This is a genomic window from Inquilinus sp. YAF38 (assembly GCF_052113205.1).
Lineage (GTDB): Bacteria > Pseudomonadota > Alphaproteobacteria > DSM-16000 > Inquilinaceae > Inquilinus.
This window is the reverse complement of the sequence record NZ_JBFRCU010000029.1, coordinates 1-57,423: the sequence shown is the minus strand read 5'-3', so window position 1 is coordinate 57,423 and position 57,423 is coordinate 1. Positions and strand designations below refer to the sequence as shown.

At 70.1% G+C, this 57,423-nt stretch carries 47 protein-coding genes (1 of these 47 only partly in view); 21 read left to right on the top strand and 26 right to left on the bottom strand.

All coding sequences use genetic code 11. The annotated features are described in order from the left end of the window. A protein-coding gene (locus AB4Z01_RS15415) for a Gfo/Idh/MocA family protein (protein WP_441695005.1) crosses the window boundary here: on the top strand, positions 1-606 show its 3' portion. 420 nt of this gene lie to the left of the window's left edge; the window shows 606 of its 1,026 coding nt (coding positions 421-1,026); its start codon lies beyond the left edge, outside the window; its stop codon occupies positions 604-606. A 9-nt stretch (positions 607-615) separates the two neighbouring features. Here AB4Z01_RS15415 and AB4Z01_RS15410 read toward each other — a convergent pair whose 3' ends face one another. Together AB4Z01_RS15410 and AB4Z01_RS15405 are read right to left on the bottom strand one after the other, a co-directional pair. After that, positions 616-1,626 carry a chemotaxis protein CheB gene (locus AB4Z01_RS15410; RefSeq protein ID WP_441695004.1) on the bottom strand — a complete coding sequence of 337 codons (1,011 nt, stop codon included), beginning with the start codon at positions 1,624-1,626 and terminating at the stop codon, positions 616-618. Positions 1,627-1,690: 64 nt separating this feature from the next. Continuing rightward, on the bottom strand, positions 1,691-5,158 hold the full coding sequence (locus tag AB4Z01_RS15405) for a chemotaxis protein CheB (protein WP_441695002.1): 3,468 nt from the start codon (positions 5,156-5,158) through the stop codon (positions 1,691-1,693). On the opposite strand from AB4Z01_RS15405, the gene AB4Z01_RS15400 reads away from it, so the two are divergent. Together AB4Z01_RS15400 and AB4Z01_RS15395 are read left to right on the top strand one after the other, a co-directional pair. Continuing rightward, positions 5,088-5,825: a hypothetical protein gene (locus tag AB4Z01_RS15400; RefSeq protein WP_441695000.1), complete on the top strand. Its 738-nt coding sequence runs from the start codon at positions 5,088-5,090 to the stop codon at positions 5,823-5,825. The two genes, AB4Z01_RS15405 and AB4Z01_RS15400, sit on opposite strands and share 71 nt — an antisense overlap. A gap of 210 nt (positions 5,826-6,035) precedes the next feature. Beyond that, the gene (locus AB4Z01_RS15395; protein ID WP_441694998.1) at positions 6,036-6,455 is read left to right on the top strand and encodes a response regulator; all 420 of its coding nucleotides are present in this window, start codon (positions 6,036-6,038) and stop codon (positions 6,453-6,455) included. A 197-nt stretch (positions 6,456-6,652) separates the two neighbouring features. On the opposite strand, the gene AB4Z01_RS15390 is transcribed toward AB4Z01_RS15395, so the two are convergent. Beyond that, a complete protein-coding gene (locus tag AB4Z01_RS15390) occupies positions 6,653-8,062 on the bottom strand; it encodes an adenylate/guanylate cyclase domain-containing protein (RefSeq protein ID WP_441694996.1) in 1,410 nt (469 codons plus the stop codon). A gap of 828 nt (positions 8,063-8,890) precedes the next feature. After that, the gene (locus AB4Z01_RS15385; RefSeq protein ID WP_441694994.1) at positions 8,891-9,601 is read right to left on the bottom strand and encodes a transcriptional regulator NanR; all 711 of its coding nucleotides are present in this window, start codon (positions 9,599-9,601) and stop codon (positions 8,891-8,893) included. Between the two features lie 167 nt (positions 9,602-9,768). Here AB4Z01_RS15385 and AB4Z01_RS15380 point away from each other — a divergent pair, with 167 nt between their 5' ends. Continuing rightward, positions 9,769-10,842 carry a tartrate dehydrogenase gene (locus AB4Z01_RS15380; protein WP_441694992.1) on the top strand — a complete coding sequence of 358 codons (1,074 nt, stop codon included), beginning with the start codon at positions 9,769-9,771 and terminating at the stop codon, positions 10,840-10,842. On the opposite strand, the gene AB4Z01_RS15375 is transcribed toward AB4Z01_RS15380, so the two are convergent. Beyond that, a complete protein-coding gene (locus AB4Z01_RS15375; RefSeq protein ID WP_441694990.1) occupies positions 10,824-11,840 on the bottom strand; it encodes a cupin domain-containing protein in 1,017 nt (338 codons plus the stop codon). The two genes, AB4Z01_RS15380 and AB4Z01_RS15375, sit on opposite strands and share 19 nt — an antisense overlap. An 87-nt stretch (positions 11,841-11,927) precedes the next feature. Between AB4Z01_RS15375 and AB4Z01_RS15370 the strand changes: the two genes are divergently transcribed. Continuing rightward, positions 11,928-13,133 (top strand): MFS transporter, encoded by a 1,206-nt coding sequence (locus tag AB4Z01_RS15370; protein WP_441694988.1) that lies wholly within the window; start codon positions 11,928-11,930, stop codon positions 13,131-13,133. A gap of 15 nt (positions 13,134-13,148) precedes the next feature. Here AB4Z01_RS15370 and AB4Z01_RS15365 read toward each other — a convergent pair whose 3' ends face one another. The 8 genes from AB4Z01_RS15365 to AB4Z01_RS15330 all read right to left on the bottom strand — a co-directional run bounded on the left by AB4Z01_RS15365 (position 13,149) and on the right by AB4Z01_RS15330 (position 21,174). Beyond that, positions 13,149-14,012, bottom strand: coding sequence for an N-acetylmannosamine kinase (locus AB4Z01_RS15365; protein ID WP_441694987.1), 864 nt, complete (start codon positions 14,010-14,012; stop codon positions 13,149-13,151). Next, positions 14,002-14,847: a MurR/RpiR family transcriptional regulator gene (locus AB4Z01_RS15360; protein WP_441694985.1), complete on the bottom strand. Its 846-nt coding sequence runs from the start codon at positions 14,845-14,847 to the stop codon at positions 14,002-14,004. Before AB4Z01_RS15360 ends, AB4Z01_RS15365 begins: the two co-directional genes overlap by 11 nt. Before the next feature lie 9 nt (positions 14,848-14,856). Further along, positions 14,857-15,678: a carbohydrate ABC transporter permease gene (locus tag AB4Z01_RS15355; protein ID WP_441694984.1), complete on the bottom strand. Its 822-nt coding sequence runs from the start codon at positions 15,676-15,678 to the stop codon at positions 14,857-14,859. Continuing rightward, positions 15,675-16,565 (bottom strand): carbohydrate ABC transporter permease, encoded by an 891-nt coding sequence (locus AB4Z01_RS15350; protein WP_441694982.1) that lies wholly within the window; start codon positions 16,563-16,565, stop codon positions 15,675-15,677. The genes AB4Z01_RS15355 and AB4Z01_RS15350 overlap by 4 nt, the downstream gene beginning before the upstream one ends. Next, positions 16,565-17,884 (bottom strand): ABC transporter substrate-binding protein, encoded by a 1,320-nt coding sequence (locus tag AB4Z01_RS15345; protein ID WP_441694981.1) that lies wholly within the window; start codon positions 17,882-17,884, stop codon positions 16,565-16,567. The genes AB4Z01_RS15350 and AB4Z01_RS15345 overlap by 1 nt, the downstream gene beginning before the upstream one ends. Before the next feature lie 34 nt (positions 17,885-17,918). Continuing rightward, positions 17,919-18,605, bottom strand: a complete 687-nt coding sequence (locus AB4Z01_RS15340) for an N-acetylmannosamine-6-phosphate 2-epimerase (RefSeq protein ID WP_441694980.1) — start codon at positions 18,603-18,605, stop codon at positions 17,919-17,921. 105 nt (positions 18,606-18,710) lie between these two features. Beyond that, complete coding sequence (locus AB4Z01_RS15335; RefSeq protein ID WP_441694978.1) at positions 18,711-19,733, bottom strand: substrate-binding domain-containing protein; 1,023 nt, start codon at positions 19,731-19,733, stop codon at positions 18,711-18,713. 55 nt (positions 19,734-19,788) lie between these two features. Then, a complete protein-coding gene (locus tag AB4Z01_RS15330; protein ID WP_441694976.1) occupies positions 19,789-21,174 on the bottom strand; it encodes an ROK family protein in 1,386 nt (461 codons plus the stop codon). Positions 21,175-21,679: 505 nt separating this feature from the next. On the opposite strand from AB4Z01_RS15330, the gene AB4Z01_RS15325 reads away from it, so the two are divergent. Then, the gene (locus AB4Z01_RS15325) at positions 21,680-22,717 is read left to right on the top strand and encodes a LysR family transcriptional regulator (RefSeq protein ID WP_441694974.1); all 1,038 of its coding nucleotides are present in this window, start codon (positions 21,680-21,682) and stop codon (positions 22,715-22,717) included. A gap of 19 nt (positions 22,718-22,736) precedes the next feature. On the opposite strand, the gene AB4Z01_RS15320 is transcribed toward AB4Z01_RS15325, so the two are convergent. The 5 genes from AB4Z01_RS15320 to AB4Z01_RS15300 form a co-directional block, all read right to left on the bottom strand. After that, a complete protein-coding gene (locus AB4Z01_RS15320; protein ID WP_441694973.1) occupies positions 22,737-23,330 on the bottom strand; it encodes a sarcosine oxidase subunit gamma in 594 nt (197 codons plus the stop codon). Continuing rightward, positions 23,323-26,283 carry a sarcosine oxidase subunit alpha family protein gene (locus AB4Z01_RS15315; protein ID WP_441694971.1) on the bottom strand — a complete coding sequence of 987 codons (2,961 nt, stop codon included), beginning with the start codon at positions 26,281-26,283 and terminating at the stop codon, positions 23,323-23,325. Before AB4Z01_RS15315 ends, AB4Z01_RS15320 begins: the two co-directional genes overlap by 8 nt. After that, a complete protein-coding gene (locus tag AB4Z01_RS15310) occupies positions 26,280-26,549 on the bottom strand; it encodes a sarcosine oxidase subunit delta (protein WP_441694970.1) in 270 nt (89 codons plus the stop codon). The genes AB4Z01_RS15315 and AB4Z01_RS15310 overlap by 4 nt, the downstream gene beginning before the upstream one ends. A gap of 12 nt (positions 26,550-26,561) precedes the next feature. After that, positions 26,562-27,812, bottom strand: a complete 1,251-nt coding sequence (locus AB4Z01_RS15305) for a sarcosine oxidase subunit beta family protein (RefSeq protein WP_441694969.1) — start codon at positions 27,810-27,812, stop codon at positions 26,562-26,564. A gap of 95 nt (positions 27,813-27,907) precedes the next feature. Then, positions 27,908-28,852, bottom strand: coding sequence for a GlxA family transcriptional regulator (locus tag AB4Z01_RS15300; protein WP_441694967.1), 945 nt, complete (start codon positions 28,850-28,852; stop codon positions 27,908-27,910). 153 nt (positions 28,853-29,005) lie between these two features. Between AB4Z01_RS15300 and AB4Z01_RS15295 the strand changes: the two genes are divergently transcribed. The 3 genes from AB4Z01_RS15295 (at position 29,006) to AB4Z01_RS15285 (ending at position 35,865) form a co-directional block, all read left to right on the top strand. Further along, on the top strand, positions 29,006-32,305 hold the full coding sequence (locus AB4Z01_RS15295; RefSeq protein ID WP_441694965.1) for a transglutaminase family protein: 3,300 nt from the start codon (positions 29,006-29,008) through the stop codon (positions 32,303-32,305). A gap of 28 nt (positions 32,306-32,333) precedes the next feature. Further along, on the top strand, positions 32,334-34,823 hold the full coding sequence (locus tag AB4Z01_RS15290) for a circularly permuted type 2 ATP-grasp protein (protein WP_441694963.1): 2,490 nt from the start codon (positions 32,334-32,336) through the stop codon (positions 34,821-34,823). Between the two features lie 160 nt (positions 34,824-34,983). Then, a complete protein-coding gene (locus AB4Z01_RS15285) occupies positions 34,984-35,865 on the top strand; it encodes a transglutaminase family protein (protein WP_441694961.1) in 882 nt (293 codons plus the stop codon). A 6-nt stretch (positions 35,866-35,871) separates the two neighbouring features. Here AB4Z01_RS15285 and AB4Z01_RS15280 read toward each other — a convergent pair whose 3' ends face one another. The 6 genes from AB4Z01_RS15280 to AB4Z01_RS15255 form a co-directional block, all read right to left on the bottom strand. After that, on the bottom strand, positions 35,872-37,746 hold the full coding sequence (locus AB4Z01_RS15280) for a CocE/NonD family hydrolase (RefSeq protein ID WP_441694959.1): 1,875 nt from the start codon (positions 37,744-37,746) through the stop codon (positions 35,872-35,874). Further along, positions 37,743-39,299 (bottom strand): ABC transporter substrate-binding protein, encoded by a 1,557-nt coding sequence (locus AB4Z01_RS15275; RefSeq protein ID WP_441694957.1) that lies wholly within the window; start codon positions 39,297-39,299, stop codon positions 37,743-37,745. The genes AB4Z01_RS15280 and AB4Z01_RS15275 overlap by 4 nt, the downstream gene beginning before the upstream one ends. Positions 39,300-39,539: 240 nt before the next feature. Beyond that, on the bottom strand, positions 39,540-40,526 hold the full coding sequence (locus tag AB4Z01_RS15270) for an ABC transporter ATP-binding protein (RefSeq protein WP_441694955.1): 987 nt from the start codon (positions 40,524-40,526) through the stop codon (positions 39,540-39,542). Further along, on the bottom strand, positions 40,523-41,497 hold the full coding sequence (locus AB4Z01_RS15265; RefSeq protein ID WP_441694954.1) for an ABC transporter ATP-binding protein: 975 nt from the start codon (positions 41,495-41,497) through the stop codon (positions 40,523-40,525). The genes AB4Z01_RS15270 and AB4Z01_RS15265 overlap by 4 nt, the downstream gene beginning before the upstream one ends. A 10-nt stretch (positions 41,498-41,507) precedes the next feature. Further along, a complete protein-coding gene (locus tag AB4Z01_RS15260; protein ID WP_441694952.1) occupies positions 41,508-42,422 on the bottom strand; it encodes an ABC transporter permease in 915 nt (304 codons plus the stop codon). After that, entirely contained in the window at positions 42,419-43,390 is a 972-nt protein-coding gene (locus AB4Z01_RS15255; protein WP_441694951.1) for an ABC transporter permease, read from the bottom strand. Before AB4Z01_RS15255 ends, AB4Z01_RS15260 begins: the two co-directional genes overlap by 4 nt. Before the next feature lie 182 nt (positions 43,391-43,572). Between AB4Z01_RS15255 and AB4Z01_RS15250 the strand changes: the two genes are divergently transcribed. Then, positions 43,573-44,535, top strand: a complete 963-nt coding sequence (locus tag AB4Z01_RS15250) for a LysR family transcriptional regulator (RefSeq protein ID WP_441694949.1) — start codon at positions 43,573-43,575, stop codon at positions 44,533-44,535. 142 nt (positions 44,536-44,677) lie between these two features. Here the strand turns inward: AB4Z01_RS15250 and AB4Z01_RS15245 are convergent, their stop codons facing one another. Then, a complete protein-coding gene (locus AB4Z01_RS15245; RefSeq protein ID WP_441694947.1) occupies positions 44,678-45,688 on the bottom strand; it encodes a GntR family transcriptional regulator in 1,011 nt (336 codons plus the stop codon). Positions 45,689-46,056: 368 nt separating this feature from the next. Between AB4Z01_RS15245 and AB4Z01_RS15240 the strand changes: the two genes are divergently transcribed. The 11 genes from AB4Z01_RS15240 (at position 46,057) to AB4Z01_RS15190 (ending at position 56,713) form a co-directional block, all read left to right on the top strand. Next, positions 46,057-47,139, top strand: coding sequence for an ABC transporter ATP-binding protein (locus tag AB4Z01_RS15240; protein ID WP_441694946.1), 1,083 nt, complete (start codon positions 46,057-46,059; stop codon positions 47,137-47,139). 17 nt (positions 47,140-47,156) lie between these two features. Continuing rightward, a complete protein-coding gene (locus AB4Z01_RS15235; RefSeq protein WP_441694944.1) occupies positions 47,157-48,041 on the top strand; it encodes an ABC transporter permease in 885 nt (294 codons plus the stop codon). A 3-nt stretch (positions 48,042-48,044) separates the two neighbouring features. Next, positions 48,045-48,896, top strand: a complete 852-nt coding sequence (locus tag AB4Z01_RS15230; protein WP_441694942.1) for an ABC transporter permease — start codon at positions 48,045-48,047, stop codon at positions 48,894-48,896. Beyond that, positions 48,893-49,639, top strand: coding sequence for an SDR family NAD(P)-dependent oxidoreductase (locus AB4Z01_RS15225; RefSeq protein WP_441694941.1), 747 nt, complete (start codon positions 48,893-48,895; stop codon positions 49,637-49,639). Before AB4Z01_RS15230 ends, AB4Z01_RS15225 begins: the two co-directional genes overlap by 4 nt. An 8-nt stretch (positions 49,640-49,647) precedes the next feature. Next, entirely contained in the window at positions 49,648-50,406 is a 759-nt protein-coding gene (locus tag AB4Z01_RS15220; protein ID WP_441694939.1) for an SDR family NAD(P)-dependent oxidoreductase, read from the top strand. Between the two features lie 71 nt (positions 50,407-50,477). After that, entirely contained in the window at positions 50,478-51,713 is a 1,236-nt protein-coding gene (locus AB4Z01_RS15215) for an ABC transporter substrate-binding protein (RefSeq protein ID WP_441694938.1), read from the top strand. A gap of 179 nt (positions 51,714-51,892) precedes the next feature. Continuing rightward, on the top strand, positions 51,893-52,990 hold the full coding sequence (locus AB4Z01_RS15210; RefSeq protein ID WP_441694936.1) for an ABC transporter ATP-binding protein: 1,098 nt from the start codon (positions 51,893-51,895) through the stop codon (positions 52,988-52,990). Between the two features lie 31 nt (positions 52,991-53,021). Then, on the top strand, positions 53,022-53,903 hold the full coding sequence (locus AB4Z01_RS15205; RefSeq protein WP_441694934.1) for a polysaccharide deacetylase family protein: 882 nt from the start codon (positions 53,022-53,024) through the stop codon (positions 53,901-53,903). Positions 53,904-54,065: 162 nt separating this feature from the next. Beyond that, entirely contained in the window at positions 54,066-54,386 is a 321-nt protein-coding gene (locus AB4Z01_RS15200) for a hypothetical protein (protein WP_441694932.1), read from the top strand. Then, complete coding sequence (locus AB4Z01_RS15195; protein ID WP_441694930.1) at positions 54,383-55,414, top strand: CobW family GTP-binding protein; 1,032 nt, start codon at positions 54,383-54,385, stop codon at positions 55,412-55,414. The genes AB4Z01_RS15200 and AB4Z01_RS15195 overlap by 4 nt, the downstream gene beginning before the upstream one ends. A gap of 75 nt (positions 55,415-55,489) precedes the next feature. Beyond that, positions 55,490-56,713 (top strand): ABC transporter substrate-binding protein, encoded by a 1,224-nt coding sequence (locus AB4Z01_RS15190; protein ID WP_441694928.1) that lies wholly within the window; start codon positions 55,490-55,492, stop codon positions 56,711-56,713. 364 nt (positions 56,714-57,077) lie between these two features. Here the strand turns inward: AB4Z01_RS15190 and AB4Z01_RS15185 are convergent. Then, positions 57,078-57,423, bottom strand: a 346-nt coding sequence (locus AB4Z01_RS15185; RefSeq protein WP_441694927.1) for a hypothetical protein, incomplete at its 5' end; no start/stop codon positions are given.

The following is a 57,423-nucleotide window of genomic DNA, read 5'->3' as shown; positions in this document are numbered from 1 at the left end:
ATCGGCGAGGTGTTCTGGGGCCGCGTCTCGTTCCGCTCGGCCTATGACGTGTTCTCCGGCCAGCCCTACCTCGCCACCGGCGAGCGCTTCATCATCGAGGATCTCGGCATCCACATCATCGACATCGCCCGCTTCCTGTTCGGCGACGCCACCCGCCTGACCGCCCGGACCCGCCGGGTCAACCCGGCGATCCGCGGCGAGGATGTCGCGACCATGCTGCTGGACCATGCGGGCGGGGTGACCTCGGTGGTCGACTGCTCCTACGCCACGCGGCTGACGGCCGAACCCTTTCCGGAGACGCTGGTGGAGGTCGACGGCAGCGCYGGCACCATCCGGCTGGGCCAGGGCTACCGCATGGTGGTGACCGGCCGCGACGGCAGCGAGACGCTCAACGTCTCGCCGCGCCTCCTGCCCTGGGCCAGCCGCCCCTGGCACAACATCCAGGAGAGCGTGGCGGCGATCCAGCAGCATTGGGTGGACAGCCTGAGCGCGGGGCGGGAGCCGGCGACCTCCGGCCGTGACAACCTGAAGACCCTGGCCCTGGTCGAGGCCGCCTATCGCAGTGCCGGGACCGGGCGGACGATCGACCTGGCGGACCTGCTGTAGCCGCTCTGTCTATCGCGGCCGGTCCGGCTGCTCCGTCGCCTGGATCCGCAGCAGCGCCGCGCGAATGGCCTCGGCCTGCTGCCCGAACACCGTCGCCCGCTCCGACCACAGCCGGGCGGCCTTGGACTGGCCCTGCCGCACGGCCTGCTGCCCGAGGCGGCGGAGCATGCGGCAGTGCTCCTCCAGCGTGCGCAGGGCGGTCTCCATCGCCCGCACCACCTCACCCGACAGGGCACTGCCGAAGGACGCTGCCGAGTAGGAGTGGCCGATATGGCAGCGATAGCGCAGGGCGTCGCCGTCCTGCAGCTCCCACATCACGCCGCCGCAATCGGGGCAGGTGAAGACCGACCGGTCGCCGAGCCGGTCGAGCACGGTCATGTTGTCCTCATACGCTTTGGCCATGATGTCGGCCTCCAGCTGGATCTCCGGCGGCACCGGCTGCGGCGGGCCCGCGGGGGTCGCGACCAGGCCGGCCAGCAGCGCCGGCATTGCGTCGAGCGCGATCTGGTGGTCGACCTCCGTCATCTCCAGCGCGTTGCGCGGCATGTCCGGATATTCGGCGTCGGCCGGGTCCTGGACCACGGTGATGGCGCCGCAGCGCCGCAGCGCGCGAAGGCCTGCACTGCCATCGTCGAGATATCCCGTCAGCACCACGCCGATGCCGCGCGAGCCGCAACAGACGGCGACGCTGCGAAACAGGGTGTCGACTGATGGCCGGACGCCGTTTTCCCATGCGCCGCGGTTGAGGCGCAGCGTGCCGTCCTGCAGCAGCAGGTGACGGTCCGGCGGGGCGACATGGATCCGCCCCCGCGCTGCCGGCTTGCCATCCTCGGCGAAACCGGCCGGCAAGGGTCCGGCGCGTTCCAGGATGGCGGGCAGATTGCTGTTCTGGTCGCCCTTCATGTGCTGCACCACGAGCACCGCGGCATCCAGCCCGGCCGGCAACCCGGCGACAAGGCGCTTCAGCGCGGACAGGCCGCCGGCGGATGCGCCGATCGCCACGATGTCATGATGAGGCATGCCTTACTTCCGGCACCACGGACGCTGTCTGGACAACCACAGCGGAGGCGGGAGCGTTCCGTGGTCAGCCGGGCGCCGGCTCCGGGTCGCGGCGCAACTCGGACATGGGCACCTCGACCCGGCAGTGCAGGCCGCCGGGCTTGAAGGTCAGCTCGGCCGTCCCGTGCAGCTCATAGGCGATGCTGCGCTTGACGAAGCTGAGCCCGAAGCCGTCGCGGGACGGCTTCCCGACCCTGGGGCCGCCGCGTTCCGACCAGTCGAGTCGAAGCAGGGCGGCGCCTTCGACCTTGACGATGCGCCAGCCGATCTTGATTGAGCCACCCGGTCCCGACAGCGCGCCATATTTCGCGGCGTTGGTGGCCAGCTCGTGCAACGACATCGCGAAGACCAGCGCCGCGCGCGCGGGCAGGAAGACCTCGCCGCCGGAGAACACCGGCGGATCCTTGCCTTCATGATACGGCTTCAGCTCCTCGACCAGAAGCTGGCGCAGATCGACGCCGGCCCAGACATTCTCCGCCAGCAGCTCATGAGCGGCGGCCAGCGACTGCAGGCGTCCCTCGAAGGATCGGCCGAAGCTGTCGAGGGAGTCGCTGGTCTGCCGGGTCCGCGACGCGATCGAGAGCACGCTGGCCAGCGTGTTCTTGACCCGGTGGTTCAGCTCGGCCAGCAGCAGCTGCTGCCGCCGCTCGGCCTGACGCCCCTCGCTGGTGTCGCGCTCGACCAGCGCTGCCCCGACCAGCCGTCCCGCCTCGTTGCGGATCGGCGAGGCGGTGTAGGAGACGAAGATCCGCCGCCCGTCCTTGGCCACGCGCTCGGTATCGATGATGCTGGGCTGGGCCGGCGGCCGCCTCAGGCGATCGAAGATCTGGCGCATCTCGTCCGGATTGTCGGCCGCGCTGAGGAACGACAGGGGACGCCCCACCGCTTCCGCCGCGCCGTATCCGTACATCCGCTCCGCGCCGGCGTTCCAGGTGGTGATCGTGCCGTCGGGCGACGTGCCGATGATCGCCTCGTGGGAATGAGCGATGATCGCAGCCAGACGGGCCAGCGACTCCTCGTTGCGCTTGCGCTCGGTGATGTCGATGAAGGTGATGACGACGCCGTTGATGACATTGTCGACGGTCCGGTACGGCAGGATCCGCATGATGTAGCTGGCCGAGCCGTCGGACAGCGCCACCTCCTGCTCGAGCCGGGTCAGGGTGCGCAGCACCCGGCCGACGTCGCGCGGCAGGCTGTCATAGCTGAGGCGCGACACGATATCGGTGATCGGCCGGCCGGCATCGCTGCCGATCAGATGGAAGATCTCGGTGATCGCAGGGGTGAAGCTGCGGACCCGCAGCTGGTTGTCCAGGAACAGAGTCGCGATCTGCGTGCTTTCCAGCAGGTTCTTGCGGTCGCTGATGGCACGGTCGAGGCTCTCGATCTTGGAGTTGAGCTCGGTGTTGACGGTCTCCAGCTCCTCGTTGACCGATTGCAGCTCCTCCTTCGAGGTCTCCAGCTCCTCATTGGCGGATTGCAGCTCCTCATTGACCGATTGGAACTCCTCGTTCGAGGACTTCATCTCCTCGTTCGAGGTCTCCAGCTCCTCGATCGTGGTCTGCAGCCGCTCGCGCGTGGCGATCAGCTCCGATTCCAGATGCCGGATGATCTCGTCCTTCTGCGCGTCCGATGCCGCTTCGGCGCCGGCAGTGCCGAGCGGCTTGGGCGCCCCGACCTCCTGCAGCACGACGATGCAGAACTTCGCGTCGCCATCGCCCGCCAGCGGCTCGGCAATCAGGTTGAGCGATTGGTAACCGCCATCGACCGGCAACGAGGCATTCTCCCGGATCACCCTGCGGCCGGTGGTGACGGCTTCATGGATGACGGCCCGGAGGTCCGGGCGCAGCCCGGCGTCGACGATGCTGAACAGGTTCAGGCTGGCGGCGCCGGGCGACGGCTGCAGATACCGGCCGGTGCGTCCCGAGAAGTGCAGGATCTCGTATCCGTCGTCGACGACAAAGCAGGCGGGCGCGTAGACCTCGGCAACCCGCTGTGCCCGGCGGATGACGGTATCCCTGATCGTCGGCCGCAAGGACCCGTGCGGCCGGTCCGGCTCCAGCGGGCTGCGGTAGATCGAGGTGGCCAGCGGGAACTCGATCGGCTGGCGTCCGACATCCGCCTCCCGCGCCTTGAACAGCCGGAGCTTGCCGTCGACTCTGGTGAACAGCTTGGGATGCTGGGTCACGTTCTCCGACGGCCCCAGGAACAGGTAGCCCCGATGCCGCAGGGCGAAATGGAACAGCAGCAGGACGCGGTTCTGCAGCGTCGCGTCCAGATAGATCAGCAGGTTGCGACAGGAGACCAGGTCGAGCCTCGAGAACGGCGCGTCCTTGATCACGTTGTGCACCGAGAAGATGCACATCTCCCGGATCTCCTTCGCCACCCGGTAGTCGCTGCCATCCTTGATGAAGAACTTCTCGAGCCGTTCCGGCGACATGCTTCCGCTGATCGCGGCCGGGTACAGCCCCGCCCGGGCGATCGCCAGGGCGTGGTCGTCGATGTCGGTGGCGAAGATCTGGACCTTCGGGGCGGCGTCGGTCTCGATCATGCGCTCGCGCAGCAGGACGGCGATCGAATACGCCTCCTCGCCGGTGGCGCAGCCGGGCACCCAGACCCGGACCTGGTCGTCCGGCCCCTTGTCCTGCAGCAGCTTCGGAATGACGTCGTGTTCGAGGATCTCGAAGGCCTTGGCGTCCCTGAAGAACTGGGTGACCCCGATCAGCAGATCGCGGAACAGCGCCTCGACCTCCCGCGGCTCCCGGCGCAGCAGCTCGACGTAGTCGGCCAGCGCGGCGACCTGCGCCACATGCATCCGGCGCTGCACCCGGCGGATGAAGGTGCTGTTCTTGTACTGGCTGAAATCATGCCCGGTGCCGGCCCGCAGCAGGGTGAAGATCTTCACCAGATGGCGGCGGGCCTGCTGCCGGGACGGCGCCGGTCCGTCGGTCTTCGACCGGGCCAGGTCGCGGGCGTATTGGACCAGCTGCGACGGCATCTCCTCGACCGGCAGGATAAAGTCGACCAGGCCGGTGGCGATGGCGCTGCGCGGCATGCTGTCGTAGCGGGAAGTCTCGCCGGCCTGGGCCAGGGTCAGCCCGCCATTCTCCTTGATCGCCTTCAGGCCCAACGATCCGTCGCTGCCGCTGCCGGACAGGATGATCCCGGCGACCTGATCGCCATGCTGCTCCGCCACCGACAGGAAGAAGGGGTCGATCGTGGAGCTGTGGCTGCGCGGCGTCTCCAGCCGGAAGCTGTCGCCGCGCATGGTCAAGGTCGCGTTCGGCGGGATGACATGGATGCGGTCCGCCGCCGCCGCCATCCCGTCCGTGATCTCGACCACCGGCATCCGGGTGTACCGCGCCAGCAGCTCCGCCATCGCGCTCTTGTGGTGCGTGTCGAGATGGGGCACGGCCACGAACACCATGCCGCTGTCGGACGGCATGTGCAGGAAGAAGCGCTCGAATGCCTCCAGCCCGCCGGCCGATGCGCCCATCGCCACGATCAGCCGCGCCGATGACGGCGAGGAAGGAATCGCAGGCGGCTTCGGACGCGAGGATGCTCGTGCGGACGGTGAGCGGCGATCGGTCCGGCCTTCGGCGGCGGGTTTGGCGCGGGTCGGCACGCTTCGATCTCCGTTCGGGCGACGGTCGGAATCCAAGATCCGGCCAATCGGGATTGGGTATCGCCCGGCCGAATATGCGACAAAGGGCAACACTATACCGTTTCGGCCTGTTGCCAAGGTGAGGCAACTGCAAAACGAAGGCGCAAGGATGTCCCCCTCCGCCCGAATCCTGATCGTCGAAGACGAGTTCCTCGTCGCGCTTCTGATGGAGGAGACCGTCCGGACTCTGGGCCACGAGGTCGTCGGGCCGGTCGGCGACTTGCCGAGTGCCATGCGGCTGGCCGAGACCGAAGACCTGTCGGCCGCCATCCTCGACGTCCATCTGCAGCACGGTGAACGGGTCTATCCGGTTGTCGGGGTTCTTCGCCGCCGCGGCATTCCGCTGGTGCTGACGACGGCATATCGCGACACCGAGATCGACCCCGACTGCGCCGGCGAGAGGCTGCTGCGCAAACCCTTCGATCAGACCGATCTGGAGCATTGCGTCGCCCGGCTGGTCTCTACCCGTCCTGCGCCCGAGCCCGTCCATGGCGATTGAGGCAGAACAGGACGCCGATGCTCCGGCTCAGCCGGCCAGCCGATCAGACCAGGTGCCGGCCCGATCTGCCCATCGCATTGGTATTGGTTGGCGATCACTGGCCATCTTTCAAATCAATGCTGGTTGAACTATAATAAGCCTAAGAATATTTCCCTTAACATTCAGCAAATTCGGGGTGGAGAGCCACAGATGCATGCTGGGATGTCCTTCATGGAGCCTGGAGCAGGTGTCGCTTCCGCCTCCGTGTTCAACTCGGCCCGTCCCGTCCGCCGCGACGGCGCGGCGAAGCGGATCCTGATCGTCGAGGATGAGGTGCTGCTGGCCGACGACGTGGCGCAGGCGATCTACGCCATGGGGCTGGACCCGGTCGGCCCGGTGGGGACGCTGGAGGCGGCGATCTCGCTGGCCGAGACGCAGCAGCTCGACGGCGCCCTGCTCGACGTCCGGCTGCGGCGCGGGATGCGGGTCTATCCGGTGGTCGAGATCCTGTGGCGGCGGCGGATCCCGTTCTGCTTCATGACCGCCTACAGCGACCAGCAGATCGAGCACATGCCGGCCGAGGCCGTGTTGCGCAAGCCGGTGTCCCGGCCCGCCCTGCTGGACGCGGTGCAGGCGCTGCTCAACGGGTAATGCCAACGGTCGAGAATATTGTCTCGTCATCCCGTGCGCGCTGCGGCGCGAAGTGCCGCTGCGCAGACACGGGATCTCGGCGCGATCCCGGAGAGATCCCGTGTCTGCAGCGCATCATTGCATGCTGCGCTGCGCACGGGATGACGGGTCATTGGTTATGACGCTTGTTAAGACGGCCGGCGCTTCAGTCTCGGACTTTATGGGATCGCATACAGCGTCACCTCGGCCTCGATGCCGCGCAGCGTGTGGCGCTGGGCGACCGGCTCGATACCGCCGGCCTGCAGCAGCCTGGCGGTGCCGGAATCCTTCACCACCGATTCCGTGGCGAAGATCGCGCGGGAATTGACCAGCGCCTGCACCCGGGCGGCGATGTTGACGGTCTGGCCGAAATAGTCCTGCCGCTCATTCAGCGCGACCGCCAGGCACGGCCCTTCATGGATGCCGATCTTGAGCACCAGGTCTTCGCTGCTGGCGTGTGCGTCGTTGAGGCGGCCCATGGCGTCGCGCATGCGCAGCGCGGCGGCCACGGCGCGGTCGGGGGTCGGGAAGGTGGCCATCACGGCGTCGCCGATGGTCTTGACCACGGCCCCGGCCTCGGCCGCGACGATTTCGTGCAGCACGCGGAAATGGGCGCGCACCAGGTCGAACGCCGCCAGGTCACCGACCCGCTCATAGAGGGCCGTCGACCCTTTCAGATCGGTGAACAGGAAGGTCATGCTGGTGATCTTGAGCCGCTGGTCGACGTCCAGCGTGTCGGTCCGGTAGATGTCGCGGAAGGTCTGGTTGGTCAACAGCCGCTTGGCCGTCAGGAACGGCTTGCGCCGGCCGAGCAGCTCGTGCAGCGCGTGCCCGGCGATCCAGATCCCGGCCAGCACCCGGCGATTGGTGCGGTTCTCGACCGACAGGCGCAGCGGGCCGGGCCGCAGCACGACGGTCTCGTTCAGCCGATGCACCGGATCGATGATGAAGCTGAGCGACTGGCGGTCGCGGGTCGGCTCGCCCTTCACGTCGAGGAACTGCGTCGCATGGCTGACGGGGTCGAAGGCGATCAGGAACTCCGCCGGCAGCTGCAGCGACAGCAGCGCCTTCTCGCCGGCCGGCAGCTCGACGAAGTCGATGGTGATGTCCTCGATCAGCTGCTCGAAATTCGCCGGCAGGTCGATGCCGGAGCCCCAGAACATCTGGCGGCAATACTCCACCGGCGGCAGCGTATCGGGGTCGTGGGCGCCGATCCGGCGCACCCGCGGGCTGACGGTGAAGGCCACCTCCACCATCTCGTCCAGCGTGGCCTCGTAGCCGGCGGCGCAGAGGGCGCAGTGGTACTCGTCGCGGTCGAGGGATTTCAGCGTGGTGCCGGCGTCGAGCACGCCGCCGCAGCCGGGGCACAGCACGTTCCAGGACAGCTCGAACAGCCCGAGGCGCGAGGCGTGCAGGAACACGGCGATGACGCGTTCGACGTCGATCCCGGTCTCGGCCGCGAAGTCGAAGACGTTGAGGCGGCAGAGCGCCCGGTCCGGCCCGTCCTGCACCAGCCGTTCCACCGCGGCCACGGCCTCGCCGTCGGCCAGCTGCCGCAGGGCCGCGAACAGGGCCTGGGTTTCGCTCATGGCGCGATTTTACGCCGAATGCGAAGAAAATGCTAAGCCGTTGGCGGGGCTTCGGGTCGCCACCCCGGAACCAGTCCGATCCGCCGACCGGCCGGTCGGCCCCAAGCGGAGGTCATGCTTCGTCATAATGGGGCCAGACGCGGCCATTACACTCTCGGTAATGACCGCAGTCGAGCACCGGCTTCCGGATTGTTGTTACTGCGTAACCGGCGGCATGACGGGGGCCAGGGGACGCTGACGCCCGAAGGCAGGATCCGGCTTGCAGCCGGTCGTCCCGACCTGCTCGCAGCCCACCTGTGCCTGCCGGCCGAAGGCAGGATCCGGCTTACACCCGGTGGTTCCGACCTGCTCGCAGCCCACCTGTGCCTGGCGGCCAAAGGACGGGTCCGGCTTGCACCCGGTCGTCCCGACCTGCTCACAGCCGCCGGTCCCGCCGGTCCCGCCGGCCTGTGCCGTGGGTATCCTCTGCTCAGCGCATCCTCCGGTCAGCCCGAGGAGCGCAACTGCTGAAAGCGCAACGAATAGTTTGATCATCTTCTTCTCCAAGGTCTCTGGTGATCTTCGAGGTCGACGACTAGCTAGGTAGGCCCCATTGCGCAGTGAGCAATACGGCCGCCTCAAATGGATAAAGGCTGAGGCCCTGCCGAGCAGCGCGGGCGAAGCGCGGCACCAAATGAACCGTGCCCGAGTCCTCGCTGCCACGAAACTATACGATGGTGTCGGTGGCGCGGCGCTTGCGTGTAGCTTGACCGGGCTGGAAATGGACGGCGTGATCCGGTCGGGTGGCTGGGCATGGCTTCAGCCAGGTTTAGGCAGTCTGGTCCAGCCCTACCCGTGATGCGCGTACAGCACCGCGGACCGGTCGAGGTGGCGGATCATCGCGGCCTCGGCGGCGTCGGGGTCGTGGCGGCGGATGTGATCGAGGATCTCGCGATGCTCGGCCAAAGTGACGTTCTGCTTGCCGGTCCAGATCAGCATCTCGGTGTGGTACTCGCGCAGCCACCCCAGCATCGCCTCGCTGACCGCCTCGAAGATCGGGTTGCCGGAGATCGCCGCGATCCGGCCGTGAAAGCGCATGTCGGCGGCGATGAAGGCGGCCGGGTCGTCGAGTTTGCCGCTCTGGTCCAGCAGAGTCTCCTCCAGCCCCGCGATGTCAGCCTCCGCTGCCTTCTCCGCCGCCTCGCGCACCATGCCACGCTCGAAGAAGCGGCGCGCCTGCTTCAGATGCTCGAGGCTGTCCGGCGAGGCCGAGAGCAGGAACTGGGCGGAGAGGTCGACCTGCTGGAACAGCGACTTCGCCGTCAGCTGCCGCACCCGGGCGCGCTCGCCATGGTTGATGGTGATCAGGCCCATATTGGCCAGGGCCTGCATCGCCTCGCGGATCGCCGGGCGGCCGACGCCGAAACGGTCCATCAGGTCGCGCTCCGACGGCATGGCGTCGCCCGGCGCCAGCTCGCCACGGGTGATCATGGTCCTGAGGCGATCGAAGACCTCGTGCCACAGCTTGCGGCGGACGATGGGTTCGGCCGAATCCCGCACCAGTTGAGCTCCTGCCTGGGCCGCTCGATGCCGCGGCCGTTCTGGCACGATGATCATACCATCGAAACGGCTCGCCGGCATCGTCGGCCGCGTCGCCGCCATTGTCGCGCTGGCCGCGACGCCTTCGCCGGGCAAGGATAGCGCATCCGGAACCTGGAGACCCGCCCATGCGCGAATACGCGATCGCCGCCATCCCTGCCGACGGCATCGGCCCCGAGGTGATCGGCGCCGGCATCACGGTGCTGGAGGCGCTGCAGCAACGGCTCGGCGACGTCCGGTTCACCGTCACCAGCTTCGACTGGGGCTCGGACTACTACAAGCGGCACGGCGCGATGATGCCGGCCGACGGGCTGGCGATCCTGAAGCCGTTCGACGCGATCTATTTCGGCGCCGTCGGTGCGCCGGACGTGCCGGACCACATCACGCTGTGGGGCCTGCGGCTGCCGATCTGCCAGGGCTTCGACCAGTACGCCAATGTCCGGCCGACCCGGATCCTGCCGGGCATCACCTCGCCGCTGCGCCATGCCGGCCCCGGCGACCTGGACTGGGTGATCGTGCGCGAGAATTCCGAGGGCGAGTATTCCGGCCATGGCGGGCGGGCCCATCGCGGCCTGCCGGAGGAGGTCGGCACCGAGGTCGCGATCTTCACCCGGGTCGGCGTCACCCGGATCATGCGCTATGCCTTCCGGCTGGCGCAGGCGCGGCCGCGCAAGCTCTTGACCGTGGTCACCAAGTCGAACGCCCAGCGCCACGGCATGGTGATGTGGGACGAGATCGCAGCCGAGGTCGCGCGGGAGTTCCCGGATGTCACCTGGGACAAGATGCTGGTCGACGCCATGACGGTGCGGATGACGCTGAAGCCGCGGAGCATCGACACCGTCGTCGCCACCAACCTGCATGCCGACATCCTGTCCGACCTGGCCGGGGCCCTGGCCGGCAGCCTGGGCGTGGCGCCGACCGCCAACATCGACCCGGAGCGGCGCTTCCCGTCGATGTTCGAGCCGATCCACGGCTCGGCCTTCGACATCACCGGCAAGGGCATCGCCAACCCGGTGGCCAGCTTCTGGACCGCGGCGCAGATGCTGGAGCATCTCGGCGAGGCCGAGGCGGCCGGGCGGCTGATGCGCGCGGTCGAGCAGGTGACCGCGGCCGGCATCCTGACCCCGGATGTCGGCGGCACCGCCACGACCAGGCAGGTCACCGACGCGGTGGTCGACGCGATCTACAGCTCGAACGTCTGACCGTTGGCGGCGGCATCGCCGGCGGGGGCGGTGCGGACCGCCCCGGGCGGGCGGCCGATCACGCGCTTGAAGGCCCGGCTGAACGCGGCCTGGGAGCCGTAGCCGAGGCGGTGGGCCGCGGCCTCGATCGGCATCCGGTCGCGGCCGATCCATTGCGCCGCCAAGCGCATCCGCAGGTCGGCGACGTAGCGCAGCGGGGTCAGGCCGGTGACCGCGAGGAAGCGCTCGGCAAAGACCGAGCGTGAGGCGCCCATCTCCGCCGCCAGCTCGGCCACCGTCCAGTCCCGGCCGGGATCGCGGTGCATGGCGGCGATGACACGGCCCAGGCGCGGGTCGCGCAGCGCCTCGATCCAGCCCTTGGCGTCGCCGCAGCCGCATTCGACCCAGCCGCGGACGATCGAGGCGGAGACGACATCGGCCAGCCGCGCCAGGATCGCGGCGAAACCGGCGCGCTCGTCGCAGGCCTCGCGCGCCATCGCCTCCAGCATCGGCAGGATCTCCGGGTGGCGGTCGAGCAGCGTGCCGACCAGCATCACCTCCGGCATCAGCGCCACCAGCGGGTGCATGCCGCCGAGGTCGAACTCCATGCAGCCGCTGAAGATCAGCATGCCCGAGCCCGGCTCGCAGCCCTCCGGGCAGGCCCGGATGACGCCGACGCTCTTGCACAAGGTCTCGGTCGCGAAGCTGGAGATGTCGCGGCTGGCCTGGTCGGGCGCGGAGAGCAGCTCGTGCGGGCCGCCGCGCGGCAGCAGCACGGCGTCGCCCGAGCCGAGGGTGTGGAGCGTCCCGTCGGCCGTGCGCAGGACCACCGGACCGCGGGCGACGAAGTGGAACTGGGCTCGGTTCTCGACCATGCCGAAGCCGATGCCGAAGGGCGGAGCCAGCGCGATGCGGCGGTAGTTCACGCCGAACAGGCGCATGCCCAGCAGCAACTCGCTGACGAGATCACCCGAGGGTCCGCGCGAACCGGCTCGTAATTCGGACGAATGATCAAGCATTCCGGAGTGTCTGACATGGATCGTCCGGCAAGTCCATCCTATCTTTTGCTGCACTGCACAGCAAAACCTCTTCGAAGGACGGTCCCCATGAGCCAGGGAACACAGCGGACGGGCGCGGCACCGGCGCGGGAGGAGCCGGCCTGGGGCGCGGTCGTCTCGATGACGCTGGGCGTGTTCGGGCTGGTGACGGCGGAGTTCCTGCCGGCCAGCCTGCTGACGCCGATGGCGGCGGATCTGCACGTGAGCGAGGGAATGGCCGGCCAGGCGGTGACGGCGACCGCGGTGGTGGCGCTGGTGACCAGCCTGCTGGTCTCGACCGCGACCCGGCGGATCGACCGGCGCTATGTGCTGCTGGCCTTCTCGATCCTGCTGACGGTCTCGAACCTGCTGGTCGCCTTCGCCCCCGGCCTGCCAGCCTTGCTGCTGGCGCGGGTGCTGTTGGGCGTGGCCCTGGGCGGCTTCTGGACCATGTCGGCGGCGACGGTGATGCGGCTGGTGCCGGAGGCGGTGGTGCCTCGCGCCCTGTCGCTGCTGTTCAGCGGCGTCTCCGCCGCGACGGTCGCGGCCGCCCCGCTGGGCAGCTATTTCGGCGACATCATCGGCTGGCGCGGCGTGTTCCTGATCGCTGCGGCGCTGGGGCTGCTGGCGCTGGCGGTGCAGTTCGCCACGCTGCCGCGCATGGCGCCGAACACGCGGACCAGCCTGCGCACCCTGGTCGATGTGCTGGCCCGGCCGCAGGTCGGCTTCGGCATGCTGGCCGTGCTGCTGGTGTTCACCGGGCATTTCGCCTTCTTCACCTATATCCGACCGTTCCTGGAGACGGTGACCGGCGTCGGCATCACCGGCGTGTCGGGCATCCTGCTGGGCTTCGGCATCGCCAACTTCCTCGGCACCCTGCTCGGCGGCTTCCTGCTCGAACGCAGCATGCGGCTGACCATGATGCTGATGCCGCTGACCATGGGCGTGCTCGGCCTCGGCCTGGTGGCGGTGGGCGGCGGAGCGCCGGTGGCGAACACGGCGATGGTCGCCCTGTGGGGCGTGGCCTTCGGCGCGGTGCCGGTGGCGTGGTCGACTTGGCTGACCCGCACCGTCCCCGACGAGGCGGAAAGCGCCGGTGGCCTGCTGGTGGCGGCGGTGCAACTGGCGATCGCCACCGGCGCCGCGGCCGGCGGCGCCATCTTCGACGTCAGCGGCGCGCTGGGCGTGTTCACCGGCGCCGGCGTGGTCTTGCTGGTCGCCGCGGCGATGATCGTGGTCGGTATCCGGCCGCGGACGGCGACGGCGGCGGCCTGACGACAGCGGGGCTGGTCAGCCCAGCAGGTCGGCCATGCCAATCAGCCCCGCATCGTGACCCAAAGCGGCCGAGCGCAGCGGCAGCCGAAACTGCCGCGGCTCGGCCGCCAGCGCGTGTTCCACCCGATTGAGGAACCCGTCGGCCAGGCCGACGCCGCCGCCGACCACCGCGAGGTCGAGATCCAGCGCCGCCTTCAGATCGGCCAGCAGCCGGGCGATGGCGGCGGCGGCGCGGTCGATCAGCACTGCTGCGGCCGGGTCCGCCCGCCGGAACAGGGCCGGCGCGTCCATCTCTTCTCCGAATTCGGCGGTCGCCGCGGCCGCGAGAGCCCGGCCGGAAGCGACGGCTTCGACGCAGCCGCGCCTTCCGCAGCCGCAAAGCGGCCCGTCCGGCACCGCCACGACGTGGCCGAGATGACCGGCCAGCCCGCCGGGCCCGACCCGCAGCTCTCCGTCCAGCACCAGCCCGCCGCCGACCCCGGTCGAGACGGTCAGAAACACCATCGACCCGACGCCCCGCGCGGCGCCATGACGGAACTCGCCCCAGGCCGCGGCCTGGGCGTCGTTCACCGCCCGCACCAGCACGCCGAGCCGGTCCTGCAGCGCCGCGACCAGGGGCGAGTCCGGCGGCACCGGCAGGGTGCCGGGATTGGTGGCGGACAGTTTTCCATCGCGTACCAGCCCGGTGGTGGCGATGCCGACCGGCCCGTCGGCCCAGCCCGCCACCAGCGCGGCGACGGCCTCGACCAAGCTCTCGAACCTTCCGTCGCGCGGGGTGGCCGCCTGGCGTCGTTCCAGCACCTTAGCGCCCGCCACCCGGGCCGCGGCGATCTTGGTACCGCCGAGATCGACGACGGTGACGGCGGGCTCAATACCCACGGTCGGTCACGCTCTGCGCGGTGCGGCGGATGGCGTCGCGGGCGGCGGGGTCGCGGTCGGCGATGGTCTCGAACAGCATGTCGACGATCACCAGCTGGCTGATCTTCGACGCCAGCGCGCCGCCGGTCAGCGGCGTCTCCGGGGTCGAGGCCAGCAGCACCACATCGGCCAGCCCGGTCAGCGGGCTCTTGGTGCGGTTGGTGATCGCCGCCAGGAAGGCCCCCGCGTCCTTCGCCAGCGTGGCGGCGCGGACCACGTCGAGGGTCGAGCCGGAGCTGGAAACGGCCAGCGCCACGTCGCCTTCGCCCAGCGAAGCGGTCGCCATCGCCGCCATATGCGGGTCGTCATGCGCCACCGCCTGCAGCCCGACGCGGGCCAGCTTGTACTGGGCGTAGCGGGCGGTGATCGCCGAGGCGCCGACGCCGAACACCAGCACCCGCCGGGCCGCGCGCAGCCGGTCGGCAACCGCCTCCACCGCCGCCGGGTCCAGCAGATCCTCGGTCTGGCGGAGCGCGTCGACGGCGCGGTCGACGATGCGGAACAGCGCGTGCCGCCCCACCTCCTCCGCCCGCGGCGGCTGGGCCGAGGCGAGCTCGGTCGCCAGCGCCAGCTTGAAGCCCTGGAAGCTGGTGAAGCCCTGCTCGCGGCAGAAGCGGATCACCGAGGCCTCGGAGGAGCCGGAGGCCTCGGCCAGCTCGGTCACGGTCTGGGACAGCACCCGCTCCGGCCCTTCGAGCACATAGTCCCCGATCCGGCCCAGCGCCGGCGACAGGCCGGGATTGGCGGCGCGCAGGCTGGCCAGCACCTTGCGCCCGATGGTCGAGGTCTCGCTCATGGCTCCATCCTACCCCTTCACCGCGCCGGCCAGCATCGCCCGGCCGAGATAGCGGTAGCTGACCAGGCCGAGCAAGAGCGGCGGCAGCACGCTGAGCATCATCGCCGCCGCGGTGGCACCCCATCTCACGCCCCAGGAGGTGATGAAGAAGGTGGCGCCGACCGTCACCGGCACGGCGTTGCGGGTGGTCAGGATCAGGCCGAACAGGAACTCGTTCCAGCTGTAGATGAAGCTGAGGATGGCGACCGCCACCAGCACCGGCCGGGCCAGCGGCAGCACGATGTGGCGCAGCACGGCGAAGGTCGAGGCGCCGTCGACCCGCGCCGCCTCCTCGATCTCCTGCGGCAGGTCCTGCAGGAAGCCGACCAAGAGGATCAGCGCCAGCGGCAGGTTGATGATGCAGGAGATCAAGGCGAGGCCCAGCCGGGTGTCGAGCAGGCCGAGCGCCTGATACAACAGGTAGAACGGGATGGCGAAGATCACCAGCGGCAGGGCGCGCAGGTTGGTGACCACCGGCAGGATGGTCTTGGTCCCCTTCCCCAGCCGGGCCATGGCATAGGCGGCCGGCACGCCGAGCCCGAGCGCCAGCACCGTGCCGCCGAGGGCGATGACGGTCGAGTTCATCAGGTAGCGTGGGAAGTCCAGCGATCGGTCGGTCAGCACCGTGCCGTAATGCTCCAGCGTCGGCGCGAACAGCCAGACCGGCGGATAGGCGTTGATGTCGAGCGTGGTCTTCAGCGAGGTCAGCAGCGTGACGATGACCGGGATGTTGAGGATGAGGACCGCCAGCAGGAACACCGCCCAGCGCAGGCCTGAGACGAGGCGCGTCATCCCCGCGATCCCCTCAGCATCTGCGCCATCAGCAGGCGCAGCACCACGATCGAGGCCAGCAGCAGCAGCATGGAGGCGGCGACGGCGGGGCCGATCCGATCCTGCTGGAAGAAGGTGCGGTAGATGTAGATCGACAGGCTCTGGGTCAGCGTGCCGGGGCCGCCGCCGGTCAGCACATAGATGTGGTCGAACACCCGGAAGCTGTCGATGAAGCGGATGAAGCCGGTGATCGCCAGCGCCGGCACCATCAGCGGCAGGGTGATGCGGCGGAACACGGCCCACGACCCGGCACCGTCGATCCGCGCCGCCTCCACCAGGTCGCCCGGGATCGCCTGGTAGGCGGTCAAGAGCGCGAGGAAGGCGAAGGGCGTCCACTGCAGCACCTCGATCACCGCGACGGTGGTGAAGGCCCAGTCGACGCCCAGCAGGTTGCCGCTGAATCCGACCAGCTGCAGGTATTGCGGAATCACTCCGACGAAGTCGTTCAGCATCAGCCGGTACATCACGCCCAAGAGGGCCGGCGACACCATCATCGGCAGCAGCAGGAACGCCATCAGCCAGCGCCGCTTGGCGATCAGCGGGTCCAGCACCAGCACCAGGGCGAAGCCGAGCACCAGCTGCGCCGCGGTGACCACCACGGCGAAGCGGGCGGAGAAGCCGACCGCGCCCCAGAAGGCCGGGTCGGCCAGCACCGTCCGGTAGTTGTCGAGCCCGACCCAGCGCGGCGACCACAGGCCGGTGAAGCGCACCTCGCTGAGGCTGTAGACCAGGTTGGCGACGGCCGGGAAGCCGAGCAGGAGCGCCAGGAACAACAGCAGCGGCCCGAGCAGCCACAGCCCGTCCCAGCGCCCCTCATAGGGCCGGCGCCCGGCCCTGGCCCCCGCCATCAGCCCTTGATCCGGTCGGCCATGCCCTCGGCCGCCTGCTTCAGCGCGGTGTCGAGGTCGAGCTGCCCGGCCCAGAAGGCGGAGAATTTCTCGGCCAGCACCTCATAGATCGGGACGGCATAGGCGGCGGTGCCGCCGGTGACGACGAAGCCATAGCGGTCGACGAAATCGCCGACCAGCGGGAATTCCGGCCGGGCCGCCGCCATCGCCTTCAGGATCTCCGGCACCGGCGGGGTGCCGCCGGCCTGGGCGTAGACCGTCATGGCGTCCTTGGTCGCCAGCCAGGCCAGGACCTTGCCGGCGTCGGCCTTGTTCTTCGACGCGGTGTTCAGGCCGATGCCGAGGGAATGGACATGACTCTTGTGCCCGGCGCTGCCGGCCGGCAGCGGGGCCAGGCCGATCTTGCCGGCGACGGTCGGCGACTTCGCCGGGTCGTTCAGCTCGTTGAAGGCCGCGTTCCACTGCAGCATGGTCGCCGCCTGGCCGGCCTGGAAGGCGGCGTTGGCCTCCGGATACTCGTAGCTGATCGATCCCGGCGGCGTCGCCTTCGCGTCGATCAGGGTCTTGTAGACCTGCAGGCCGGTGCGGGCGGCCGGGCCGTCGATCGCCGGCTTGCCGTCGGCCAGCCAGTCGCCGCCATTCGACACCAAGGTCGCCTGCCACAGCATCACGTTGAAGATCAGGTTCTTCATCTGCAGCACGGTGCCGAAGCGGGTCGGGCTGTCCGGGTTGTCGGCGACGCTGAAAAACAAAGCGGTGGCGATCCAGTCGTCCCAGCTCCAGTCGTCCGGCGCCTTCGGCTGCATCTCGCGACCGAGCTTCTCCTTGGCGATCGCGGCGTAGCGCTTCTGCCACTCCGGGTCGGACAGCAGCCGGTCGACCAGGTCCTTGCGGTAATAGAGGAAATGCACCGAGATGTCGGTCGGCACGCCATACAGCTTGCCGTCGAAGGTGAGGGATTGCAGAGACACCGGCGCGAAGGCCGCCTTGGCCTCGGCCGGCACGTCGATCGGGTCGAGATAGGGGGCGTAGCGGCCGAGCGTGTAGGTGGTGACCAGCGCCAGGTCGAACTCGCTCGACCCCGCCGCGAGATCCGCCTGCTCCTTCTCGAAATAGCCCTGGCGGCTGAACAGCAGTTGCTTGACGGTGATGCCGTCGGCCTGGCCCGGCCCGGCATTGTAGGCGTCCAGCACCTTCTGCATCGCTTCGCTTTCCGGCCCCGGCCAGAACAGCAGCGTGACCTCGCCCGCCATGGCGGCGGAGGAGAACACCGACAAAGCCAGCCCGGCCAGTAGGGTCTTGCGCAAAATCGTCATCATGGTTTGCCCCCTGCTTGTTTTTGGTGAATGGCCCTCAGCCCGCGCCAAGGGCGTCGAGGAACCAGCGCGTCACATGTTCCGGCCGGGTGATGGCCGAGCCGGCGACCACCGCATGCGCCCCCGCGGCCAGGGTCGAGGCGGCATGCTCCGGCGTCCGCACATTGCCCTCGGCGATCACGGTGAAGCCGTCCGCCGCCAGGTCGGCGACCAGGGCGAGGTCCGGCTCGGTCGGCTCCGGCCCCGCGACATAGCCGGCGAGGGTCGAGGCGACGATGTCGGCGCCGGCCGCCGCGGCCGCCCGGCCCTCGGCGCGGGTCGAGACATCGGCCATGGCGATGCGGCCATGGCCGTGGATGCGAGTGATGAGTTCCGCCACAGCGACCGGACGGATCCGGTCGGTGGCGTCGAAGGCGATGATCTCGGCACCGGCTTCGGCCAGGGCGTCGACATCGGCGAGGTGCGGCGTGATCCGGACCGGGCTGTCGGGCAGGTCGGTCTTGACGATGCCGATCACCGGCACCCCGGTGATGCGGCAGACCGCGGCGACCCGCTCCACCCCCTCGATCCGGAGGCCGGCGGCGCCGGCGCCGACCACCGCCCGGGCCAGCGCCACCACGAATTCGGTGCGGTCGAGCGGGCCACCCACGACCGGCTGGCAGGATACGATCAGCCGGCCACGCAGGCGGCCGAGGACGGCGGAGGAAAAGGCGGCGTCGAGCATGCCGACATGCTGTGTCAGATGGTATTTTTCATCAACAATAAAATTCGGATGAAAAATTTCTTCAGACGCTAGGCCATGGGTGCTGTGCGAGGCGCAGGCGGCCGGCTACGACGTCGCCCGCTTCCGCACGTCCAACCGTCGTGCCCGCAACAGGCCCGGCGGCGCCGGAGCGTGCCAGACCACCTGATAGGCTTCGACGACGTTCTGATCGGTCACCGCGAGACCTGGCAGCGCGACCCAGGGCGGCAGCGGCCGGCCGACCAGAGCCAGCAGCGTCGCGAGGCCGGCGGCCATGCCCTGGTCGTAAGGGCGCTGCGAGGCGATGCCCTTGATCAGGTCGCCTTCGCTGAGCTCGGTGGCGACCGTGACGCCGAGATCCACGGTGGCGATGGGCAGGCCGAGCCCCCGCGCCCGCACCGCCGAGACGACCCTGATGGCCGGCTCGTCCCAGGTCACGAACAGCCCTTCCAGATCACCGTTTTCGGCCAGGAGGCGATCGAAGGCCGCGCCGGCGTCGTCGATCGCCCGGAACTTGCCGCGGACCAGCGTGACGTCCGGCCGGTGCAGCTGCATCCATTTGCGGAACGCGATCTCGCGCTCATTGGTGGCGAAGAAGTCGACGCCGTAGTTGACGATGCCGGCCACCGCCTCCTCCGGCAGGTGCGGCGCCAGCAGCTCGGCCGCCATCGCACCGAGGCCGAAATTGTCGGTCGACACCATGCAGGCATAGTCCGCGCCCGGCAGCATGCCCGTCGGCGCATTGTCGAGCAGCACCAGCGCCTTGCCGGCATGCGAGATCGCCATATGCGCCTCGGCCACCCGGGCATTGCCGATCGGGATGCTGATCACGGCATCGACCGGTTCTTGCGCCAGGCGCTGCAGTGCCTCGCTCTGCGCCTCGCCGTCGAAGCCGCAATCGACCACCTCGACCACCGCGGCGGAGTATGAGCCGAGCACGGTGGCGATCCCTGCCAGCTCCTGGCTCGACCAGTCGCTGGTCGTGGTGTGCAGCACGACGGCGACGCTGAAGCGGCCGGCACGCGCGGCAGCGGCCTCCGCCTCCGACATCGCGATCTGGTCGGCCGGTACCGCCCGTTCGCCATGCGGCCCCAGGCCCTTGATCACCATGCGCCCCCCTGTGCCTCGATCGCTATCCTCGTCTCCCCAGCCTCACCATACCCGTCTACCGCGGCACCGGCGACAGCCGGGCCGGCGCGTCGTCCGCCCGGCTCCGCGACCGGGCCGCATTCGCGAGGGCCGGCAGGCCGGGCAGGCGCCGCGGCGTGCCCAGGGTGATCCAGCCCTGCAGCATCTCGGTCGCGAACAGCTCGTCGGCCGCCACCTGGGCCGCACCGACCAGGCCGGAGGATCCGCCCATCCGCGACCGGACGATCCGGAGATCCCGCGTGGCCAGGGGATGGGACTGGCGGTAGATGGCTTCGCGGATGGCGGCAAGCAGAATGTCGCCAGACGGGTCCGCATTGCCGCCGAGGACGACCAGCGACGGATTCAGCAGATTGACCAGGGGCGCCAGGCTTTCGCCGACCAGCCGCCCGCAGCGGGCGATCAGCTCGGCGCAGAAGGCGTCGCCGAGCTGGGCGCCGTGCCCGACATCGGCGGCCGTCAGCTCGCCGCTGCGGGCCAGCGCATCGGCGAGATAGCGGCTGCGGCCGTCCTGTGCCGCCGCCAGGCCGCTGCGGGCGACGGCATCGCCGCCCGCCACTGCCTCAAGGCACCCGCGGCTGCCGCAACGGCAGGTGACGGCTCCGTCCTCGCCGGTCGGAACATGGCCGATCATGCCGGCGGCGCCCTGGGCACCACGATGCAGCCGGCCCCCGGAGACGACGCCGGCGGTGATGCTGTGCCCGAGATTGACGAACAGCATGTCGGGGGCGCCGGTCCCCGATCGCAATTCGCCCATCGTCATCATCTGGGTGCTGCTCTGGACCCAGGCCGGGGCGCCGAGGCGCAGCGCCATCTCGGCGACGAGATCGAAGCTGGCCCAGTCCTCCAGCGTCTCCAGCCGGAGTCCGGCCCCCTCCCCGTCACCGGTCCCGACCGGCCCCGGAAGCGCTAGGCCGACGCCCCAGATCGCCGATCTGCCGCCGTGATCCTCCATCAGCCACAGGAACAGCGTGGTCAACCGATCGAGGATCGCGGCCGGGCCGGCGCTGAGATCCGCCGCCTCATGGTGCTCGCCGAGCAGCCGCCCGGTCAGGTCGGCGACGCCGACGGCAATCGTGGAGCGGTCGAGCGCGGCCACCAGCAGCGCCCCAGCGCCGCCGTGGAAGCGCAGATGGCGCGGCGCCCGGCCGCGGCCGGGCTGGCCGAGATCGCCCTCCTCGACCAGCCCCAGCCCCGTCAGGATGGCGAGCCGGTCGGCCACCATGGCGCGGCTGAGCTCGGCCTCGCGCTCAAGGTCGAGCCGGGTGGTGGCGCGGCCGCTGCGGATCAGCGTCAGCAGCTGCGCCAGGGTGGCATGGGAGGCGTCGATCGTGCGCGGCCGCCCGACCGATCGGACCGGCCTGGCGGGTCCAGCCTGGATGCTGGGGTCCTGCCCCCTTGTCATCGATGCGGCTCCTTCCCTCTCGGGATCCGAACCCGCCATCAATGGACCGGAAACGCCATTGATACAATGGAGTTTTTGAATTTTTCGGCAGAAGTATGCGTCCTTATGCGTCTCAATCGTTTGACCGAGCGCCGAATCCGCCACAATAGTATCGGCGACGGAAGAAAAACCTGCCCAAAAAACTCCGCAATTCGCCGGCCGCTGGCCACGCAGCCTCGCGTCACGACGATGCGGAACATTCCCGACCGAGGGAGAAGAACCATGGGACTCACCAGAGGCTGGGAGAGGCCGATATTGGGCGGGCCCGCCTAGCTCGATGTTTTTCTTGTCTGACAATTCCCAATCTCGGCAACCCCGGCACCGTGCGCCGGAGGACCGTAATCCTCGATACCTAGCAAGTTATCCACAAGCCGCAATCATACGAAACGGCGGTGGTTCGACGGCATCCGGATGGATTGACCGCCGAACCCCGCCGGCCCGGGACGCCAGAGCCGAGGAGGAGCGCATGCACACAGACATGGCTATGAGCCTGAGCCGGCATGCCGATCGCATCGGAGACGGAGCTGCGACGGCCGGGCGAGCGGCGCTCGGCAAGGGCGAGGGAGCCGGGCGCGTCGGCGGCATCAACCTCGCCTCGGTCGACCTGAACCTGCTGGTGGCGCTGGAGGCGCTGCTGGAACAGCGCAACGTGACCTATGCCGGCCAGAGCGTCGGCCTGAGCCAGCCGGCGATGAGCCGGGCCCTGGCGCGGCTGCGGGGCATGTTCAACGACGAATTGCTGGTGCGCACCTCGACCGGGCTGGCCCCGACGGCACGCGGCGAACAGCTGCTGGCGAAGCTGCCCCCCACCATGGGCTCGATCCGCGAGATCCTGGCCAGCCGCGGCTTCAGGCCCGAAGACACGAAGTCGAAGATCGCCGTCGCGATGCCGGAGCATCAGGCGCTGGTGCTGCTGCCGCGGCTGCTGCCGCGCCTGCGGTCGCGGGCGCCGAACCTCGATATCGTCGTCAATCCTCTCCTGGCCGGAACGCTCAGGCATCTCGAGAGCGGCGAGACCGATCTCGCCCTCGGCCAGGTCGACGACACGCCGCCGGGATTCTTCCGGCGCACGCTGTACACGGACCGGTTCGCCTGCCTGCTGCGCCGCGACCATCCCGCGCTGCAGCACGAATGGACGGCGGAACTGTTCCGCACGCTCCGCCATGCCGTGATCGCGCCGAGTTCCGGGAGCGGCTTCGGCCAGGTCTACGATCCGCTGGCCAAGCTCAGGCTGCCGGACCAGGACCCGCTGACCGTGCCCAACATGATGATGGCGCCGATGATGGTGAGCGAGACCGATTTCGTGCTCACGGTGCCGCGCCGGGTGGCGATGCGGGCGGCCGCGATGCTGCCGCTGGCGGTGATGGAGCTGCCGATCGAATCCCCGTCCTACGAGGTCTCGATGATCTGGCACGAGCGCAGCCATCGCGACCACGAGCATGGCTGGATGCGCTCCGAGATGGCAGCCGCCACCCTGGATGTCGTCCGCAGCCTGGCCGAATAGGCCGGCCGCAGCACGTCTTTCAGCCGGCCTCGACCGCGCAGCCGAACTCCGCCGCGGAGGCTTCGAGCCAGCGCCAGAGGCTGCCGGCGAAGCTGCGGTAGACCACGATCTCGTAGGTCGGGCGGTCGTCGAGCTGCCAGAGCTGGGCGCCGACATGGGCGATCACGGTCACCGCCGAGTCGCCCGGGCCGAAGGCGCGCGGATGCAGGTCGAGACCGACGCCCTTGATCAGCGCGTCGCGGGCCTGCGGTCCGGAGACTCGCAGCACGGCGAGGCCATCGCTCTGGTCGCTCACGGCCGCGAAGGCGCCGACGGCCCCCGAAAGCTCGCGCGCCAGGTCGCGGCCGTCCTCGGCCACGGCGAGCCATTGGCCGGGGCCGGACCAGATGAAGGCGAGGCCGCCCTGCTCCACCCGCTTCGGCATCGATGGCAGGTCCAGGCCAGTGCGGGACCGGACCGCGGCGGCGAGATCACCGGCCCGGCCCTTGCGGGCGATCAGCCTGGCCATCGCCAAACCGTTGCGCGGGCGAACGATGACGCCGGGCTCGCCCTCGGCGCGGCCGGTCCGGCCGGGCAAGCCGATGAAGGCGGATCGGGGGGTGAGGTCAGGCACGCAGGCGCTCCCCTTCCGGGTCGTGGAACACGGGCGACATCACCTCGACCGCTATTTCCTCGCCGCGCACCGGGTCGCAGGCGCGGAGGGTCTCGCCGATCCGCGCCGGGCCGCCGGACAGCAGGCCAAGGCCGATCCAGTGGCCCAAGGCCGGCGAGAAGGCGACCGAGGTCATGTAGCCCTGGTCGTTGGCTGCCGTGGCCACAGCGCCCTGCGGGATGAAATGCGCCCCGGCCCGGAGCCGCCGCGACCGGTCGACCGGCCGGAAGCCGACCAGGGCCGGCCGCACCGGATCCACCAGCCCCGGCCGCCCGGCCAGGACCCGGCCGATATAGTCCTTCTTGGTCGACATCATCCGGCCGAGGCCGAGATCGGCGGCGGTGGTCTGGCCGCTCAGCTCGTTGCCGGCGGCATGGCCCTTCTCGATCCGCATCACGCCCAGCGCCTCGGTGCCGTAGGGGGTGACGCCGAGATCGGCGCCGACCTGCATCAGCCGGCGCACCAGCGCGTCGCCGAACCGCGCCGGCACCGCGACCTCATAGGCGAGCTCGCCGGAGAAGGAGATACGGAACAGCCGCGCGGCGACGACGCCGCAGACCGTCAGCTCGGCCGCTGCGAGATAGGGGAAGGCCTCGTTGCCGATGTCGAAGGGGGCGTCGACGATCCGGGCCAGCAGCGCGCGCGCCTTCGGCCCGGCCACCGAGAACTGCGCCCACTGGTCGCTGACGGAGGTGAACTGCACGTCGAGCTCCGGCCACAGGCATTGGTGGCAGAACTCCATATGCTGGAACACCTTGGCCGCATTGGCCGTGGTGGTGGTGACCAGGAACCGGTCCTCGCCCAGCCGCGAGGTGGTGCCGTCATCCATGACGATGCCGTCCTCGCGCAGCATCAGCCCGTAGCGCGCCTTGCCGACCGGCAGCGTGGTCCAGGTATTGATGTAGAGCCGGTTCAGGAACTCGGCCGCGTCGGCGCCCTGCAGGTCGATCTTGCCGAGGGTGGAGACGTCGCAGAAGCCGACGGCGGAGCGGACCTGCCGCACCTCGCGGCTGACCGTCTCCAGCCAGTCCTTCTCGCCGGGACGCGGGAAGTACTGGGCGCGCAGCCAGGCCCCGGCCTCGACGAACACCGCCCCCTGCTCCGCCGCCCAGTCATGCGACGGGGTCAGCCGGGTCGGGCGGAAGTCGCGGCCGCGGGCGTGGCCGGCGAAGGCGCCCAGCGACACGGGGGTATAGGGCGGGCGGAAGCGGGTGGTGCCGACCGCCTCGACGTCGCGCCTGGTGAGCTCGGCCATGATGCCGATGGCGTTGACGTTCGAGGTCTTGCCCTGGTCGGTCGCCATGCCGAGTGTGGTGTAGCGCTTGAGGTGCTCGACTGCGCGGAAGCCCTCGCGCTCGGCCAGCTCGATGTCCTTGTCGGTGACGTCGTTCTGGAAATCGACGAAACGCTTGCCGCCGCCGCCCTGAACCCGCCAGAGCGGGCTGACGCCGGTCGGCTCCGGCGCCGCCTCCGGCGGATCGAAGCTGCCGCTGTTGAAGCCGCAATCGCGCGCGGCCTCGGCCCCGGCCCGGCCGCCGCCGGCGAGGCAGCCGGCCAGGTCGAACACGCCGGCGGCGCTGCCGGCCACGGTCATGCCGGCGGGCAGGTCGCCCGGGACGAAGGCGGCGAGGCCTGCGTTCCAGGCGGGGCGGCCGCCGAGATGCGAGGTCAGGTGGACATTCGGGCTGAAGCCGCCGGACATCGCCAGCAGATCGCAGGGCAGCGTTGCCGACCGGCCCGACGCGTCGCGGATTTCGACCGCGTGCAGGCCGCGCGCGCCGCCGATGGCGCGGGTCACCACAGCGCCGGCCAGGAGCCGCGCGCCGGCCTGCTGCAGCGTCGATCCCGGCCTTGCGTCGACGATCGCCTCCACCGCCACCCCGGCGGCGGCGAGGTCGGCGGCCACGGCGCCGGCGGTGTCGTTGTTGGCGAAGACCACGGCGCGGCGGCCCGGCGCCACGGCGTAGCGGTTCAGATAGGTCCGGACCGCACCGGCCAGCATCACGCCGGGCCGGTCGTTGTCGCCGAACACCAGCGGCCGCTCCAGGCTGCCGGCCGCCAGCACGCAGCGCTTCGCCACGATGCGCCACAGGCGCTGGCGCGGCGCGTGCGGCTCGGGCACTGGGAGATGGTCGCCGACTCGCTCGACCGCGCCATAGGTGCCGTGGTCGAACACGCCAAACACGGTGGTGCGGTGCAAGACTCGCACCTCGGGCAGGCTCGCCAGCTCGGACTCGGCCGCGGCAGCCCAGTCCGGCGCCGGCCGGTCGCCAACCGAGCGGTGCTCGAACAAGAGGCTGCCGCCGAAGCGGGCGCCCTCGTCGCACAGGATCACCCGCGCCCCAGACCGCCCGGCCGCCAGCGCCGCCGCCAGCCCGGCCGGGCCGGCGCCGACCACCAGCACGTCGCAGTGGATCGTCGCCTTCTCGTAATGGTCGGGGTCCGGCGCGGTGGCGGCATGGCCGAGGCCGGCGGCGCGGCGGATCAGCGGCTCGTAGACGGTCTCCCAGAACCGGGCCGGCCACATGAAGGTCTTGTAGTAGAAGCCGGCGGCGAAGACCGGGGACAGCAGCCCGTTCACCGCCATCAGGTCGAAGCCGAGGGACGGCCAGCGGTTCTGGCTGTCCGCCTGCAGCCCGTCGAACAGCTCGACCATGGTGGCACGGCTGTTCGGCTCCCGCCGGGCGCCGCGGCGCAGTTCGACCAGCGCGTTCGGCTCCTCCGCCCCGGCCGAGAGGATGCCGCGCGGGCGGTGATATTTGAACGATCGTCCGGTCAATCCGATGCCGTTGGCCAGCAGGGCCGAGGCCAGGGTGTCGCCGGGATGGCCCGCGAGCTCGCGCCCGTCGAAGCGGAAGCGCAGCGTCGCCGAACGATCGATCAGCCCACCGGAAGGGAGGCGGTAGGAGGTCATCGCTGAGCCTCCCCTCGGGCCCGGGCGTCGACGGCGCCGAGGATGCGGTGGTCGCGCGTGTTGCGGGTCACCACCAGCCAGGAGCGGCAGCCGCCGCCGTGATACCAGTATTCTGCCAGCGCCCCGGCCGGGTTGTCGCGGTGGTAGGCATAGTCGACGAAGGCGTCGATGCCGGCGTCCGGCGCCGGCCGCGTCACCGTGGCGTCGCCAAGATAGCTGAACTCCTCCGCCGCGCGCTCGCCGCAATGGGGACAGGGGATGCGCATCTCAGATGTCCCTCAGTGCAGGTTCGGCTGGGCGCCGACACCCTTCTCGTCGATCAGGTGGCCGGTGGCGAAGCGGTCGAGGCGGTAGGCCGCGTTCAGCGCATGCGGCGCGTCATGGGCGATGGTGTGGGCGAAGCACCAGCCCGAGGCCGGCGTCGCCTTGAAGCCGCCATAGCACCAGCCGGCGTTGAGATAGAGGCCGCGGATTGGCGTCCGGTCGATGATCGGGCTGCCGTCCATCGACATGTCCATCAGCCCGCCCCATTGCCGCAGCAGGCGCAGCCGGCCGAGCTGCGGCAGGATCGCGAGGCCACCCTCGACCACATCCTCGACCACCGGCAGGTTGCCGCGCTGGGCGTAGGAGTTGTAGCCGTCGATGTCGCCGCCGAAGACCAGGCCGCCCTTGTCGGATTGGCTGACGTAGAAATGCCCGGCGCCGAAGGTGATGACGCCGTCGACCAGCGGCTTCAGCCCCTCCGACACGAAGGCCTGCAGCACATGGCTCTCGATCGGCAGCTTCAGCCCGGCCAGGGCCGCGACGCGGGAGGAGTTGCCGGCGCAGGCCAACCCGACCTTGGCCGCTCGGATGCGGCCGCGACTGGTCTCGACCCCGACCACGGCGCCATCCTCGACCGCGATGCCGGTGACCTCGCAGTTCTGGATGATGTCGACGCCGCTTCTGTCGGCGGCGCGGGCATAGCCCCAGGCGACGGCGTCGTGCCGAACGGTGCCGCCGCGGCGCTGCAGCAGCCCGCCCTGGATCGGGAAGCGCCCATTGTCGAAGTCGAGCAGCGGCACCAGCGCCCGCACCTGGTCGCGATCCAGCAGCTCGGCATCGACGCCGTGCAGCCGCATGGCGTTGCCGCGCCTGGCATAGGCGTCACGCTGGGCGTCGGAGTGGAACAGGTTCAAGACGCCGCGCTGGCTGACCATGGCGTTGTAGTTCAGGTCCTGCTCCAGCCCCTCCCACAGCTTCATCGACCATTCGTAGAACGGGATGTTGCCGGGCAGCAGGTAGTTGGAGCGGATGATGGTGGTGTTGCGGCCGACATTGCCGCCGCCGATCCACCCCTTCTCCAGCACCGCGACGCGGGTGATGCCGTGCTCCTTGGCCAGGTAATGGGCGGTGGCCAGGCCATGCCCGCCGCCTCCGACGATGATGACGTCGTAATCCGGCTTCGGCGCCGCGTCGCGCCAGGCCGGCGTCCAGCCTTTCTGGCCCCTGAGGGCCTGGCCCAGCACCGAGAAGATCGAATAGCGCACGCAGCCTCCACCGCCGGATGGCCTGCAGTATCCGGCAGACCCGGATCGCGATTTGCCTCAGCGCGCCACTGGCATGTCCCAATGGGACAAGCGGCTCAGCCCTCACGCTCCTTCGCCGGAGGATGGCCGAAGCGGGTGCGGTAGCTGCGCGAGAAATGGCTGGCGCTGACGAAGCCGCAGGCCAGCGCCACCTCGGTCACCGACAGCGTGGTCTGACGCAGGTGGCGCCGCGCCGCGCGCAGCCGCAGGTCGAGGTAATGCTCGGCCAGGCTGCGGCCGAGCCGGTCGCGGAACAGGCGTTCGAGCTGGCGCAGCGACAGGCCGGCGATCGCCGCCAGCTCCGGCCGCGACAGCGGCTCCTCGATCCGCTGCTCCATCGCCGCCAGGGCCGCCAGCAGGCCGGGATGGCTGACGCCGAAGCGTCGGCGCGGGTCGAGCCGCTGCGGGTCGTCGCCATGGCGCAGCTGGGTGTGCATGAACCAGTCCGCGACCTGGGCGGCCAGGGCCGGGCCGTCGCGCCGGCCGATCAGGGCCTGCATCAGGTCGAGCGCGGCGATGCCGCCGGAGCAGGTCAGCCGGCCGCGGTCGATCTCGAACAGATGCCCGCTCGGCTCCAGCTCCGGGAAGCGCTCGGCGAAGGCGGCGTGGTGGTCCCAGTGCAGGGTGAAGCGGTGGCCGCCCAGCACCCCGGCCCGGGCCAGCAGGTAGGGACCGCCGGAGACCGCGCCCAGGGCCGTGCCGTGCCGCGCCAAGTCGCGCAGCCGGGCCAGGGTCGGCGGGTGGTCGAAGCCCTCGACCCCGGTGCCGGCGCAGACCACCAGCAGGTCGGCCTCGGCCATCGCTTCCGGCGGCCGGTCCGGGGCGATGGCGATGCCGTTGGAGGCACGCACCGGCTGCCCGTCCGGGCTGAAATGCAGCCAGCGGTAACGCTCGCGCCCGCCCAGCAGGTTGGCGGCGCGCAGCGGCTCGATCGCCGCGGCATAGGGCATCAGCGGGAAGTTCGGGATCAGCAGGAAGCCGACCGTGTACGCCCCCTCCATCCGCCTCCCTCCTGCCGCCCGGGCGAAGGGGACGCGATCGACCGCTCCGGGTCAAGCCTCGGTCGGCGCTTGCATGCTTCTTGCTTGCAGACGCGCACAGTCTCACTCTCCGACTGCGGGACGTCCCGTGGTCCAGCCGAGGCAGGAGCGTCCGTGTCCATCGTCGCCGCCCTTCACCACGTCACCCGCTACCGCTACGACCGCCCGGTGGCGCTCGGGCCCCAGGTGGTCCGGCTGCGCCCGGCGCCGCACAGCCGCACCCGGATCCCGAGCTATTCGCTGACCGTCACGCCGGCCGAGCATTTCGTGAACTGGCAGCAGGACCCGCACGGCAACTGGCTGGCGCGGCTGGTGTTCCCGGAGAAGGCGACGGAGTTCGCGATCGAGGTCGACCTGACGGCCGAGATGACCGTCATCAACCCGTTCGACTTCTTCATGGAGCCCTACGCCGAGGCCTATCCCTTCGCCTACCCCAAGGAGTTGCGCGTCGAGCTCGCGCCCTATCTCGAGCCGGAGCCGGCGGGCCCGCGCCTGACCGCTTTCGTGGCGGGGCTGCCTCAAGAAGAGGCACGCACCATCGATTTCCTGGTCGGGCTGAACGCCCGGCTGCAGCACGACATCCGCTACCTGGTCCGGCTGGAGCCCGGCGTGCAGGAGCCGGAGGAGACGCTGGCCCTGGCCGCCGGCTCCTGCCGCGATTCCGCCTGGCTGCTGGTGCAGATCCTGCGCCGGCTGGGCCTGGCCGCCCGCTTCGTCTCCGGCTACCTGATCCAGCTCAAGGCCGACATCGACCCGCTGGACGGTCCGAAGGGCACCGACAAGGACTTCACCGACCTGCACGCCTGGGCCGAGGTCTACATCCCCGGCGCCGGCTGGATCGGCCTCGACGCCACCTCCGGCCTGCTGTGCGGCGAGGGCCACATCCCGCTGGCGGCAACGCCGCATTACCGCTCCGCCGCCCCGATCAGCGGCGTGGTCGAGCCGGCGGAGGTCGAATTCGAGTTCGCGATGGAGGTGTCGCGCATCATCGAGCCGATCCGCATCACCATGCCGTTCTCGGACAAGGCGTGGCAGGCGCTCGACCGGCTGGGCGAGCAGGTCGATGCCGACCTCGCGGCCCAGGATGTCCGCCTGACCATGGGCGGCGAGCCGACCTTCGTCTCGATCGACGATTTCGAGTCGCCGGAATGGAACATCGCCGCGGTCGGCCCGACCAAGCGCATCTTTGCCGACGACCTGATCCGGCGGCTGCGGACCCGCTTCGGCCCGGGCGGACTGCTGCATTACGGCCAGGGCAAATGGTATCCGGGCGAAAGCCTGCCGCGCTGGGCCTTCGGCCTGTACTGGCGGCGCGACGGCAAGCCGGTCTGGCGCGACCCCGGCCTGCTCGCGACCGAGGCCGCCCGCCCGGCCGAGGCCGGCGCCGCCGAGGCCGGGCGCTTCGCCGAGCGCGTTGCCGAACGGCTCGGCCTCACCGGCTATGTCATGCCGGCCTATGAGGATCCGGCGCATTGGCTGCTGAAGGAGGCCGAGCTGCCGGCCAATGTCGACCTGCGGGACCCGAAGATCGCGGACCCGGAGGAGCGCGCCCGCATGATCCGGACCTTCGAGCGCGGCCTCGCCGCCCCCACCGGCTACGTCCTGCCGGTGCAGCGCTGGGCCGCGCGGCACGGCGGGCGCTGGATGAGCGAGCGCTGGGCCCTGCGCCGCGGCCGGCTGTTCCTGATCCCCGGCGACTCCCCGGTCGGGCTGCGCCTGCCGCTGAGCTCGCTGCCCTGGGTGCCGAAGGACGAGTATCCCGAGGTCGTGCCGCAGGATCCGTTCGACGAGCACCCGCCGCTGCCGGACTTCCACCAGCCCCGCCCGGCGGTGGCGGCCGGCGGGGTCGCCCCGCGGCAGCCGGTCGCGCCGCAGCGGGATCCGACGGTCGAGGACGTGGTCCGCACCGCGCTGAGCTTCGAGCCGCGCGACGGGGTGCTGTGCGTGTTCATGCCGCCGGTCGAGCGGCTGGAGGACTATCTCGAGCTGCTGGCCGAGATCGAGGCCGTCGCCGCGGAGGCCGGCCTGCCGATTCAGATCGAGGGCTACCCGCCGCCGCATGACCCGCGGCTGCAGGTGATCAAGGTGACGCCGGATCCGGGCGTGATCGAGGTCAATGTCCACCCCGCCGCCAGCTGGCGCGAGGCGGTCGAGATCACCGCCGGCCTGTACGAGGAGGCGCGGCAGACCCGGCTGGGCACCGATCGGTTCATGACCGACGGCCGCCATATCGGCACCGGCGGCGGCAACCATGTCGTCCTCGGCGGCGTCACCCCGGCGGATTCGCCCTTCCTGCGCCGCCCCGACCTGCTGAAGAGCCTGGTGGTGTACTGGCAGCGCCACCCGGCCCTGTCCTACCTGTTCTCTGGCCTGTTCATCGGCCCGACCAGCCAGGCGCCGCGGGTCGACGAGGCACGGCACGATTCGCTGTACGAGCTGGAGATCGCCCTGGCCCAGGTGCCGCCGCCCGAGGCCGGCCCCCTGCCCCTGTGGCTGGTCGACCGGCTGTTCCGCAACCTGCTGGTCGATGTCGGCGGCAACACCCACCGCGCCGAGATCTGCATCGACAAGCTGTATTCGCCGGACGGCCCGACCGGCCGCCTGGGCCTGGTCGAGTTCCGGTCCTTCGAGATGCCGCCCGACGCCCGCATGAGCCTGGCCCAGCAATTGCTGCTGCGGGCCCTGCTCGCCTGGTTCTGGCGCGAGCCGCAGCAGGGCGGGCTGGTGCGTTGGGGCACCGCGCTGCACGACCGCTTCATGCTGCCGCATTTCGTCTGGCAGGACATGCTCGGCGTGCTGTCCGACCTGAAGCGGGCCGGCTATGCCTTCGATCCGGACTGGTTCGAGGCCCAGCGTGAGTTCCGCTTCCCGATCCTGGGCCGGGCCGAGCGCGGCGGCGTGGCGCTGGAGCTGCGCCAGGCGCTGGAGCCCTGGCACGTGATGGGCGAAGAAGGTGCCGGCGGTGGCACCGCCCGCTATGTCGACAGCTCGGTCGAGCGGCTGCAGATCCGGGCCGAGGGCTTCGTCCCCGGCCGCCACATCATCGCCTGCAATGGCCGCCGCCTGCCGCTCAACGGCACCGGCACCTCGGGCGAGGCGGTGGCGGGAATCCGTTTCAAGGCCTGGCAGCCGCCCAGCGGCCTGCACCCGAACATCCCGGTCCACACCCCGCTGACCTTCGACGTGATCGATGCCTGGAACGGGCGGTCGCTGGGTGGCTTCGTCTACCACTCCGCCCATCCCGGCGGCCGGAGTTACGACACATTTCCGGTAAATTCGTACGAAGCCGAAGCGCGACGGCTCGCGCGCTTCCAGGATCACGGGCATACTCCCGGGCCGATGGCCATGCCGGCCGAAGAGCGAACGAGCGAATTTCCGTTGACCTTGGATCTCAGGACACCCGTTGGCCGGTGAAGCTTCGCTGCGCGCCGGGGAGGATGCGATGACGGCCCGGACCGCGGCCCGGCGCCTGCAGGACTGGATCGCCGGCTACACCCCCCTGCCCGGCGTGCCGGACGAGCTGATCGGCCCGGACGGGAAGCCGCGCGCCTATTGGCGGGACTTCCTGGACGTCATGGCCAGGTTGGCGCCGGATGAGGCCGAGCGCCGCTTCGCCGCCGCCGACCGGCATATCCGCGACACCGGCGTATCCTATCGCGTCCATGGCGAGGCCAGCGAACGGTCCTGGCCACTGAGCCGCGTGCCGCTGCTGGTCTCGGCGGCGGAATGGCGCGAGATCGAGGCCGGGGTGATCCAGCGGGCGGAGCTGCTGGAGACCGTGCTGCGCGACCTCTATGGCGACGGCCGGCTGGTGGCGGAGGGGGCGCTGCCCGCCGCGGCAGTCGCCGGCAGCCCGGACTTCCTGCGCCCGCTGCACGGCGTGGCGCCGCCGGGCGGCCGCTACCTGCATCTTTACGCCGCCGATCTGGGCCGCGGCCCGGACGGGCGCTGGTGGGTGCTGAACGACCGGACCCAGGCGCCGTCCGGCGGCGGCTATGCGCTGGAGAACCGGCTGATCCTGTCGCGCGCCCTGCCGGCGTTGTACCACGAGATGAATGTCGAGCGGCTGGCCCCGTTCTTCGGCGCGCTGCGCGCCGGGCTGGCGGCGGTGGCGGACCGCTCCGACCCGCGCATCTGCCTGCTCAGCTCCGGCCGTTACAGCGAGACCTATTTCGAGCAGGCGCATCTGGCGCGCTATCTCGGCCTGATGCTGGTCGAGGGCGACGACCTGGTGCTGCATGACGGGCGGATCCATGTCCGCACCATCGCCGGGCTGAAGCGCGCCGACGTGCTGTGGCGCCGGGTCGACGCCGATTTCTGCGACCCGCTGGAGCTCAACACATCCTCGCGCCTCGGCGTGCCGGGCCTGCTGGAGGCGATCCGCGGCGGCCAGGTGGTGGTGGCCAACATGCCCGGCGCCGGACTGGCCGAGGCGCGGATCCTGCTGAGCTTCCTGCCGGCGCTGTGCCGCCGCCTGCGCGGCGAGGACCTGAAGCTGCCGAATGTCGCCACCTGGTGGTGCGGCCAGCCGCAGGAGCGCGAGACGGTGCTGGCCGCGCTGCCCGAGCTGGCGATCGCGGCCGCCTTCGGCGCCACCGTTCCCGGCTTTCCCGGCCAGCCCTCCGTGCTCGGCGCCGAGGCATCGCAGCGGGCGCGGCTGGAGGCGGCGATCCGGACCCGTCCCGTGGACTATGTCGGGCAGGAGGTGGCGCGGCTGTCGACCACGCCGGCCTGGCAGGACGGCAAGCTGGTGCCGCGGCCCTTCGTGCTGCGCGTCTTCGCCGCCGCCACGCCGGACGGCTGGAAGGTGATGCCGGGCGGCTTCTGCCGCATCTCCGACCGGCTGGACGCGCGCGCCGTGTCGATGGGCCAGGGGGTGCAGACCGCCGATGTCTGGATCCTGGCCGACAAACCGGTCGAGGCCACGTCGCTGCTGCCCCGGCAGGACCGCGTGCCCATACGCCGGATCGCCGGCAACCTGCCAAGCCATGCCGCCGACCACCTGTTCTGGTTCGGTCGCTATCTCGAGCGCGCCGAGGCGACACTGCGGCTGGTGCGGCGGCTGTGCTCGAGCCTGGTCGAGGCCGATCCCGCCATCCATGGCAGCGGCCAGACGCTGGACCGGCTGCAGAAGCTGCTGGTGGCCTGGGGCGCCGTGCCCCGGCCGAAGCCGGGCGACAGCGCCAGCGCCGTCGCCGCCGCGGCCCTGAACCAGACGGAGAATTACGGCGCCGCGATCTCGCTGGTGCGCTCGGCGCGGCGCGCCTCCTCCGGCATCCGCGAGCGGCTGTCCGCCGATTCCTGGCCGCTGCTGGCCGAGTTGGAGGAGCGGCTGGGCCTGCCCGGCGAGGCGGAGCTGCCGGAGGGCGAGACCTTCCACCGCGCCGACCGGGCCCTGCATGTGATCGCCGCCCTGTCCGGCCTGGCGCAGGAGAACATGAACCAGGTCGCCGGCTGGCGCTTCCTCGACATGGGGCGGCGGATCGAGCGCGGCATCAACACCTGCCGCTTCGCCCGCCACCTGGCCGAGCCCGACACCACCATCGACGACCTCGACGCGCTGCTGGACCTCGTCGACTCCCAGATCAGCTACCGGTCGCGCTACGTCATCGGTCCAGCCCTCGCGCCGGTGCGCGACATGGTGGTGCTGGACCCGTTCAACCCGCGGGCGGTGGCGTTCCAGGTCGAGCGGCTGCTGGAGCACCTGAAGGCCCTGCCGTCGCTGCGCGAGGACGGCATGCCGGAGGCGCCGCTGCGGCTGGCCACCATCATCTCCGGCACCCTGTCGGCGGCCCAGGCCGAATCCCTGGACAACAGCCAGATCCTGGGCTTCGAGCAGAAGCTGATGCAGCTGTCCGAGGCGATCGCCGACCGCTATTTCCTGCAGGGCCGCAACGCCGCGCGGCCCGAGAAGCTGACGGGGCTGTATTGATGGGGTCAAGCGAAGAGGACAGGCCTGACCGTGTTTCTCTTCTGTCATTGCCGGGCTTGACCCGGCAATCCAGAGGATGTCGACAATCTCTGGATGCCCGGGTCAAGCCCGGGCATGACAATAAAAACAGGCGGTCGGCCCTGCCTAGCGGCTCTCCAGCATGATCTACGACATCCGTCACCTCTCGACCTACGCCTATGAGACGCCGGTCAGCTTCGCCCGCTGCGTCCTGCGCCTGCTGCCCAGCGACCGGCCGGAGCAGCGCGTGCTGTCGCGGGCGATCGAGGTGCGGCCGGTGCCGGCCGCCTCTGCGGCGCGGCGCAGCTTCTTCGGCAACGACGTCGTCACCGTCACCATCGAGGCGGCGCATCGCGAGCTGCGGGTCGACGCCCGGTCGCGAGTCGAGGTGACGCGCGACACCGGCGACCTGCTGCGCCAGGCCAGCCGGCCCTGGGAGGAGGTGCGCGAGCGCGCCTTCGCCGCCGCGTCGCTGGCCCCGTCCTCCCCCGCCCATCATCTGTATCCGAGCCGGCTGGTGCCGATCCTCGGGCCGCTGTCGGCCTATGCCCATGCCAGCTTCCCGCCCGGCCGACCGATCCTGGAGGCCGCCACCGAGCTGATGCGCCGGATCAAGGCCGACTTCACCTACGACCCGAAGGCGACCGCGGTCTCGACCCCGCTGATCGAGGCCTTCGAGGCCCGCCGCGGCGTGTGCCAGGACTTCGCCCACATCATGATCGCCTGCCTGCGCGGCGTCGGCCTGCCGGCCGCCTATGTCAGCGGCTATCTGCGCACCCTGCCCCCGCCCGGCAAGAAGCGGCTGGAGGGGGCGGACGCCACCCATGCCTGGGTGACGGCCTGGTGCGGCGAGGAGTTCGGCTGGCTCGGCTTCGACCCGACCAATGCGGTGCTGGTCGAGAACGACCACATCGTCCTGGCGAGCGGCCGCGACTATGCCGACGTGTCGCCAATCGACGGCGTCATCCTCGGCGCCGGGTCGCAGGCCCTGACCGTGAAGGTCGACGTCGTCCCGGTCGCCTGAGGCCGGTCACCCGGGCTTGGGCAGGGAGACCAGGCTCTCCACCGGCACCACCGGCAGCACGATCCGCGACGGGTGGCTGCGGTCGAGATGGATGCGGTTGGTCGCCACCCGCTTCAGCCGGCCCGTGCCCTCCGGCTCGCCGCTGTTCGGGTTGACATCGTATTTCGGGAAGTTGCTGGAGGCGATGTCGAGCCGGATCCGGTGGCCGGCCTTGAACAGGTTGGCGGTGGCGAAAGGCTCGATGGTGATGGCGTAGACCCGGCCCGGCTCCAGCGGCGACGGGTTCTCCCAGCTGTCGCGGTAGCGGCAGCGCAGGATGCCGTCGGTCAGGTTCAACGCGAAGCCCTTCGGGTCGTCCGCGGTCGGCGGATGCACGTCGATCAGCTTGGCGGTGAAGTCCGTGTCCGGCGCGTCGGAGGAGACGAACAGCCGGACCTCGATCGGCCCGATCACCGCCAGGTCCTCGGCCAAAGGCTCGGTCTCGAACACCACCACGTCGGGGCGGGCGGAGAGCGGCAGGCCGGGCCGGCGGCTGCCGAAGAAGCGGTCGCCCTCGGTCTGGTCGAAGCCGCCGCCCTCGAACACCGGCTGGCCGGAGGTCAGCGACCCGCCGATGGTCGGCACCGGATCGGCCGGGTCGGACTGGTAGGCGATCGACGCCTCCGCCGCTTCCGGCACCGCCGGATCCAGCCGGCCGTCTTCGTGCAAATGGTAGTCGGTGAAGGCGGTGCCGGGCAGCGGCCAGTCCGGCGCCGCGATCCAGCGCCCGCCATGGTCCAGCCGGCCCTCTGCCGTGCGCCGGCCGCTGCCGCCGCCCATCAGGAACAGCCGCGCCGCCGGCTCCGCCTCGGCGCCGTTGCCCTCGCCCTTCAGCCAACGGTCGAACCAGCGCCGGCGGAAGTCGAGCCAGCTTGCGGTGACGTTGCCGTCGATCGTCGCCGCCGGCCCGAACTCGGTGTCGCCGCTGAAGGTGGTGTTGCGGTTGCCGTGCAGCCACGGCCCCATGATCAGCTGCACCGGCGCGGTACGGCCGCTGAGAGCGCCGTAGTTCTCCATCGTGGTGCGGACATAGGCATCGTACCAGCTGGACATCAGCACCATCGGCACGTCCGGGAAGCGGTCGTAATACCCCTCGGCATAGATGCCGAGCTGCTTCCAGTAGTCGCCGAAGGACCCGCTGGTCCATTGCTCGAACAAATAGGCCTCATACTCCGGCACGGCGCGCACCGGCGAATGGCCGGGCCGCCAGGGCATGGCGGCGAACCAGGCGCGGATGTCCTCGGCCTCCAGCGCCGCCATCACCTTGGGGTCGGCCAGCGCCGCCGGGCTTTCCTTGGCCTGGCTGAAGGCCCAGGTCGCCTGCTTCAGCTCGAAGGCACCGCCCTGGCGGATGCCGCACTGGTAGGAGTTCGAAAAGCCGCCGGAATCCACCACCATGCAGGCCAGGCCCGGCGGGTTCAGGCAGGCCAGCGCGAACTGGGTGTGCGCGGCGTAGGACAGGCCCATGGTGCCGACCTTGCCGTTCGACCAGGGCTGGGCCGTGATCCAGGCGACCGTGTCGAAGCCGTCCGGCCCCTCGGAGGTGTATTTGGTGAACACCCCCTCGGAGGCGTGGCGGCCGCGACAATCCTGGTAGACCACGGCATAGCCGGCGCGGACGAAATGCGCCGCCACCTGCGGCCGGGTCATCGGCCCGTCCATGCCGACCCCGATCTCGGAGCGCGACAGCTCGGTCTTGCCGTAGGGCGTGCGCTCCAGGATCGCCGGCAGCGGTGCGTCGACGCCGATGCGATAGCCGGCCGGCAGGTACACGTCGGTCGCCAGCCGCACGCCGTCGCGCAGGGTGACCATCCGGTCGCGCAGCACTTCGCCCGAGCTCACTTGGCCGCCTCCGCATAGGTGGCCAGGGTCCATTCGTTCTTGTTGGCGCGGTAGGTGATGCCGTTGCGCGCCGCCCAGTGCACGGTCGGGAAATACAGCGGCACGATGCCGACATCGCCGAAGCCGATCCGCGCCGCCTGCTCCAGCAGCTGGTTGCGCTTGGCCTCGTCGAACTCCGCCAGCGCCTGCTTCAGCACCGCGTCGAACTCCGGGTTCGAATAGCGGGCGCGGTTGAAGGCGCCCTTGCCGGCCTCCTTGTCATAGGTCGCCAGCACATTGGTGAGGGCGTTGGCCGAATTGCTGTTGCTGTTGCCGAAGCTGAAGATGAAGGCGCTGTATTCCTGCTTCGAGGCGGCGCCGGCATAGACATTGTAGGGCTGGGTGACCACGCCGTTGATCTTGAGGCCGCCGCGCGCCAGCATCTGGCCGATCGCCTGGGCGATGTCGGCGTCGCCGGCGAAGCGGTCGTTCGAGGAATGCACCGTCAGCCCGAAGCCGTCGCCATAGCCGGCCTCCGCCAGCAGCGCCTTGGCGCCGGCGGCGTCATAGGCCTCGGGCTTCACATCGGCCGCATAGCCGCCCAGCCCTTCCGGCACGATCTGCCCGGCCGCGGTGCCGGAGCCGTTCAGCAGGCGCTGGATGATCAGGTCGCGGTTGATCAGCTTGGACACGGCGAGGCGCACCCGCTTGTCCTTCAGCGGGTTGGCCGCCAAAGGCTGGCCGTCCTTGCCGGTGACGAACGGGCTCTGGTCCCGCGCCGAATCCAGCGCCAGGTAGATCAGCCGGCCGGAGGTGGTGGAATAGACCTTGGCCTTGCCGCTGCTCTCGACCGTGGCCACGTCGTTCGGCGGCACGCCGTCGATCAGGTCGACCGACCCGGACAGCAGCGCCGCCATCCGCGCCGCGTCGTTCGAGATGAACTTGATGGTGACGTTGTCGAAGGCCGGCTTGTCGCCCCAGTAATGCGGGTTCGGTGCCAGCACCAGCCGGTCGCCCGGCACCCATTGCTTGAACACGTACGGCCCGGTGCCGATGGCGGCGGCGCCTGAGTTGAAGTCGCTGGTCGCCTTCCCGTCCGACGCCTTCTTCGAGACGATGTAGACGAGGCCGACCTGCTCGATGAATTGCGGCGTCGGCGCCTTGGTGGTGAAGCGGATGGTCAGCGGGTCGACCACGGTCATCCCGGCGATGCTGCCGACCGCGCCGGTGAACGGGGCCGGGCTGTTCGGCACCGATTTGGCGCGGTCGAGCGAGAAGATCACGTCCTCGGCCGTCAGGTCGGAGCCGTCGCTGAACTTGACGCCGGGGCGCAGCTTGACCTCCCAGGTCGTCGGGTCGACCGAGGTCCAGGACAGGGCCAGCGCCGGCTGCACCTGCAGGTTCTCGTCGGTCTGCACCAGCCGGTCGAACATGTGCTGCGAGATCGACTGGTTGTTGCCGGTGCGCGAGAATTGCGGGTCGATGGCGGAGGGTTCGGTCGCCGTGCCGATGGTCAGGTCGGCGGCCTGGGCGGTGCCGAAGCCGGTGCAGCAGAGCGCCAGAGCCAAGGCCATCGTGTGAAACAGCCGGCCATCTTTGCGTTGCCTCTCCCGCGTGGCGGGAGAGGTCGGGCGTCCGCAGGACGACCGGGTGAGGGCTGGCCCGGGCCTCGACAAACTCCCCTCACCCGGAGCCGCCAACGCGGCTCCGACCTCTCCCGCAAGCGGGAGAGGCAACGCGTTTCTCTGCTTCATCCATGCCGGCGTCCGCATCATCTCGCTCTCCTCTGTTCGGTTTCGGGCGCGTTCGGCGCCTCAGATCAGGTGGCAGGCGGCCTGGTGGCCGGGCGCGACCGGGCGCAGCGACGGCCGCTCCGTGCGGCAGCGGTCGGTGGCCATCGGGCAGCGTGGGTGGAAGTGGCAGCCGCTGGGTGGTTGCAGCGGCGATGGGATCTCGCCCTTGATCGTCTCGAACTTGCGCTTGCGGTTGCTCAGCCGCGGCACCTCGTTCAGCAGGGCCACGGTGTAGGGGTGCAGCGGCCGGTCGAACAGCTCGGCGGTCGCGGCGGTCTCGACCACCCGGCCGAGATACATGATCACCACCCGGTCGCTGATATGCTCGACCACGCCGAGGTCGTGGCTGATGAACAGATAGGTCAGGCCCAGGTCCTGCCGCAGCTCCAGGAACAGGTTCAGGATCTGCGCCTGGATCGAGACGTCGAGCGCGGCGATGGATTCGTCGCAGACCAGGAAATCCGGCTTCACCGCCAGGGCCCGGGCGATGCCGATGCGCTGGCGCTGGCCGCCGGAGAACTGGTGCGGGAAGCGATCGCGATAGGCGGGGTCCAGCCCGACCCGGCGCATCACTTCCTGGACGTAGCCGTCGGCCTCGCGCCGGCGCACCAGCCCGTGCACCCGCGGCGCCTCGCCGATGATGTCGCGCACCCGCTTGCGCGGATTCAGCGAGGCGAAGGGGTCCTGGAAGATCATCTGCGCCTTCAGCCGGGCGTCGTGCGCCGCGTCGCCGGCCAGCCCGTCGACATCCCGGCCGCGCCAGCGGATCGCGCCGTCGCTCTTCGGCAGGATGCCGGCCATCATCCGGCCCAGCGTGGACTTGCCGCAGCCGGATTCGCCGACCAGCCCCAGCACCTCGCCCGGGGCGATGGCGAGGTCGACCGCGTCGACGGCGTGCACCGTCCGCTCCTCGACCCTGGCGCCCAGGAAGCGCGCCGCCTTCTCGGCATAGTCCAGCCGCTTGCTGAAGCGCTTGCCCAGGCCGGCGGCCTCGATCAGCGGGGTCATGCGCGCTCCTCCAACTGCGGGTGGAAGCAGCGGAAGGCGCGGTCGCCCCGCCGGGTCGTCTCCGGCGCCGCCAGGCAGGCCTCGGTCGAGTGGCCGCAACGCGGGCGGAAGGCGCAACCCTCGGGAAGCGACAGCGGCGACGGCGCCATGCCGGGGATCTGGAACAGGGCCGCGCCGCGCGGCCGGTCGCCGGGCACCGAGCCGATCAGCCCGATGGTGTAGGGATGCGCCGGCCGGTCGATCACCTCGTCGACCGTGCCGGTCTCGACCACCTTTCCGGCATACATGACGCAGATCCGATCGGCCAACGCGGCGACCACGGCGAGGTCGTGGCTGACCCAGATCAGCGCCGTGCCGGTCTCGCGGCACAGAGTCTGCACCTGGGCCAGGATCTGGGCTTGGATGGTGACGTCCAGCGCCGTGGTCGGCTCGTCGGCGATGATCAGATCGGGCTTGTGCAGCAGGGCGATGGCGATCGCCACGCGCTGGCGCATGCCGCCGGAGAACTGGTGCGGGTAGGCGCGCATCCGCTCCTCCGGCGACGGGATGCCGACCCGGCCCAGTGCGTCGCGGCAGCGCGCCACGGCCTCGGCCCGCGACACTCGCTCATGCGCCTGGATGGTCTCGACCATCTGGGTCTCGACCCGCAGGACCGGGTTCAGGGTCATCATCGGGTCCTGGAAGATCATGGCGATGCGGTTGCCGCGCAGCTGCCGCAGCCGCTCCGCCGGCAGCGCCGCCAGGTCCTCGCCCTTGAACAGGATGCGGCCGCCGACCACCCGGCCCGGCGGATCGACCAGGCCGAGGATGGAGAAGCCGGTGATCGACTTGCCGGAACCGGATTCGCCGACCAGCCCCAGGATCTCGCCGCGGTCGACCCGGAAAGACACGCCGTCGACGGCGCGCACCACCCCGGCCTTGGTAAAGAAATGCGTCTGCAGGTTCTCGACGCTGAGCGTGGGCACCGTCATCTCCGGGCCCTCACTTCTGCAGCCGAGGGTTCAGCGCTTCGCGCAGGCGGTCGCCGACGATGTTGATCGAGAAGATCAGCGCCAGCAGCAGCAGGCCCGGGAACACGCTGATCCAGTACAGCCCGGCCAGCAGCACCTGGTAGCCATTGGCGATCAGCAGGCCCAGCGACGGCTCGGTGATCGGCAGGCCGATGCCGAGGAAGCTCAGCGTCGCCTCGGCCGCGATGGCATGCGCCACCTGGATAGTGCCGATCACGATCACCGGCGGCAGGCAGTTCGGCAGCAGATGGCTGAACAGGATGCGCGCCTTGCTCAAGCCCAGGCACTGCGCCGCCTCGACATACTCCTTGCCGCGCTCGACCAGCGCCGCGGCGCGGACGGCGCGGGCGAAATAGGCCCATTGCACGACGACCAGGGCCAGGATGACCTTGCCCACCCCCTGCCCCAGCACGGCCAGCATCATCAGCGCGACCAGGATGGTGGGGAAGCCCAGCATCAGGTCGACGACGCGCATCACCAGCGTGTCGATCTTGCCGCCGAAATAGGCGGCGACGAGGCCGAGCGTGGTGCCGACGGCCAGGGCGAAGATTCCGGACAGCACGCCCACGCTCAGGCTGGTGCGCAGCCCGTACAGCATCGCCGAGACCATGTCGCGGCCCTGGGCGTCGGTGCCCAGCCAGTAGGTCCAGCCGTCCATGCTCTCGCTGCCCGGCGGCAGGCGGCCGTCCATGATGCTGAGCGAGGCGAGGTCGTAGGGGTCCTGCGGCGCGATCCAGGGCGCGAACAAGGCGACTGCGACCAGGATCAGGCAGGCGATGGCGGCGAGAGTCGCGGCCTTGCTATCCAGGATGCCGCGCAGCGCCTGGGCCAGGATGCCGTCGCCGAGCAGCGGCCGGCGGACCTTCGGGGTGGCGATGTCGCTCATGCGTCGGACAGCCGGACGCGGGGGTCGAGCACCGAGTACAGGATGTCGACCACCAGGTTGATGACGATGAACATGGCGACCACGATCAGCAGGTAGGCAACGATCACCGGCCTATCGAGCCGCATGATGCTGTCGATGATCAGCTTGCCGACGCCGGGCCAGGCGAAGATGGTCTCGGTCACCGTGGCGAAGGCGATCAGCGACCCGAACTCCATGCCGATGACGGTGACGATCGGGATCAGGATGGTCTTCAGCACATGCACGAAGATCACCCGCCGCTCGGACAGCCCCTTGGCCCGGGCGAACTTGACGAAGTCGAGCGGCAGGGTCTCGCGCATGCCGCTGCGGGTCAGGCGGATGATCAGCGAGACGTTGAACAGCGACAGGTTGATCGCCGGCAGGATCAGGTGAGTCAGCCCGTCCCAGCTGGCGAGGCTGGTGTGCAGGCCCAGCACCTCGCCGGTGGCGCCGCGGCCGGTCGAGGGCAGCCAGCCGAGCATGACCGAGAAGATCATGATCAGCATCATGCCCTGCCAGAAGTTGGGCAGGCTGAAGCCGAGGATCGAGCCGGTCATCACCGTGCGGTCGAAGCCGCTGCCGGCCTTCAGCCCCGACAGCACGCCGAGCGGGATGCCGACCACCAGCGACAGCAGCAGGGCGATGAAGGCCAGCTCCAGCGTGGCCGGCAGCCGCTCGAAGATCAGGCTGATCGAGGGCTGGTTGAAGACGAAGGACCGGCCGAGATCGCCATGCAGCGCGTTGCCGAGGAAGGTCAGATACTGCCGCCACAGCGGCTGGTCGAGGCCGAGCGACTGCACCGCCTGGGCGATCTCGGCCTGCGAGGCGTCGGCCGGCACCAGAATCTCGATCGGGTTGCCGATGGCGTAGACGCCGAGGAAGACGAGGATCGAGGTGACCAGCAGCACGAAGCCGCTCTGCACCAGCCGGCGGATGATGAAGACGGTCATGGCCGGCTTGGCGTCCCGGCGCGCGAATCCCGCATCTGCGTCCCTGCTTCGCTTATGATGGGCCGAGCCGGGCGGACCGGCGTGGCGAGGGGGACGTTAGGCGTGGGAGAGAACAGCCCGCAACATGATGCGGAATCCGCATCGGGCTATGCGCATTTCATGCGCGGCGGCGGCCCGGACCGATGCTTCGTGTCGCGGATATCGGCGCTGCCGGCATGAACGTCAAGCAGCTCGAGGCCTTCAAGGCGATCATGCGCAGCGGCTCCACCACCGCCGCGGCGGCCCGGCTGGGCCTGTCGCAATCGGCGGTCAGCCGCCTGCTGACCCAGCTGGAGGCCGAGCTGGGGCTGGAGCTGTTCGCCCGCGAGAAGGGCCGGCTGATCCCGACGCCGGAGGCGGTCGGCCTGCTCGATTCGGTCGAAGACGCGGTCGACGGGGTGCAGCGGGTGCAGCATGTGGCGGAGGCGCTGCGGACCGGCAATTCCGACCAGATCCTGCTGCGCATCGGCGTGCCGCACAGCATGTCGCAGACCATCCTGCCGCTGATCGTCGAGGAGTTCCTGCGCGACCATGGCAATGTCGCGCTGGAGATCCTGTCCGGCGCCTATCACGAGACCGAGCGCGCGGTGCTGACGCGCCAGGCCGATCTCGGCTTCGTCCGACTGCCGACCGGCGAGGCCGGGATGGACACCATCGCCATCGCCCGCACCACCAGCGTCTGCGTCATGCCGAAGGGGCACCGGCTGGCGGAGAAGGCGGTGGTGTCGGTCGAGGATCTGGAGGGTGAGCCGCTGGTGCTGCTGGGCCGGCAGCGACCGGCGCGAGCGGAGATGGACCAGATGTTCCGGCGGGTCCATTTCCGGCCGCAGGTGCGGGTGGAGACCCATTCGGTCGGCTCGGCCTGCGCCTTCGCCGCGCAGGGGCTGGGGGTGACCATCGTCAACGCGCTGATGGCCAGCCATTTCCGCGACCTGCCGATCGCCATCCGCCCGTTCCGGCCGCTGCTGTGGAACGAGTTCGGCCTGGCCTTCGCCGCCGGCCAGCCCCGCTCCCGCGCCGCCGACCGCTTCGCCGAGCATTTCCGCCGCCGCCTGCTCGACCTGCTGCGCGGCCTGGAGGCGGAGTTCCGGCCGGAGGCGGGATAGGGGCGAGGGATTGCAGACCCCTTTCAGAATTCCCTGATCGTCATTGCGAGCGAAGCGAAGCAATCCAGGGCCGTTTGCCGTGGCCCCTGGATTGCTTCGTCGGCTTCGCCTCCTCGCAATGACGGCGAGGGGTGAACACCCCCTACCCATGCTCCGACGTCTTCGTCAGATACGGCGCCAGGTTGGCCGGGACCGGGATCACCGCCAACGTCTTCAGCCGGGCGACGGCGCGGCGCTCCGCTGCCTGCAAATGCGTCTCCAGCACCGCCGCGGCGGCCGGCCAGGCCTCTTGCGCCAGCAGTTCCAGCACCAGGCGGTGCTCGGTCAGGATCGGCTGGTCGTCGGCGATGCCGAGCGAGCGGGTGAAGGCGTGGGTGGCCAGCAGCGGCAGCTGGTTGTGGCGCAGCGCGTCGGCCAGCCGAGCGTTCGGCGTCGCCAGCACGCAGCGGACATGCAGGTCGTCCTCGATCGAATCCATGGTCTCCGGCGGCGGCCGCGGCCCTGCCGCCTCGGCCCGGCGCAGCCGGTCCAGCATCGCCTCGACCTCGCCATGCGGCAGCGACGGCGCAGCGCTGACCAGGGCCGGCGGCTCAAGCAGCCGGCGCATCTCATAGAGTTCGCGGATCGCCCGGGCGGTCAGCGGTCCGGCGATCCAGTGCGAGCTGGCGTTCTTCTCGATCAGCCCGCGCTCCTGCAGCCGGCCCAGCACATCGCGCACCACGGTCCGGCTGACGCCGAAATGGTCGGCCATCTCCGCCTCGACGATGCGGTAGCGGCCGAACACCAGGCAGGAGGCGATCTGGCGCTCGGCGGTTGCGTAGATCCGCTCCCACGAGGCGCGGGACTGCTGCGCCTCGTCGATCTCCTCCGCCGCGTCCAGGCCGAACCCGCGGATGTCGGCGCGCAAAGGCGCAACGCCGGCCGCCCCGACCAGATAGCCGCGGCCCTCGAAGCGGTGGATCAGCCCGTCCGCCTCCAGCCGCGCCAGCGCCCGCTGCACCGGGGCGCGGCTGGTCTGGAAGACCTCGGCGATCGGGCCCTCCAGCAGCACCAGCCCGGCCGGCAGCCGCCCGGCGCCGATCGACGACCGCAGCGCACGCTCGACGATCTCGTAGAGCCGCGGCGGGGACGCGTTCGTCGCCGTGTCCGTCATGTCCTGCAGCAGCGTTCCGCCCGTCCCGGTGATCCCTGTCCTCTGATGGCCCCCGCGGCGCCCCGGTGCAAGAGCCCGCTGCCCATCACGCAGGCAACAGCACCAGGAAAATGACTATCGCATACCCAAAGCACCACACTGGGTCTCGGAGCCTGCCTGAAACTTGGACAGACAGGCCTTTCGAGGCTGATAGGAACCAAATCGCGCGACATGGCGAAGCTTTCAGTCACCACAAAAAGACTATTGCATACCAAAATCATTTTTGACTAGGCTTCCCGAGCCTCGCATCGAAACCGCGCAGCGGCGACGCCGAACGACGCGGACGGGATGGCGGGGCTCAGGGCACGGCTTGGGAGATTCGGGGACGCATGACTCTGCTCCTGGAACTGAGCGGCATCACCAAGGCCTATGGCGGCGCGCCGGCGCTGAGCGACCTGTCGCTGGCGGTCGGCGCGGGCGAGTACCTGTCCATCCTCGGCCCCAGCGGCTCGGGCAAATCGACCATGCTGCGGGTCGTCGCCGGCTTCGAGACGCCGGATGACGGCGATGTGCGGCTGGAGGGCCGGTCGATCCTGTCGATGCCGGCGCATGAGCGCGGCATCGGCTTCGTGTTCCAGGGCTTCGCCCTGTTCCCGCACATGACCGTCTTCGACAACGTCGCCTACGGCCTGCGCCACCGCAGCCGCGGCCCGGTGGCGGACGAGGCGGAGATCCGCCGCCGCGTCGGCGAGGCGCTGGAGCTGCTGGGCCTGACCGGCCTGGGCGGCCGCGCCGTCAGCCAGATCTCCGGCGGCCAGAAGCAGCGCGTCGCCCTGGCCCGCACCCTGGTCACCGACCCGAAGATCGTGCTGCTGGACGAGCCGCTGGGCGCCCTCGACGCCAATCTGCGCGAGCGGATGATGATCGAGCTGAAGCGCATCCAGGCCCAGCTCGGCGGCACCTTCCTGCATGTCACCGGCAACGAGCAGGAGGCGCTGGCGATGGGCCACCGCACCGCCGTGCTGGACCATGGCCGGATCGCCGAGATCAGCCCGCCGCAGACCCTGTACAACCGGCCCGGCTCGGTCCGGGTCGCCCGCTTCCTGAACTGCTACAACATCTTCGAGGGCATTGTCGGCGACGGCGCCTTCCGCTTCGCCGAGGCCGCCCTGCCGCTGCCGGGCGACACCGCTTCGGGCGCCGCCGCCTACTGCATCCGCGCCGACAAGGTGACGGTCGCGGAGGAGACGGATCCGGCGGCGCCGGGCGAGGCCGCCCTGCCCGGCCGCTTCATCGCCAGCGAGTATTCCGGCGCCCGGGTGACCTATCTGTTCGACGTCGCCGGCAGCCGGCCGGTCGAGGTCGAATACCATCTGAGCCACCGCCGGCCGGGGAGCTTCGACGCCGGGCGCCGCTATGCGCTGCGCTGGCCGGCGGCGGACGCCCTCGTGTTCCGCGAGGGGCGGCGATGAGCGTCGGAGCGGAGACCATGACCGAGACCGCACCGGCCCCGATCCCAAGGCGGCGCACCGGGCGGCGGGTGGCGGCGCTGCTGGCGGCGCCGGGGGCCCTGTGGATGACCGCCTTCCTGGTCGTCCCGATCGCGATGATGGTCTATGTCAGCTTCTGGACCCAGAAGACCTTCACCATCGAGCCGACGCTGACCCTGCAGAACTGGGGCACCTTCTTCGGCACCTCGACCTATCTGTCGGCCTTGTGGACCACGGTCCGGATCTGGCTGATCGTGCTGGCGACGACGCTGGCGCTGGGCTATCCGGTGGCCCTCTATATCGGTCTGTTCGTCCGCAACAAGACGGTCCAGACCATCCTGCTGGTGGTCTGCGTCGTGCCGTTCTGGACCTCGTTCCTGATCCGGGTGCTGGCCTGGCGTCCGATGCTGGGCACCGAGGGTGCGGTCAACATCCTGCTGATGAAGCTGGGCGTGGTGTCGGAGCCGGTGGCCGGCCTGCTGTTCACCGAGCTCAGCGTCGTCATCGGCATGACCCAGATCTATGTCGTGTTCATGGTCGGGCCGATCGCCTTCATGCTGTCGCGGATCGAGCCGAGCCTGATCGAGGCGGCGCGCGACCTGGGTGCCGGCACCGGCCGGATCTTCCGCACCGTGATCCTGCCCTTGAGCCTGCCCGGCGTGATCGTCGGCGCGATCTTCGTCTCGGTCATGGTGCTGGGCGAGTTCGCCACCGCCGCCGCCCTGTCCGGCCGCAAGGTCAATCTGCTGGGCAACATCATCGTCACCCAGGTGGGTTCGCTGAAATGGGCCTTCGCCGCGGTGGTCGGCGTGATCCTGACCGTGGTGATGGGCATCGTGATCGCCGGCCTGCTGCGCCTGGTCGATCTGCGGAAGGAGCTGTAGGCCATGCAGGGGCAGCCGCTTCTCCGCACCGCGCTGATGGCCTTCACGGCGTTGTTCATCGTGTTCCTGTACGGGCCGCTGGCGGTGCTGGCGACGCTGAGCTTCCAGTCCGGGCCCGAGGGCGGGCCGCAATTCCCGATCATCGAGTGGTCGACCTACTGGTACCAGCATCTGTTCGGCTGGGCGCCGCCGTCGCGCGTGGCGCCGCTGGCGATCGGCGACGCGCTGGTCCGGTCCCTGACCCTCGCCTTCATGACCATGGTGGTGGCCACGGTGCTGGGCACCCTGTCGGCCCAGGCCTTCCGGTCGCGCTTCCGCGGTTCCGGCATCGTGTTCTACCTGATCGTGCTGGGCATGATGGTGCCGGGGGTGCTGGTCGGGCTGGGCGTCGCCCTGGTCGCCAACGAGCTGGGCATCCCCCGGGCGTGGTGGGGGACGTCCTTCGTCACCCATGTGGTCTACACCTTCCCCTTCGCCTTCCTGGTCATGCTGGCGATCTTCAACCGCTTCGACCGGTCGATCGAGGAGGCGTCCTGGAGCCTGGGCGTCAGCCCGATCCGCACCTTCCGCAAGATCACCTTCCCGCTGATCTTCCCGGGCGTGTTGAGCGCGATGCTGTTCGCTTTCACCCTGAGCTACGACGAGTTCCCGCGCACCCTGTTCACCGCCGGCGGCGGCCAGACCCTGCCGCTGACGATCTACGGCACCTTCTCGGTCGAGATCCATCCGAACATCTTCGCCTTCGGGGTGCTGACCACCCTGTTCTCCTTCGCCCTCCTCACCGTCTACGGGGTGCTGATGGCGCTGTCGGTCCGCCGGGCCAAGCGCATGGCGATCCAGGAGGAGCTGCGATGAGGGCGCTGGCCGACCACACCGCCATCGTCACCGGCGCCGCCAGCGGCATCGGCAAGGCGATCGCGGAACGGCTGGCGGGCGCGGGCGCCGCCGTGCTGATCGCCGACCTGCATGCCGACCGGGCCGAAGCGGTGGCCGCGACCCTGCGCGCGGCCGGCGGGCGGGCCGAGGCGGTCGGGGCCGATGTTTCCGACGCCGAGGCCGTGGACCGGATCTTCGCCGCCGGGCGTGACGCGTTCGGCGACTGCACGCTGCTGGTCAACAATGCCGGCCATGTCCACCAGTCGCCGTTCGAGGAACTGGCGGTGGCCGACTGGGACCGGATGATCGCGGTGCATCTGCGCGGCACCTTCCTGTGCTGCCGCGCCGCACTGCCGGCGATGCTGGCGGCCGGCGACGGCGTGATCGTCAACATCGCCTCGCAGCTGGGCCAGATCGGCGGCGTCGACCTGGTGCATTACAGCGCCGCCAAGGCCGGGATCATCGGCCTGACCAAGGCACTGGCGCGCGAGGTCAGCGCCCGCGGCGTGCGCGTCAACGCGGTGGCGCCCGGCCCGATCGAGACCGAGCTGGTGCGCGCTTTGTCCGCGGAGTGGCGGGCGGCGAAGAAGGCGCAGCTGCCGCTCGGCCGCTTCGGCGCGCCGGAGGATGTGGCCGAGACCGTGGCCTTCCTCGCCTCCCCCGCCGCCGGGATCTATGTCGGCCAGACGCTGGGGCCCAATTCCGGCGACGTGATGCTGTAGGAGGAATGATGACCCGCAAGGTTGCCCTGATCACGGGCGGCGGCATCGGCATCGGCCGGGCCACGGCCCTGGCCTTCGCCGGCGCCGGCCACCATGTGGTCGTGACCGACGTGCTGGAGGCCGAGGGCCGCGCCACCGCCAAGGCGATCGGCGATGCCGGCGGCAGCGGCGAGTTCCAGCATCTCGACGTCACCGACACCGAGCGGGTCAACGCCGTGGTCGCCGATGTCGAGGCCCGGCACGGCGCGCTGGATGCGCTGGTCGCCAATGCCGGCATCGCCCACCGCGTGCCGCTGTCGCAGATGACCGACGCCAAGTGGGACCACACCTTCGACGTCGACCTGAAGGGCATCTTCCGCGTGGTCCGCGCCGCTTTGCCCGGCATGCGCACCCGCGGCCAGGGCGCCATCGTCGCCCTGTCCTCGATCATGGGCGTCGCCTATGGCTGGGACGAGCACGTCCACTATTCCGCCGCCAAATCCGGCGTGGTCGGGCTGGTGCGCGGCCTGGCGGTGGAGCTGGCGCGCAGCGGCATCCGCGTCAACGGCATCGCCCCCGGCTACATCCGCACCGCCCAGGCCCTGTCGCGCGAGCATTCGCTGGGCCCCGAAGGGCTGGAGAAGGCGGCGGCGTTCATCCCCATGGGCCGGGTCGGCGAGCCGGACGACATCGCCGATGTGGCGCTGTTCCTGGCCTCGCCGGCGGCCCGCTACATCACCGGCCAGACCATCGTCGTCGATGGCGGCCTCTTGGTCGGACGGTACTGAGCACGACGTGTTGGCGGCCCCGTTGAGAAGGGCCGGTTTCGGGTGGTTTTCACGATAACGGGAGAGCACACATGGCACAGTTTCCGCATCTGAGCCGCAGGCAGATCCTGCAGGGCACGATCGGCGCCACCGCCCTGGCGATGGGCGGCGGCACGCCCTTCCTCAACTCTAGCCGCGCCTATGCCCAGGCCGGCGCCCTGGCCAAGGAGCAGCTGCGCACCATCGGCCTGTCGGTCACGGTGCAGGACCGCATCCTGGCCGATTTCAAGACCGCCTCCGGCGTCGGCAGCACCCAGGGCACGGCGGCGACCTTCCCCGACGCCCAGACCAAGATCCTGTCCGGCGCCACCGACTATGATTGCTGGGAGGTGATCGGCGAGCGGCTGCCCTCGGTGGTGCAGACCGACAACGTCACCGCCATCCCGGCCTCGGGCCTGAAGAACTGGGCCAACATCCGCGACACCTTCACCAAGCCGGACCCGAAATGGCCGCGCGGCGCCCAGATCGTCGGCCAGATCTGGAAGGACGAGGCGCAGACCGAGCTGTGGATGGTGCCGGCGGTCTACAATTACGATTCGATCGGCTTCAACCCGTCGGTGCTGTCCGACGAGGAGGCCAACACCTGGACCGCGATCTTCGACCCGAAGTTCAAGGGCCGGTCCGGCCTGAACACCGACCCGCTGATCGCGCTGGGCCAGGCCATCATGGCGATGAACTCGCTGGGCCTGTCGCAGGTCGCCAACCCCGGCAACCCGAGCGAGGCCGAGATCGACGAGGCGATGAAGTTCCTGGTGTCGAAGAAGAAGGAGGGCCAGTTCCGCGCCCTGTGGGGCGATTTCGGCGAGCTGGTGAACCTGATGGCCTCGGGCGAGATGGTGGTGTGCGACGCCTGGCAGCCGGCGGTGATGGCGGTGAAGGCGCAGGGCAAGCCCTGCAAATACGCCGTGCCGAAGGAGGGCTATCGCGCCTGGGCCATCGGCGTGTCGCTGATCGCCAGCTCGCCGAACCAGGCGGCGGTGTCGGCCTATGCCGATTACTGGCTGTCCGGCCCGCCGGCGATCACGGTGTCGGAGCAGGGCTACTACTCCCCCACCACCAACATCCAGTCGGTGATGGCGCCGGAGAAATACGGCTTCTGGTACGAGGGCAAGCCCTGGGTCGGCGCGCCCGACCGCGGCATCAAGGAGGGCGACCTGCGCGACGGCGGATCGCTGGCCACCCGCGCCGCCCAAGTCGCCTACTGGCACCAGTGGCCGGACCAGTACGACCACGTGACCCAGAAATGGGACGAGTTCCTGAACGCCTGAGGCCGAAGAGCCGATGATGAGACGGTTCCATCACAATCCTCTCTTTTCACATCGTCATTCCCGCGAAAGCGGGAATCTCTATCCGGCCCTAGCGCAACGAGATCCCCGCTTTCGCGGGGATGACGATCATTTCATAGGCTCGACGGCATGAGACGGACGGCAGACCGAGGGGACGCACAGTGACCTACGATCTCGAGCTCGCCGGCGTTGGCAAGACCTATCCGGACGGCACGCCGGCGGTGATCGATTTCGACCTGCGCGCGGCGAAGGGGGAGTTCATCTCCTTCGTCGGCCCCTCGGGCTGCGGCAAGACCACGACGCTGCGGATGATCGCCGGCTTCGAGGACATCAGCGCCGGCGACGTCCTGGTGCGCGGGCGGCGGATCAACGACCTGCCGCCCGAGCGCCGCCCGACCTCGACCATCTTCCAGAACTTCGCCCTGTTCCCGCACATGACCGTGCGCCAGAACATCGAATACGGCCTGAGGGTGAAGGGCCTGCCGGCGGCGGAGCGAAGGGCCAAGGCCGACCGGATGATGCAGGTCTTGGACCTGACCGACATCGCCGACCGCCGCAGCGCCGGCCTGTCCGGCGGCCAGCGCCAGCGCACCGCCCTGGCCCGCGGCCTGGTGGTCGAGCCCGACATCCTGCTGCTGGACGAGCCGCTGGGCGCGCTCGACGCCAATCTGCGCAAGTCGATCCAGGCCGAGCTGAAGCTGCTGCAGCGGAATATCGGCATCACCTTCGTCTTCGTCACCCATGCCCAGTCCGAGGCGCTGGCGCTGTCGGACCGGATCGTGGTGATGAATCGCGGCCGGGTGGAGCAGATCAGCCCGCCCGAGGAGATCTACCGCCGGCCGCAGACCGAGTTCGTGGCCCGCTTCATCGGCCGCAATACCGTGCTGCCGGGCCGGCTGGAGGCGCGGGACGGCGCCGTGGCCCGGGTCGTCACCGGCTTCGGCCCGCTGCACGGCACGCTGAACGACCCGACGCTGAAGGTCGGCGACGCCGCCGCGGTGGTGGTGCCGTCCGAGGCGATCGACGTGGTCGGCGCCGCCCAGGGCGCGGCGCTGGCCGGGCGCGGCGACACCCTGCCCGGCCGGCTGATCGGCCAGGCCGTCACCGGCCATGCGCTGCACCTGACCATCGGCCTGTCGGACGGGCGCGAGATCGGGGTCGAGAGTCATGTCGACAAATACGCCGCCGGCTGGTCGGGCGAGGAGGTCGTGCTCGGCTGGCAGCCCGGCGAGGCGACGGTGATCCGGGCGGCCGCGTGACGGCGCAGCCCAGCAAGAGGAGGAATTCCTAATGGCGAAAGAGATCCTGTGCGGCTTCGGCGTCGATGTCGACGCGGTGGCCGGGTGGCTCGGCTCCTATGGCGGCGAGGATTCGCCGGACGATATCTCGCGCGGCCTGTTCTCCGGCGAGGTCGGCAGCCCGCGCCTGCTCAAGCTGTTCGACCGGCTGGGCATCAAGACCACCTGGTTCATCCCCGGCCATTCGATCGAGACCTTCCCGGAGCAGATGCAGGCGGTGGCCGAGGCCGGGCACGAGATCGGCATCCACGGCTACAGCCACGAGAACCCGATCGCCATGACCCCGGCGCAGGAGGAGGAGGTCCTCGACAAGTGCATCGAGCTGGTGACCCAGCTGTCCGGCCGCCGGCCGACCGGCTATGTCGCCCCATGGTGGGAGTTCAGCCAGGTCAGCAACGAGCTGCTGCTGAAGAAGGGCATCAAGTACGACCACTCGCTGATGCACAAGGACTTCGAGCCCTACTATGTGCGGGTCGGCGACAGCTGGACCAAGATCGACTTCGCCAAGAAGCCGAGCGAATGGATGGTGCCGCTGAAGCGCGGCGTCGAGACCGACCTGATCGAGATCCCGGCCAGCTGGTATCTCGACGACCTGCCGCCGATGATGTTCATCAAGAAGTCGCCGAACAGCCACGGCTTCGTCAATCCGCGGCACATCGAGGAGATGTGGCGCGACCAGTTCGACTGGGTCTACCGTGAATGCGACTATGCCGTGTTCCCGATCACCATCCACCCGGACGTCGCCGGGCGGCCGCAGGTGCTGCTGATGCTGGAGCGGCTGTACAACCACATGATCCGCCACCCCGGCGTGCGCTTCGTCACCATGGACGAGATGGCCGACGACTTCGCCAAAAGGTCGCCGAGGAAGAAGTAATTCTGAAGATATTTCTCTTCTATTGTCATTGCCGGGCTTGACCCGGCAATCCAGAGAGCGTCGACATCCTCTGGATGCCCGGGTCAATCCTCGGATCAAGTCCGAGGACGGGCATGACAGTCTTGGGATTGGGTTCCGATAGATCATAAGGAGCAAGTCACCATGTGCGGCGTGTGCGGCGTGCTCGGCGGCGAGGAGCACTGGACGGCGGAATCCGCCCGGCCGGAGGTGTTCGGCGCCGGCCGCACCCGCCGGGCCGAGCGGCTGCACCGCGCCGCCGCCGCCAACCGGATCCTGACCCTGTTCGGGCTGCGGCTGGACGACTGGCAGGGCAGCGCCTTCGTGCTGAGCGGCCCGACCGGCCAGCGCGAGATCGTCGACGCGCTGCCGGCGGTGTGGGCGGCGGCGGCACGGATGCGGGGCCGGACCATCGACCCGCTCGACCCCGCCCTGCTCGACCGCATCGCCGGGGTTGGGCGATGATCCCGGTTAACGTGCTGACCGGCTTCCTGGGCAGCGGCAAGACCACGCTGCTGCGCCACATCCTGGCCGACCCGGGCTTCGCCGGCTGCGCCGTGCTGATCAACGAGTTCGGCGAGGTCGGGCTGGACCACCACCTGCTGCAGGCGGTGGACGAGGATGTGGTGCTGATGCAGAGCGGCTGCATCTGCTGCACCATCCGCGGCGACCTGGGCCGCGCCATCCGCGGCCTGTACGATCGGCGCGAGGCCGGCACCATCCCCGCCTTCGGCCGGCTGATCGTCGAGACCACCGGCCTGGCCGACCCGATCCCGGTGCTGGCGACGGTGATGAGCGAGCCGGTGATCCGCCATCATTTCCGCCTGGGCAACGTCATCGCCACGGTCGATGCGGTGAACGGCCTGGCGCAGCTGGACCGCCAGCCCGAGGCGGCGAAGCAGGCGGCGGTGGCCGACCGCATCCTGGTGACCAAGACCGACCTGGCGGCGCCCGAGGCAGTGGCGGCGCTGGAGGCGCGGCTGAAAGCGATCAACCCGGCGGTGCCGCTGTGGCGCTCCGCCAACGCCCCGCCGCCGGCCGAGGCGCTGGTCGGCGGCGACGCCTTCGACCCCGCCACCAAGCCGGCCGAGATCCGCCGCTGGTTCGACCTGGCGCGCCGGACCGGCGCCGAGCACCATCATGGCCATGACGTCAACCGCCACGGCCCGGACATCGCCGCCTTCGTGCTGGAGGTCGAGGACCGGGTCGACTGGACCGTGTTCGGCCTGTGGCTGACCCTGCTGCTGCACAGCCGCGGCGACGACGTGCTGCGGGTCAAGGGGCTGCTGCGCGTCGCCGGCACCGACACCCCGGTCGTGGTCCAGGGCGCGCAGCACATCGTGCACGCGCCGAGCCATCTCGATGCCTGGCCGGACGCGGATCGGCGATCGCGGCTGGTGTTCATCACCCGCGGCATCGCCCGGGCCGAGATCGAGCGGTCCTTCGCCGCGTTCCAGGCCGCCTTCGCCGAGACCGCCCCTGTCGCAGCATGATCCGCGGACCCTCCGCCGCACTGGCCAGCCGCCGGCAAATCCGCTTCTAATACGACTTCGCCCGGGGGACGGACCATGGCCGCGGACGCAGCCGATATCGTGTTGAGCAAACCGGCGGTGCACACCGAGGGCCGGCCGCATCTGCGCGTGCTCGGCACCGAGATCACGCTGCTCGACGGCATCCGCGAACGGGCCGAGGCCGATCTGGGCATCACCATCGGCTACGAGACGCTGGATTTCCTGGGCGCGCAGCAGAAGGCGGCGACCCAGCCGGGCGCCTTCGACATCTACGACCAGTGCTTCCACAGCCTCGACATCGTCTGGTTCTGGAAGGCGATTCAGCCGATCGACACCGCCCGCATCACCCACTGGGGCGAGGTCAACGACCTGACCAAGACCGGGCGGTTGAGCGCCGACGCCATGATCGGCCGCGGCGACGCGCCGGTGAAGAAGCTGTACGTCCAGCCCGACCGGTCGCTCGGGGCCCAGCCGTCCCGCCAGATCAGCATGCTGCCGGCGGTGCACAATGTCGACGCCTTCGCCTATGACCCGACGGTGGTGCCGCCCGGTCAGCCCTATGAGACCGAGAGCTGGGGCTGGCTGCTGGACGAGCGCTGGCACGGCCGGGTCGCGCTGGTCGACGAGCCGGCGATCGGCGTGTTCGACGCGGCGCTGGCGGCGCAGGCGCGCGGCGAGGCCAGCTTTGCCGATATCGGCAACATGACGCTGGCTGAGATCGACCGGTTGATCGACCTGCTGGTCGCGCGCAAGCGGCAGGGCCATTTCTGCGGCTTCTGGCAGACCATGGCCGACGCCAAGCGGCTGATGGTCGACCACCGTGCGGCGATCCAGAGCAGCTGGGCCCCGGCCGCGGTCGCCCTGTCCGGCCTGGGCGTGCCGGTGCGCGAGGCGGCGCCGCGCGAGGGCTATCGTGCCTGGCATGGCGGCTTGTGCATCGCCGCCCCCCTGTCCGGCCGGGCGCTGGACGTCGCCTACGCCTATCTGAACTGGTGGCTGTCCGGCTGGCCCGGCGCGGTGATGGCCCGGCAGGGCTACTACATGTCGATCCCCAAGCGGGTGCGCCCGTTCCTGGACCCGGCCGAGTGGGATTACTGGTACGAGGGCAAGCCGGCGGCCAAGGACCTGGAGGGCACCGACGGGCGCGTCGCGGTGAAGGCCGGCGCGGTGCGCTCCGGCGGCTCCTATTGGCGCCGCGCCAGCCGCATCGCCGTGTGGAACACGGTGATGGACGAGCACAATTACCTCGCCCGCCGCTGGTCGGAGCTGACGGCGGGGTAGAGACCGCTTGGTAATGCTACTGGCGCGGCCGTCTGACGGCGGTTTCTCCGCTTCCGGTGCTCACGGACCAACGTCCGCTGCGCGCCGGTTCTCGACACCACCGCCAGCCGACTCACGCCAGCGCATTTCCAAACGGTCTCTGAGGCCGGGCCGGCAGAATTCCTCGGAGCGTCGTGGCCGGCGCAGGGCTCTGCAGCGGCGCGGCCGGCCCCTCACCCTCCCGTCGCCAACGCGACGGGCCCCTCCCTCTCCCCGAGGAGAGGGAAAAAGGTGCGGCGCTCCGATACCTCTCCCCCGGGGAGAGGTCGAAATCGCGCAGCGATTTCGGGTGAGGGGGGTGGCACTGGCCCAACCGATCGGCCGGTCATCCGGTGTCGGCGATGTCCGGGCGGTCGTAGCAGAGATAGGGGTCGATGCCGAGAGAGCGGCAGAGACGGCGGCCGACGGTGAAGGCGGTCTCGGTGTCGAGCCATTCGACCACGTCGGCCTCTTGCAGCCGGACCGCCAGCCCGGCCCTGATCCCTGGGATCCGGGCCGGGTCGATCTCGGGGAAGGCCCGCTCGACCACGGCGACGGCGGCGTCCCGGCGCCGGGTCCGCTCGGCCCGGATCTGCGCCTCGCTGCCGGACGGCCGGGCCGGGCACGGCGTGCCGGGCCAGCCGGTGGCCCAGCGGCGCCATTCCTCCGGTGGCCCAGCGGCGCCATTCCTC

Excerpts from the sequence above, each read along its gene's own strand:
- AB4Z01_RS15410 (WP_441695004.1), bottom strand. The coding sequence starts at position 1,626 with ATGCCTCATCATGACATCGTGGCGATCGGCGCATCCGCCGGCGGCCTG.
- AB4Z01_RS15400 (WP_441695000.1), top strand. The coding sequence starts at position 5,088 with ATGCCGCTGTCGGACGGCATGTGCAGGAAGAAGCGCTCGAATGCCTCC.
- AB4Z01_RS15405 (WP_441695002.1), bottom strand. The coding sequence starts at position 5,158 with ATGGGCGCATCGGCCGGCGGGCTGGAGGCATTCGAGCGCTTCTTCCTG.
- AB4Z01_RS15395 (WP_441694998.1), top strand. The coding sequence starts at position 6,036 with ATGGAGCCTGGAGCAGGTGTCGCTTCCGCCTCCGTGTTCAACTCGGCC.
- AB4Z01_RS15390 (WP_441694996.1), bottom strand. The coding sequence starts at position 8,062 with ATGAGCGAAACCCAGGCCCTGTTCGCGGCCCTGCGGCAGCTGGCCGAC.
- AB4Z01_RS15380 (WP_441694992.1), top strand. The coding sequence starts at position 9,769 with ATGCGCGAATACGCGATCGCCGCCATCCCTGCCGACGGCATCGGCCCC.
- AB4Z01_RS15375 (WP_441694990.1), bottom strand. The coding sequence starts at position 11,840 with ATGCTTGATCATTCGTCCGAATTACGAGCCGGTTCGCGCGGACCCTCG.
- AB4Z01_RS15370 (WP_441694988.1), top strand. The coding sequence starts at position 11,928 with ATGAGCCAGGGAACACAGCGGACGGGCGCGGCACCGGCGCGGGAGGAG.
- AB4Z01_RS15360 (WP_441694985.1), bottom strand. The coding sequence starts at position 14,847 with ATGAGCGAGACCTCGACCATCGGGCGCAAGGTGCTGGCCAGCCTGCGC.
- AB4Z01_RS15355 (WP_441694984.1), bottom strand. The coding sequence starts at position 15,678 with ATGACGCGCCTCGTCTCAGGCCTGCGCTGGGCGGTGTTCCTGCTGGCG.
- AB4Z01_RS15350 (WP_441694982.1), bottom strand. The coding sequence starts at position 16,565 with ATGGCGGGGGCCAGGGCCGGGCGCCGGCCCTATGAGGGGCGCTGGGAC.
- AB4Z01_RS15345 (WP_441694981.1), bottom strand. The coding sequence starts at position 17,884 with ATGATGACGATTTTGCGCAAGACCCTACTGGCCGGGCTGGCTTTGTCG.
- AB4Z01_RS15340 (WP_441694980.1), bottom strand. The coding sequence starts at position 18,605 with ATGCTCGACGCCGCCTTTTCCTCCGCCGTCCTCGGCCGCCTGCGTGGC.
- AB4Z01_RS15335 (WP_441694978.1), bottom strand. The coding sequence starts at position 19,733 with ATGGTGATCAAGGGCCTGGGGCCGCATGGCGAACGGGCGGTACCGGCC.
- AB4Z01_RS15330 (WP_441694976.1), bottom strand. The coding sequence starts at position 21,174 with ATGACAAGGGGGCAGGACCCCAGCATCCAGGCTGGACCCGCCAGGCCG.
- AB4Z01_RS15325 (WP_441694974.1), top strand. The coding sequence starts at position 21,680 with ATGCACACAGACATGGCTATGAGCCTGAGCCGGCATGCCGATCGCATC.
- AB4Z01_RS15315 (WP_441694971.1), bottom strand. The coding sequence starts at position 26,283 with ATGACCTCCTACCGCCTCCCTTCCGGTGGGCTGATCGATCGTTCGGCG.
- AB4Z01_RS15310 (WP_441694970.1), bottom strand. The coding sequence starts at position 26,549 with ATGCGCATCCCCTGTCCCCATTGCGGCGAGCGCGCGGCGGAGGAGTTC.
- AB4Z01_RS15300 (WP_441694967.1), bottom strand. The coding sequence starts at position 28,852 with ATGGAGGGGGCGTACACGGTCGGCTTCCTGCTGATCCCGAACTTCCCG.
- AB4Z01_RS15290 (WP_441694963.1), top strand. The coding sequence starts at position 32,334 with ATGACGGCCCGGACCGCGGCCCGGCGCCTGCAGGACTGGATCGCCGGC.
- AB4Z01_RS15285 (WP_441694961.1), top strand. The coding sequence starts at position 34,984 with ATGATCTACGACATCCGTCACCTCTCGACCTACGCCTATGAGACGCCG.
- AB4Z01_RS15275 (WP_441694957.1), bottom strand. The coding sequence starts at position 39,299 with ATGGCCTTGGCTCTGGCGCTCTGCTGCACCGGCTTCGGCACCGCCCAG.
- AB4Z01_RS15270 (WP_441694955.1), bottom strand. The coding sequence starts at position 40,526 with ATGACCCCGCTGATCGAGGCCGCCGGCCTGGGCAAGCGCTTCAGCAAG.
- AB4Z01_RS15265 (WP_441694954.1), bottom strand. The coding sequence starts at position 41,497 with ATGACGGTGCCCACGCTCAGCGTCGAGAACCTGCAGACGCATTTCTTT.
- AB4Z01_RS15260 (WP_441694952.1), bottom strand. The coding sequence starts at position 42,422 with ATGAGCGACATCGCCACCCCGAAGGTCCGCCGGCCGCTGCTCGGCGAC.
- AB4Z01_RS15255 (WP_441694951.1), bottom strand. The coding sequence starts at position 43,390 with ATGACCGTCTTCATCATCCGCCGGCTGGTGCAGAGCGGCTTCGTGCTG.
- AB4Z01_RS15250 (WP_441694949.1), top strand. The coding sequence starts at position 43,573 with ATGCTTCGTGTCGCGGATATCGGCGCTGCCGGCATGAACGTCAAGCAG.
- AB4Z01_RS15245 (WP_441694947.1), bottom strand. The coding sequence starts at position 45,688 with ATGACGGACACGGCGACGAACGCGTCCCCGCCGCGGCTCTACGAGATC.
- AB4Z01_RS15240 (WP_441694946.1), top strand. The coding sequence starts at position 46,057 with ATGACTCTGCTCCTGGAACTGAGCGGCATCACCAAGGCCTATGGCGGC.
- AB4Z01_RS15235 (WP_441694944.1), top strand. The coding sequence starts at position 47,157 with ATGACCGAGACCGCACCGGCCCCGATCCCAAGGCGGCGCACCGGGCGG.
- AB4Z01_RS15230 (WP_441694942.1), top strand. The coding sequence starts at position 48,045 with ATGCAGGGGCAGCCGCTTCTCCGCACCGCGCTGATGGCCTTCACGGCG.
- AB4Z01_RS15225 (WP_441694941.1), top strand. The coding sequence starts at position 48,893 with ATGAGGGCGCTGGCCGACCACACCGCCATCGTCACCGGCGCCGCCAGC.
- AB4Z01_RS15220 (WP_441694939.1), top strand. The coding sequence starts at position 49,648 with ATGACCCGCAAGGTTGCCCTGATCACGGGCGGCGGCATCGGCATCGGC.
- AB4Z01_RS15215 (WP_441694938.1), top strand. The coding sequence starts at position 50,478 with ATGGCACAGTTTCCGCATCTGAGCCGCAGGCAGATCCTGCAGGGCACG.
- AB4Z01_RS15205 (WP_441694934.1), top strand. The coding sequence starts at position 53,022 with ATGGCGAAAGAGATCCTGTGCGGCTTCGGCGTCGATGTCGACGCGGTG.
- AB4Z01_RS15200 (WP_441694932.1), top strand. The coding sequence starts at position 54,066 with ATGTGCGGCGTGTGCGGCGTGCTCGGCGGCGAGGAGCACTGGACGGCG.
- AB4Z01_RS15195 (WP_441694930.1), top strand. The coding sequence starts at position 54,383 with ATGATCCCGGTTAACGTGCTGACCGGCTTCCTGGGCAGCGGCAAGACC.
- AB4Z01_RS15190 (WP_441694928.1), top strand. The coding sequence starts at position 55,490 with ATGGCCGCGGACGCAGCCGATATCGTGTTGAGCAAACCGGCGGTGCAC.